This window comes from Pseudoalteromonas arctica (assembly GCF_012927645.1).
Classification (GTDB): Bacteria; Pseudomonadota; Gammaproteobacteria; order Enterobacterales; family Alteromonadaceae; genus Pseudoalteromonas; species Pseudoalteromonas arctica_A.
Window position 1 is genome coordinate 1 of the sequence record NZ_JABBMT010000019.1, and the last position, 57671, is coordinate 57671.

Sequence of the window (57671 nt, forward strand, 5' to 3'; positions counted from 1 at the left end):
ATGATCTTGTAGTGCATGACTACATCTCAACGTGCTTGCAACATATTGCAGAGCAGCCAAGTAACCTTGAGCCACTGCTACCTTGGAATATTAAGCAAGGCTAGGTGTCGTTAGCTATACGCTTACGTTTTTTCGATAAGTATCCGCAGTAGTAAACATACCATTAACAAAAAATAAGCGCAGATGGTCCACTTTTTTTGAGCAGTATCTATCAAGGCTTTTGATCTCAGCTTGTACGTTTTGAGCGAGTATAAATAAAAAAATTAATAAATATATTTTCATTTCATTATCCCTTCTAGCATTTGGCAGTCTTTATCTGCTACATAATGAAAATCGTCATCCCAAGGAATTAGATCATGAGCTTTATTTTGTGCTTTACGATTAGCATAGGCCCTATCTATAGTATTAAAGTACATCAGTTTAGGATTGCGATAAGAAGGGAACGTATTCTGTATCATTTCAGTGCAGAAGCTTATATTTATAAAATCTAAAATAATCTGCTTCCCAATTTCAGTATCTAAATTTGGGATACGGCCTTGCTCAATATCAATAACCAGTTGCAATGTTGAAGCGGCACCTAAACTGAAGGTGATGAGCTGTGGAGAATCAAATTTTTCATACACATAGCGCTCATAATCGTCGCGGATACCGTTGTCATTTTGATCAACACCGTCCAACGTTTTATAGTCGTCAGGGTGTTCGGGTGGCAAATCTGGGGTTAGATAAAATAAATCTTTAATTCGCTGCCAGCTACTGTGAGGTTTAGGTTCGTTATTCTCGTTCCAGTAGCGGGCATGGTAGTAGTCGGCTCCGTGTTTTACAAGGTTGCCGGCTTGATACACTTTGTTTGCTTGCCATTTTTCTATCACAGTATTTTGCAGCCAAATCCAACCATCCCAATGGGGTTGGTTTTCTATTGGCTCAATGCCTTTAACCCAAAAAGCGGCAATAAATAAGCTGTTGTTGTGAGTAACAACATCACCGGCTACATAAATTGAGCGAGCATTCCATTGTGGGTGGTTTGGTTGAATATCGGTTAAATTTATATTTTTAGATTGTGGGTTAAGCTGAAAAATATTTGTCGCGTAAGCGTGCGAACAAAAAAGTAACCAAGCAATAATAATGATGAGTTTAGTCATTTTAAAATCCTTTTAATTTTCGTTTCATTACTTTTTAAATCAAGTCCATTTTTTAGGTAAATGCAAGGTAGGAGGATTAAATATTTCAAAACCATTGATGAGTTTGAAAAGTAGCAACACTTTGTAGGTTGTCCTTTAGGTCGATATGTGAATTTCACCACAGAGCTCACAGAGGCGCTTCGCGCTGCACTGAGGTTCAATATAGATTTTCAAACTTAACTCTGCTGCAAGTAATTTATCCTTGAAGCTGGGTTACTGTCAGCATCCATGCCTTCACTTCCTCACTCTTACAATTGTTATTTGTAAAAGTGAGTTTTCTTATTAAATAGCAGTTGTTAAACTTTTTTGTTTACCCATTTGCAATGCACTCAGTAACCACATTATAAACCCTCCAGAAAACAATAGCGCAGCGACGTACCCTGTTTGATTTGGTAATGCGCCATTTGCAATAACGAGGCCACCAACCCAAGGACCAATTGCATTTGCAGTATTAAATGCGCATTGTACAAGTGCGCCAATCATAGCGTGACCGTTTGGTGATACATCCATCAGCATAGATTGAATAACAGTGCTAAGTCCGACACTAAAGCCGACAAAAAATATAACCGCATAAAGTAACCAAATGTTATGGCTTGCCATGACGTAAGTTACTGCAAAAACGATTGCACCAACAAGTACTATACCGGTGGTTTTAAGGGGCGAATGATCCGCTGCCTTACCTAAAATATAATTGCCCAGCGTACAACCTATGCCAAACATAACCATTGCAATAGAAATAGTGTAAGCAGGGGTGTGGGTGACCACTAAAATTGTATCGGCAATATAAGTATAAATGCAAAACACCCCGCCAAAGCCAACAATAATGATCCCTAAAATTGACCAAACCAGCTTATTTTTTAGTACGCTCAACTCGCTTAATAGCGACGAAGGGGCTGAATTTTTTGTGTTTGGTATAAACTTTACAATTAGAATTAACGCAACAAGTGCCAGCACTGCGGTGCCCGCTAAACAATAACGCCAGCTAAAATTTTGACCGACTAAAGTAACCATAGGCACACCAACAATCGTTGCAATGGTAATCCCCATAAATACTTTAGACATAAAGCTGGCACGTTTATTGGCTGGTGCTATATCTGCGGCTAATAAAATGGCAACAGCAAAATAAGCTCCGTGTGGTAAACCACTTAAAAAGCGAAATAATATTAGCTGCTCTAATGAATTAGCAAATGCGCTTAAGCCGTTAAATATAAACATCATCGACACAAATAATAGTAAAGCATTACGCTTGCGCATGTTTGCTGTGGTGATCATAAAAAACGGTGCACCGATCACCACGCCAATCGCATAGGCGCTAATGGTATAACTGCTTTGTGCTGGTGTTGAGGCAAATGTTTCGCTGAACAGTGGCAGCATCGGCATCATCGACAATTCCGATAAGCCTAAAATAAAAGTACCCAGTGCAAGTACTAACAAAATAGCGGTAGTGCTTAGTGTATTGTTCACGACGCTTGCCATATAGCTAAACCCTTGTAAAAAGACTGACGACAAAATATGAATAATTTATTTAATAAAATGCAGGAAGCTGCAATTTTGAAGAACCAATTAAACCGTGATTGTATGATAAAAGTAAGTCAGCGTCTTGCACTAAAAACAGTGTGTTTAGAGCAGAAAATACGATTTTGGATTGTAGCGTTTTTGGCTGAGTAGGAACGTTCAAACTTTCAACGACTTGATATGAACACCTTGGTTGTTAAGCGAAATACTGATGCAAAATAAATTTGCTGTCGCTCCAAAATAAATTTGCAGTGGTCGTGGCTATTTTATGTTTTTAGTGTTTTAAAAGTTATAAGCGTGTTTAAATAAGAGCAATGAACATCGAGCAAGAGTTGGGGTGCGACAATTTGTCGCGTGTTCAGTGTTGTCGTCAAGTTATATACTTTGTTTATCTTAAACCTGTTGTAATTAAAGTATAAAATGAGCAACCACAATTTATTTATTAACTCACGTTCTGTACTTTCTCCGTTAGCTGTTTGCATAGCAAGTTTACTTTCTCCTTATGTACTTGCTGATGATTCAATTGAAGTGATTGAAGTTCAAGGCCAAAACGTTAACAGTCATGCAAATTTAGGTTCTGCTGAACAGCTTTTAACTGAGTTGGGGGTGGATTTTTCTGCGGCAGGTGGCGTATCTAGTTTACCTATATTAAATGGCATGATGGGCGATAGAGTTAAAGTACTGGTTGATGGCGCAGATATTACCGCAGCCTGTGGCAACCAGATGAACCCGCCATTATCTTATATTTCGGCTAATCAAGTATCGTCTTATCAAGTGGTTGCAGGTATTTCGCCAGTAAGCGCTGGTGGCGATAACATTGCCGGCGTCATTGTAGTAAACACTATTGCTCCACAATATAGTGAGAGTGACACTCTAGATTGGCATTCAGGTTATGTATCGGCGCAGTATCGCAGTATAAACAATGCGCAAGCGCTAAGTGTTGGCGCACGACTTGCCAATGACAGCTTTAGTTTAAATTATCAAGGTGCCTTTGAAGACGCTGATAGTTATGACGATGGTAATGGTGATCTAGCATTAGATACTCTATATCGCGTACAAAATCATGCATTAACTGCAGCGCTGCGAGATGAAAAACAACAGCTAGTGGTTAAATTAACGCATCAAAAAATACCCTTTCAGGGCTTTGCTAATCAATACATGGACATGACGGATAACACCAGTTATGGCTTAGTCACTCAGTATAAACGCCAACTTAAAAGTGGTGAGTTTCAAGCGCAAATAAACTTTAATGACGTAAAGCACGAAATGGGTTTTTTCAGCGCTGAAAAAATCGGCATGATGCCGATGAATACCGACGCGCAAGATATCAGCTATCAACTTAATTGGCGTTTAGACTTTAATGCTGACACTGCATTACTGCTCGGCCAAGAATACTATGGTTACCGCATTGATGATTGGTGGCCTGCGATTGAAGGCTCAATGATGATGGGGCCTAACGACTATGTAAATATTAATGACGGTGAACGCGACCGCTACACTGGTTTTGCTGAGTTGCAAAAGCAGCTAAATAACAAGTGGTGGCTCTCTGCTGGTACACGCATTGAATATGTACAAACTAATGCAGGCGAAGTGCAGCCATATAGTGACATGAGTATGGATATGGGCGGCATGTCAGGCATGCATGGCATGGTTAATCCTAATCTTGCCGCTGCAAAAGAATTTAATGCCATGGATCGCGCGCGTAGTGACACGCTTGTAGATGCCAGTCTATTGCTACGCTATCAAGTGACTAATGAAGATGAACTACAATTTGGCTTAGCACGTAAAAATCGTGCGCCTAATTTATATGAACGTTATAGCTGGGGTGTCAGCACGATGTCGACCAGTATGATTGGTTGGTTTGGTGATGGTAATGGTTATATTGGTAACCCAGACTTAGCAGCCGAAACCGCGCATACCATCAGCACTAGTTACACTACATCGGCAAAAGACGGTACATGGCAAATAACAGCTAACGCTTGGTATACCCAAGTAAATGATTATATTGATGTTACAGTTATTGGCAGTACTAATCGCACTGCTATGTCAGTAACACAACGTAACACCTTACAATTTACTAATTTAGACGCGACTCTTTATGGCGCTAAGCTTGAGGGTATTATGCGTGTTGTTGATAGTAAAAATGCAGGCACATGGGATTTAACCGCCGCGCTTACTAGCACCCATGGCGAGCGTGATGATAGTGATGAGCCGCTATATCAAATAATGCCACTACACAGTAAAATAGCCCTTGAGCAACAATTCGGTAAATGGCAAAACTCATTAAGCTGGCAGTGGGTCGATAGTAAAACCCGCGTTGATCCGCGTCGATTAGAAAACCAAACCGACAGTTATAGTTTAGTGAGTTTAGCAACTAAGGCGACATGGGATAAGCTAACAGTTAAGTTGGCAATTACTAACTTACTTGACGAATACTACCAGCAGCCTTTAGGTGGGGTCAGTATTGCTGATTTTAAAACAGATATGAGCCAAGGTTTTAGCCAATTAGCAGGGCAAGGCCGTTCAGTAAATGCAGGCATCAGCTACGCGTTTTAAGTAAACTACCTATACCTAATATAGCCATGATGGTCAACATGGCTATATTATTGCTGGCGGCAAAAATCTATAAATTGCATCAGTAACGGATTTTTATATTTGTCTTTGTGCATTACTAACCAAAATTGCCTTTGCATGGGGTGGTTTAAATTAAGTTTTGTAACGCGGCCATCTTGTAAAGCGTATTGTGCCGCGAGTGACGATAAACACCCCAGCCCTAAACCTTCAGCAACGCAATTGATCAGTGCCTCTGTCGTGTTGAGCTCAAAGCTTTGGCTCCAATTATCGATATGAGTAGCAAGGTTTTGTAAAAAGAATGAGCGTGAACCAGAGCCAGCTTCCCTTAATACCCATTCGCTGTTTGCCAAGTCATTAAAACTAAGCTGTGGTTTTGCGGCTAAAGGGTGGGATAGCGGGGCAATAATACACATAGAATCTTGACTAAACACGGTTGAGATTAAGTCGCTTTGCTGGGCTTGGCCTTCTATTAGTGCAATGTCGAGTTCAAAATCACGCAGTTTTTGACAAATAAGCTCAGAATTTGAAATAAAAACTTGCTGTGAATAATGCTGCTTGTGTTGGCGAAATCCACTAAGTATAGAGGGTAACACATGATTACCAATGGTATCGCTGGCACCTATTCTTACGATGCCGCTGGCTTTTGCGTGGGACGAAAAAAGCGCATTAATATCATTTGCTCTGTGCAGTAATTCATCGGCAAGGGGCAGTAATTTTTGCCCTTCTTGATTTAAAATTAAGCGATGATTTACTCGGTCAAACAGTGGGTGGCCTAATTGTTTTTCAAGCTCGCTAAGCGCCATACTGAGCGCCGCTTTAGACAAGTAAAGCCGCTCTGAGGCTGCGGTAAGTGTTGCATGCTGAGTAATACCTACAAACACTTTAAGTTGTTTAAGAGAAATATTCATGAGTTTCATGTTTAGTTTTTATGAACGTGTATTCTATATAATTATATTTAACTAAACAAAATGCAAGGTTAAACTTCTTTCTAAGATAACCAGTGAGTGTGGAGTAAAAAATGTTTAATTGTATAAAAGCCAAAGTAATAACTGCACCTACCCCAATGGGTGGATTAGCTTTAGGTATAGCCAGCCTTGGTTGGGCTTGGGAAAACCTGTTTAATGTAAATGGTGCAGCACAATACACTGGGGCAGCAATTGCGAGCGTATTATTGTTAATACTTGGCTTAAAATTTTTACTGTACCCACAATTACTAAAAGCCGATTTAGCACACCCTGTTGTAGGTAGCGTTGTACCTACTTTTGCTATGGCAACGTTGGTAGTATCTAATTCGTTAGGGCACATTAATCCATTAGCAGGGGATGTACTTTGGGTTGGCGCATTTTTATTGCACTTAGGATTTTTACTAAACTTTACTATTCATCGTGTTCGTGAATTTAAAATTGAGCACATGGTGCCAAGTTGGTTTGTACCACCAGTAGGTATTATTGTTGCCGATGTGGCGTTTTCGGGTAATCCTGCATTGCTTTTTTTAGCACAAGGGGCGCTTTATTTTGGCATGCTAATGTATGCAGTCATGTTGCCGTTAATGATTTACCGGATAATATTTGCTGAGCAAATACCTGATACTGCACAGCCCACATTGGCTATATTAGCGGCGCCGGCAAGCTTATCGTTGGCGGGGTATTTCACTGTAGTGACCCAGCCATCGCCAGTGATAATAGGGGGGTTATTTGGTATTGCCATACTAATGACATTAATTATTTATACGGCATTTTTTAAATTACTACGCCGCACATTTTGCCCAGGTTTTGCTGCATTTACTTTTCCCATGGTCATTGGTGCTACGGCGTTATTTAAACTCGCGGATTGGATGCTAACTATGAATGTAGATGTACAGTTTATAAACCAAATACATCATTTAGCGGTAGTTGAATTACTAGTAGCAAGCGCTGTGGTTGGCTATGTAGCGATCCGTTATACGCATTATTATTATTTTAGCTCCTTGGCTTTAAACGGCTTGAGGGTGTGAAATTGTAATAGTTTGAATGGTAATACTGAGCTGGAGATTGAGAAAAAACACGTTTGAAAGCACGGCTAAATGCTTCAGGATTTTCAAAACTGGCCTCTAATGCAGTATCAACACGCTTCATCGTTTAAAGTGTCTATTTGCTGTTCTTGAGCCAGTAGTGCCAATCTTTCACGTTCAGCTTTAGACACATAAGCAGGCTTATTACTTTTATGTAATTTTGCATTTGCGCGCTTATCTTTGTTATTAAACTTTGTAACGATTTTCTTTCTGCGATTCATGATCGACTCCATAATTTTAAGATGCGCATTATACTTCGTTGTATGCAAATATGACTAATAAATTTATAAAATGTTTGTTATGTGGGCATTTTTAATGCTCTAACACATTAAAAATTTAGTTGCTCAAAAGTGACAAGATTTACTGTTAGCTCATTTATTTTAGAAACTCAACTATCCCTATAATATTATCGTTTATATCTCCTGCATTTTCTGTAATACCTCCTACTGATTTGATGACTAATCTTGCTCTTTTTAAAATTCTCAACTATAAGATGTTATTGATTTTATTACTAAATGGTAGTGGGTAGTAGTCATGATTTAAGTGGTTATTAAAGAGTAGTGTTGCTAATTCTATGATTTAAATAGCTAATAAGAATGATTGAGTCAAAGGATAAAATGATGTTTTTTAAGTCAAAGAATGCTGTTTTAGATAAACATAAACAAACTGACCCAATGACCTCTCAGGCTCAAAAAGAGCTAAATGCAATTAAATCTAATATAGCTTTTATTAGTTTTACAGTAGATGGCATCATTGTTGATGCTAATAAACATTTTTTAGATGTAATGGGGTTTAAGCTTAGTGAGATTGTTGGCCAACATCATAAAATATTTTGTGATTCAGACTATGTAAATTCTGAGGACTATCGCCATTTCTGGCAAGATTTAAGTGCGGGTAAATCATTTGGTGGTACTTTTTTACGTTTTACAAAAACTAAGGTTCCTATTTATTTAGAAGCAAATTATTTTCCAGTTGTAGAAGATGATGGCAGCGTAAGTAAAGTTATTAAAATTGCCAATGACATCACGACTATAAATAATGTGTTGAAAAACAAAGATGCAATTCTTAATGCGTTAGATCTATCGTTAGCAGTCATTGAGTTTGATACACAAGGGAATATTTTAGATGCTAATGAAAACTTTTTATCAACCGTTCATTATTCACTTGAAGAAGTAAAAGGAAAACATCATAAAATATTTTGTGATAAAGAGTTTTACCTTAAAAATCCAGAGTTTTGGCAGAGCCTTAGTAAGGGGCGATTTAATTCAGGTCGTTTTAAGAGATTTACTAAAGATGGTCACACTTTGTGGCTTGAAGCAACTTACAATCCGATCTTTGATGAAAACGGTAAAGTATATAAAGTGATTAAGTTTGCATCAGATATCACAGAGCGCGTTAACTTAGCATTTAACACGATTGATCAAGCTGCGACTATTTCAGAGGAAACCAGTCAAGTAACTTCCAATGCAGTAAATATTTTAGACTTAGCTGTTGAAACATCAAAAAACATTGCTGAACGAGTTAATAATGCAACGGCAACAGGGAAAGAGCTTAAAATACAGTCTAAAAGTATTGTTGATATTGTGGTTACTATTCGAACTATTGCAGATCAAACAAACTTACTAGCACTAAATGCTGCAATTGAAGCAGCTCGAGCTGGTGAAGCTGGACGTGGCTTTGCTGTCGTTGCTGATGAAGTGCGCACGCTTGCAAGTAATACCGCAGAATCGACCGCAGAGATAGGCCGTGTCGTTGAGCAAACTCAAGCGTTGATAAGTCAAATGGATGAACTCTTAGGATCTGTCGCTGGTATTGCAAACGAAGGGCAAGAAAGTATTTTAGAAGTATCTCAAGGGCTAAGTGAAATTACGCAAGGGGTTAAACGTTTTGTTGAAATGGTTGAGCAAATGAAACCTTAATTTACTTACAGCCTATTATTTACCTAGCTGCTTTGCTCTATGTTTTATTAATAAGAAGTTGTCGGTCTATCGCAAAGCATTGTTCGTTATTAAGCCAGAGCGTTATAATTATGGTTCTTAGTTGTTAATTGAATGGGACTTGTTTTGAAAAAATTAGCTTTAGCTAGTATCGCTTTATTGGCCTTTAACGCACATGCAAAATTAAATAAGATTAATGACAGCGTTGCTGATTACGCTGTAAATACCTACCAAAGTGCGCAAATTCATACCTTAGCTAACTTAGTATCATTCCCGACGGTTAATAAAGACGGCATCAATACGCCTGATAATCCCGACTTTATTGGCTTTAAAGCTTTGTTAAAAATGAAAGCTGCTGAACTTGGTTTTGATTACCAAGATTTAGGTTACACCGTACTTATTGGTATGGGTCAGCAAACAGATAAAGTAACCATAGTAACCCATGGCGATGTGCAACCTGCCAACGCAAGTAAGTGGAAAAAAAGCCCGTTTGAAATAGATAGTACTTCTGAGCCAGGTAAATTAATTGCGCGGGGAACAGAAGATGATAAAGGTGCTATCGCGACCGCTTTATATGCAATGAAAGCTATAAAAGATCAACAGCTCACACTTAATAATCGTATTGAGCTGATGATTTACTTAGCAGAAGAATCTGATTGGGGTCCACTTGAAGCGTTTATGAAAAGCTATCAGCAGCCTAAATATGCGGTCACTATTGATGCGTCATACCCGGTGGTTGTCGCGGAAAAAGGTTGGAGCTTAATTGCACCAACGTTTAATGCTACCTCAGCACAAACAGGAGTGTATGTAAGTGAACTTACTGGCGGCGCTTTTAAAAGCCAAATACCAGAAGATGCGAGTGTGGTGTTACATAACGCCGATACTGCGTTAGTCAGCAAACTTAAACATGCAGCGAGTGCGTTTAACGCTGTGGAATTTAACTTTAGCGAGCAAGCTGATGGTGTTGTTATCAGCGTAAAAGGGTTGTCTGCTCATTCATCAGAGCCAGAATCTGGGGTTAACGCCATTGCTTACTTAGCGGAAATCTTTAAAGGAGTTGAGCTTGAGAATAATAGTGATGGCCAAGCAATTGCGTTTATAAATCAGCTTGTTGGTCTTGATATACATGGCAAACAGTTTGGTGATATTGCTTATAAACATGACTTTATGGGATCTATGACAGTAGCACCAACGCTTATTGAACGTGATGGTAATGAACTTACACTTGCAGTGAATTTACGTCGTCCCGTTGGTAAAGATGAAACGGTATTACGTACGCAAATTGATACCGCACTGACTAATTGGCAGACTAGTAATCAGGTCACTTTAAAAGATACGCAAGTGATTATTGGCACGCCTATGTTGCTCGACAGCGCACCTCATGCTCAAGCATTACTAGATATTTTTAAACATTTTACCGGTGATCAAGAGGCAGGCTTTGTGTCTATTGGCGGCGGCACAAATGCCAAGTTATTTGATAATGCCGTATCGTTTGGACCATCAATGCCAGGTAAACGCTACACCGGCCACTCAGAGCATGAGTTTATAACCGTTGAGCAACTTAATTTAAACCTTAAAATGTATACAGCAATGATGATAAAGCTAGGTAATATGTAACTTAGGTTGTCATACACACACAGTAAAACGCCGCTAAATTGCGGCGTTTTTGCTTTTTTTACTTATTAAAACTGAGCAACAAATTTCACAGTATATAAATCACCACTGTCATAATCAGTGAAATTTGCGGTAAAGTAATATTGGCTATTTATAAAATATTTAGCTTCAAGTTGTAGGTCTGAGTCAGTTGCACCAGCACCAATAGCGACATTACGATTAAAGTAGTAATTAGCCATTGCTGATACGGCATTAGTGGGGTCTTGATAATCTACATCTAAGCTAAAATAACGGTCGTCACCAAGGTGGCTAAAGTAACGCGAAGATGCATTCCAGTTATCTAGGTCATCATCGGCTTCTATAGTAAAACCTATATAGTCAGTGTCATTCAATTGATGATTATACTGTGCTTTAAACCAGAATATTTCATCTGTATATTCAAGCTCTTGTATCCGTACTGAGGCTTTAAGTGAATCGTTAAATAAGTACCCTGCGCCAACAGAGTAGTTATCTAAATTACTTAAATCAGATAATTCAGCGCTAACAAACCAGTTGCCATAAAAGGCTTCACCGTTAAAAGAAAAATTATCATGACCATTACTCTCGTAGTAATGAAGAGCAATGTTAGAATCAGTATCTAGGTAACCATAATCATCCCACACGCCGGTATTTTGTTGTGGTGCAAAATAGTAATGGCTTGAAAGTTGGGTTGAATCGTAATCCAAGTCTGTATTTTCTAACGTGTTATATTCAATGCTATTAAACCATTGACGGGTTTCTGATTGCTGTGCATTAACAGTAGCTGAGCAAGATAATACAAGTAATGAAATTGGTAGTAAATAACGCATAAGTGTCCTTTCTTAACGATTTAAATAGAGCTATTTGCAGCTAATGCAAATACGAGAGTGCGGATCCTATATTTTTTTGTAATCAATTGCGAGTATATTTTATCAGCAGTGTAATATCTAAGTCTTTAATTAAGTTAGATTTACATGAAAAAGTCGTTCATTTATAATTTTTTATATTAATAACGTTGATTTTCCATAAAACACTTAACATTTACGCGACTAAATGATAAAAAGTTTTATTGCCTACTGCGTTTAAAATAAATGGATAGTTGTAATGATAGAATTTTTAAACTTAGCGCTTACTTTCCCCACTGTGATTTTTTCAGCCCTGTTGTTAGTTGTGATGTTGTTTTGGCTAATAACCCTTATTGGCTTTGCCGACATTGACATGTTTGAATCAGATCTAGAACTTGATGTCGATGCATCGCAAAGTTCAGGATTGAGTTCATGGTTTAGCATGGGGTTTGGTGGCATTCCAATTACAGTATCTATTAGTCTTGTAGTGATGAGTAGCTGGTTGATCAGTATCTATGCCCATAAGTTTTTTGCCTACCTGTTAGGCGATGGTATCTGGTTTTATATTTTTGGCGTGTTAATGCTAGTCGCTTGTTTATTAATCGCGATACCCGTTGCGGCCATTATTTCTCGCCCCTTACAGCGCTTTTTTAGCAGCGCAGAAACTTCAAAAAGTTCAGATTTATTGGGTTTAGAATGTGTTGTTGTCACTGGTAAAGTAACCAACACATTTGGCCAAGCACGGGTTAAATTTCAAGGTACTGAGCAGTTACTTGAAGTTAGAACTGAAAATGACGAGCAATTTACATCAGGTGACACCGCAGTGTTGCTTGAACACCTCAAAGAGCAACACAGTTACATTATTACCGCCAAACCTTGGTAATACCTTAATTTTTTAGGGATAAGTAACACAGAATAAAATCGATAATCACGTTAGGACATAACATGGAATTTTTAGATAACCTCATACCTATATTGACATTTGTAGGCATAGCAATCGCTGTTATTTTTGCTATTTTGCTGATCATTGGCAAGTTTTATCGCAAGGTAGAGCAAGGCCAAGCACTGATCATTAATAAAATGAAGAACGAGCCGGATGTTACCACCACGGGCGGAATTGTTTACCCTGTGATCCATAAAATGGAAGTGATGGACATTTCAACCAAGCGCATGGTACTTGAGCGTAAAGATAAAGGCGGTTTGATCTGTAAAGATAATATTCGCGCAGATATCGCCATTACTTTTTATATTCGTGTTAACGAAAATAAAGAAGATATTTTACGCGTTGCTAAGCAAGTCGGTTGTGCCCGTGCATCAGAGCACGCCACATTACAAGAGTTGTTTGAAGCGAAATTTTCAGAAGCGCTTAAAACCGTTGGTAAGCGAATGGATTTTGTTGAGTTATTTACTCACCGAAATGAATTTCGCGATAATATCAAAGAAGTGATTGGCCAAGATTTATCGGGTTATTCGCTTGAAGATGTTGCGATTGATTACCTTGAACAAACATCAATTGATAAGCTCGATCCGCAAAATATTCTCGATGCCGAAGGTATTCGCCGCATCACTGAAATGACCGCAGTACAAAATGTATCTACCAATCAATTAAAGTGTGATGAACGCGCTAAAATTGAGATCCAAAATCAAGAAGCCACCGAGAAGACGCTGGAAATTGAGCGTCAAAAGCAAGATGCCATGTCACGTCAAGTGCGCGAAATTGAAACCGTGAAAGCCCGTGAATACGCAGAAGCTGAAAAAGTACGCCAAGAAGAGCGCTTAAAATTAGAGCAGGCTCGCATTCAAACCGAAGAAGCGATTGGCATTAGCGAACAAAATAAGCAACGTGAGCTTGATATTGCCGAACAAAACCGCTTGCGCGTTTTGGGTATTGAAGAAGAAAAAGTTGCTCGTTCACGTGAAATTGAAGTGATCGAACGTGAAAGAGAAACCGAAATCCTGCGCATCAATAAAGAAAAAGCGCTGGAAGTAGAGCGTAAAGAAATTGCTGATGTAGTGCGTGATCGCGTGATTGTTGAAAAATCAGTGGCCGAAGAAGAAGAGCGCATTAAAGATGTGAAAGTACTCGCAGGTGCAGAGCGTGAGAAAAATGCAATTATCATTCGTGCCAAAGCTGAAGCGGAAGAGTCATTAGTAAAAGGCATCGAAGCTGCAAAAGCGCAAGAGCAAGCGGCAGAATATAGAGCCCGTGAGCTTGAAACAATGGCCAATGCAGAGCTTAGAATTGCCAATCAACAAGCGGAATCGAAAAAGATTTTAGCGCACGCACAGCAAGTTGAAACCGCAGCGAAAGGGCTTGCTGAAGCGGATGTTATTAAAGCTAAAGCGCAAGCAAATGCAATTCAAGGTGAAACTGATGCTAAAGTAATGCGTCAAAAATTGGAAGCCGAAGCACAAGGTAACCGTGAAATAGGGTTATCTCAGGCGCAAGTACAAACAGCCATGGCTGATGCGAATGAGAAACAAGGTGAAGTGGAAGCGATTAACCTTGAGCGCAAGATGTGCGCCGAAGCAAAAGGCTTAGAAGAGAAGCTACAAGCCTTGAACGCGATGGATCAAGATGCTCGCGATTATGAAAGCTTTACACTGCAACTTAATCAGCAAAAAGAGCTGGTATTGGCAAAAATTTCAGCCAGCAAAGACATTGCCGAGCACCAAGCGCACATTATGGCGAAAGCCTTAGGTGATGCTGATATCAACATTATGGGCGGCGATGGTCAGTTCTTTAATCAATTTATGAGTGCAATCAGTTTAGGCAAATCAATTGACGGCTTGGTTGATGAAAGTAAAACCGTACAAACCGTATTTAAAGATCACTTAAACGGCGATCGTAATTTAATTGAAGACCTAAAAGGGGTGTTAGCTGGGGCGAATGGCTCAGCGGAAACACTTAAAAACTTCAACATGAGTAAGTTATTAAAGCAGTTAAGTAATACCTCTGCGGCTGAAAAAAGCCAATTACTAAGCATGTTAGGCGGTAACTTAGGTGATGGGTTAGATGAGAAAATTAAACTAGATCCAAAAGATTAGTTTAATTTTTAAGTTTTATCGTTTTAGCCGTAATAGTTTAACTATTGCGGCTAACTTCTATTAAATTTCAGGATAGGTTTCATGACGGACGCAACCCAACAAGCACTAGAGCAAGGCTCGTACGATTTAATTAAACGCCGCTTAAATAATTTTGGTGCTGATTTAAAAACGCAAATAGACGATGTAAATCAACAGCGCATAAAAGAATTTGGTAGCACTGATCTACAAGTAAAAGGGCGTGTTCGTGTTCGCACTGAGCAAAACTGTACCCCGCGCGATATTGTGATTATTGGCGATAAAGTTATTTTTGCTTACAACGTATTTTTGGGATTAAAAAAAGAAACCGCAATCAGTGATGTATTTAGTGTACAAAAGCTGGTGGAGCAAGACGACCATTACGAAATTGAGCCTTACCCAGAGACAACGCGTTTTTTAACCGATAGTCGTTTTATTCGTGATTTTGAAGAACTGTATACCTACTACAAACAAACCAGCCTACAGCATTTATATCAACAAAATGGTAAGCTGTTTGCGCTATTCCAAATTGGTGACAAGTTATCGGATGTACGGGTTTTTCGCTGGGAAATTCACCCAGACAACACCATTAATTATATCGATAACCGCGGTGAGCGTGATATTCAACACGCACATGACTATGATTTTGAATGGCTCAAAACTGACCGAAGTAACCACATAGAAGGGCGCCACGCTCATATCAATATCGCCGATCAAGTATTTGTTGAAACCATTGGCGGCTCACTGACCATTAAAATAGAAAACAGCACTGACACCGGTGAAGGGATTTATCAAGAGCCTGTTGATGATAAAAACCAATCTCTTGCTGACAGCGAAGTTGAGTATGCGCTGGTAGGCGATTTAGTGCTGTTAAAAATTCTGCCGTACCGTGAAAAAATATGGCGTTATTTTATTTATAATACCCGCACTCAGCAGGTCATGCGCCAAGATGCAATCGGCAGTGCATGTGTTACCTTGCCTGAAGATCATGGCATTATTTTTCCTGGCGGTTACTACTTACAATCAGGGCAAGCACGCTCGTTTGAAGAGCAAATAGAAGATTTAGAATTTCACCGACATATAAAGTCACCGAACGGCGAAGATGTTTTATACGTGTTTTACGAGCCAAGTGAAGGCCGTTACGCGCTATTTGCCTATAATATTATTGATAAAAATCTTCAAAACCCGATTTATTGCCACGGCTATGCTATTTACAACGATGGCTTAACACTTACCTTTAAGGCTGATAAAGACCAAGCAGAGCGAGTACACCCGATTCAAATCTGGCAAAGCCCGTTTGTATCCACTGAATTTGCAGCTAATGCACCACCACTTACTAGCTTTTTTGGCAAAATCGGTAATCCAGATTTAGTTCGCGGTATTTCTGATTTATACAGTGTCTGCAAAGCCATTAGCGAGCAAAGCCCGACCTTATTTCACTACGAAGACTTAATCGCCCTTAGCCGTAATATTTTTGACCGTTACCATTGGCTTAACGAAAGCGAATTTACCGAAATCGCCCAAAACCTTCACAGCATTAATGAAACCGCTGAGCAAGTACTTGATGAATTTGAAAAAGTCACCGAGATCCAAAATAAAGCCAAACAAGCTCTGGTTGATATTAATAAGCAATACACTGATGTAATTCGAGAAGTTCGCCCAGATAACTTTAAAACCGTACCGCAATTTGTGCAAGGTATTGATGCATTAAAAATGCTCAAAGGCCAAGTAATAAGCCTTGAAGATATCAAATATATAGATATTGCTGCACTGAATAATTTACAAAGTGAAATTGATGCACAGCTGGTGGAAGTAAGCCAAGCAACTGCGGCATTTTTACAACAAGATAGCGCCTTGGCGCCGTACCACGAAAAACTTAAAGAGCTTGAACAGCTAAGCAGTAAAAGCGAAAGTGTTAGCGAGCTGAAGACTTATATCGCACAGTTAGATGCGCAAAGTGTAGAGCTGGATTTACTGAATCACACCATGCTTGATTTAGATATTGACGACAGCCGCGTGCGCACGCAAATCCTCGAAGGTATCAGCGCTGTTTATGCGTTGGTTAATCGTGCTAAAGCGAGTATCGAAATTCGCCAAAAGAGCCTAGGCAGTGTTGAAGCGAAAGCTGAATTTGCAGCTCGCTTTAAGCTTTTTTCGCAAAGTATTACCAACGCACTAAATAATGCTAAAACCCCAGAGGCGTGTGACGAGCAACTTTCACGTTTGCTTATTCAGCTTGAAGAGCTGGAATCACAATTTAGTGATTTTGACGAGTACCTGACAGAGATCATTGCCAAACGTGATGACGTATACGAAAGCTTTGAGGCACATAAACAAAGCTTAATTGATACCCGTCAGCGCCGTGCTCTAAATTTAGCCAATGCTGCTGAGCGTATATTGCAAGGCGTGAACCGTCGTGCGCAAAGCTTTACTGAGCTTGATGCATTAAATACTTATTTTGCTGCCGATCCTATGATCAGCAAGCTTCGTGCATTGACTAACGAGCTTAAAGAATTAGGCGATGAAATTCGTGGCGATGATATTCAATCAAAACTCAAAGCCAGTAAAGATCAGGGCATTCGTTCATTACGTGATAAACAAGATATTTTCACTGACGGCGGCAATACAGTCAGTATTGGTAAGCACGCCTTTAGCGTCAATAAGCAATTACTCGATTTAACCTTATTGCCGCGTGACGAGCAGCTAATGTTGCACTTAACGGGCACTGATTATTTTGAGCCAATAACAGATGAGAAAAGCTTACAAACCTTGCAACAAAGCCGTCACTTGTGGCAACAAGCATTAGTTTCGGAAAGTGAGGTGGTTTATCGTGGTGAGTATTTAGCTGCACAGATATTACTCGCTTGTGAAAACAGTGAGCATTCGCTGACTTTTGCACAATTAGAGCAGGCACAACGAGATAAACAGTTATTGCAGCTGGTGCAAAAATTTGCTGAACCGCGTTATCAAGAAGGCTATGAAAAAGGTATTCATGACCACGATGCATGGGCAATTATTGACACCTTACTGACGCAAAAAAATAGTCTGGATTTACTTATTTATCCGGCCAGTTGCCGTATTGTTGCGCAGCTGTTTAGTGCGCAATTGTCATCTGTACAACTGAACGAATATTTCCATCAAGCAAGCAATGCTATTTTGATGGATAAACACTTTGCTGCGACTGGTTTTATCAGCGCCTTAACTGCGCAATTAAGTGAACAGATCAACGACTTTTTGCTACAAATTAGCAAATTATCAGCACGCTTTGCTGATTTATCTACTGACTTAGCCGCTGCTTATTTAGTGCAACAATTAGCACAACAAAAAACGGCAGAGCAACAGCTATTTATCGTTTCTCAGCAAGCTAAAAATTTAGCTGAACAGTTTAGTAGTGACGCTAAAGCCAAAGGTTATAGCAACGACCTTGCTCAGGCCTGTGAAAATGTAAAGCAAACTGATGAGCGGGCATTATTATTTTTAAGTTGGCTAAATGCGTACTGCATGCAAAATTCTAACGTGTCTGCAATGGTGCAGGCGGAAGCGGCTAACTACTTGCATCTTAGTGCCACCACAACATTAAAATACACTGTGTTAGACGTCACCCCAAACACCCAAGTTGAGCGTTTGATGGGACAGCATAAACGAGTGCAAGAGCAAACTTTACATGTTGATTATGCGGAGTTTTATGCCCGAACGCGTAAGTATATTACTGAGCAAGTGCCGGCTTTTGAGCAATATCATGCACTGCGCAGTGATATTTTAGCGGCGCAAAAAGAGCGCCTGCAACTTGATGAATTTAAAGCCAGGCCACTTAGCTCCTTTGTACGTAATCAGCTGATCAATAAAGTGTACTTCCCAATTATTGGTGATAATTTAGCAAAGCAAATTGGCTCAGCAGGTAAAAATAAACGCACTGATTTAATGGGCATGTTATTACTGATCTCGCCGCCAGGTTACGGTAAAACTACCTTAGTGGAATACGTTGCTAACCGTTTAGGGCTGACTTTTGTAAAAGTAAATTGCCCGTCGATAGGGCATGATCAGGTGTCACTCGATCCTGCTCAAGCCATTAATGCTACTGCTGAAAAAGAGATTGCAAAAATCAATCAGAGCTTTGAAATGGGCAATAACGTGATGCTCTATTTAGATGATATTCAGCATACTAACCCAGAGTTTTTACAAAAGTTTATTTCTTTGTGTGATGGCTCAAGACGTATTGACGGGGTGTGGAACGGTAAAAGTAAAACCTATGATTTACGCGGTAAAAAGTTTGCCGTAGTGATGGCAGGTAACCCGTATACGGAATCGGGCGAGAGCTTTAAAATTCCTGATATGCTGGCAAACCGCGCCGATATTTATAATCTTGGCGATACCTTAGCAGGCTGCGAGCAAGAGTTTGCCATGAGCTTTATAGAAAATGCGCTAACGTCTAACGCAGTATTAGCGCCATTGGCTAACCGCAATATGGAAGATTTATATAAGTTAGTGCGGATGTGCCAAGGCGAAGATATTTCATTAAATGAGCTTGAACACGGCTATTCACAAGCGGAAGTTAACGAAATTAAAGCGGTACTGATGCGATTAATCACTATTCGCAATACCGTATTAAAAGTCAACGCCCAGTATATTGCCTCAGCCGCACAAGATAATAATTACCGCACAGAGCCGCCATTTAAACTGCAAGGCAGCTATCGTAATATGAATAAAATGGCAGAAAAAGTCGTTGCAGCCATGAATGACGAAGAGCTAGAAAACTTGATTTGCGACCATTATCGCGGTGAAGCGCAAACACTCAGTAAAGGCTCTGAAGAGAACTTACTTAAACTCGCTGAACTGCGTGGCACATTAAGCACCGAACAGCTGCGGCGCTTTAGTCAAATTAAAGCTGATTTTGTACGTTTAAATAAACTCGATGGCGCCGGCAGTCCGGTGATGATGGCGGTGGAGCAGATGGGTTATTTGCATCAATCACTGGAAGATATAGCCAGTAAACTCAGTAATAATAACCAAACGTCATTTACTGAACTTGTTAATGCAATTAACCAACAAACTCAAGGTATTAATAATAACAATATGCAGGCTCAGTTTGAAAAATTGATTGCTGCATGGGGCGCGAAATAACCAAAGAGATTTACAGCCAGCATAACAGCGCGGTTAGTCATACTAATCGCGCTGTTAGGTTTTCGTTCGTTAAAAGTCGCTCTTGCTGTGGCGCTCGGCTAGTTGTTCCTCTTCAGGGCCCCAAGTACGGTTAACTCTGCGACCACGCTTTACTGCCGGGCGGCGTTCAATCTGTTTTGCCCAGCGTAATACATGAGTGTACGATTCAACGTCTAAAAACTCGGCGGCGTCGTATAAATATCCCAATACCAGCGAGCCATACCATGGCCAAATAGCAATATCTGCGATTGAATAGTCACTGCCTGCCATATAATCGTGATCACTTAAATGGCGGTTTAATACATCTAGCTGGCGCTTAACTTCCATCGTAAATCGGTCAATAGGATATTGCATTTTGACTGGTGCATAAGCGTAAAAGTGACCAAAGCCACCGCCTAAATAAGGTGCTGATCCCATTTGCCAAAATAACCAATTACGGCATTCGGTGTTACTAGTGTGATCGCTTGGCACTAGCGCATCAAACTTCTCTGCTAAGTATTGTAAAATAGCACCGGACTCAAACACCCGTGTTACAGGGGTCGTACTGTGATCCATTAGCGCTGGAATTTTTGAATTAGGGTTAACACCCACAAAGCCTGAGCCAAATTGATCGCCATCGCCGATTTTAATTAAAAACGCATCATACTCGGCTGTAGTGATACCAAGCTCTAATAGTTCTTCAAGCATGATGGTGACTTTTTGGCCATTAGGGGTTGCCAGTGAGTAAAGCTGAAGAGGGTGCTCACCAACGGGTAAATCTTGCTGGTGAGTAGCCCCCGCAATTGGCCGATTTATTTTTGCCCAGTCACCGCCACTTTCCGCGTCCCACTGCCATACTTTAGGCGGGGTATAGTTTTCGCTGTTACTCATCAAAACTCCTTAAACGTTGGTTACTTTAATTAAGGTTACGAACAACCCATCCTAGTTGATCATTTAGAGCAAGGGAAGTAAAGATAACTTTCATTGGTAATTATGGAGATCATTGAAATGGAAAATATTTATGTTGTCTCCGTTACTTAACAATTCAATTCTTTGAAATATAATATGGTTAATATTTATTTTTAACCTAGCTAACTTTAAGGTTTGTAACTTGCGCTTTTCTTATCTTGCTTTGCTAAATAATAGCCAATAAGAATACCAGCGAGTGCGCCAAACAGGTGGCTTTCAAATGATACATGGGGGCGCTGCGGCAAAACACCCCAAATTAAACCACTATATAAAAATACCACAGCGACACTAATAGCAATGGCCTTAAATGAGCGATGCATAATGCCGTAGCAGATCAAAAAGCCCCACAAGCCATACAGTACACCGCTTAGGCCAACGTGAAGATTAGCGCGACCAAATAGCCAAACCAGTAACCCTCCAACCACAGCAGTAAAGATAAATACAGCCCAAAACCGTTTGACGCTATATTGGCAGACTAACCAGCCAAGCACAGCAAATGGGATTAAGTTACTGAGCAAATGTGCCCAGCCGCCATGTAAAAAAGGGGCGAAAAAAATACCCATTAAGCCACTTAAACTACGTGGGTAAATACCTAATCCATTTAAGTTAACGCCCGGTAAGCTATTAATAATTTGCAGTAAAACACACAATAAAATAATACTAATAAGCGTAAAGCGTTTACTGGCTAGAGGAGGAACGCTTAAAGAACTTTTTTGGTTTGCCATACATCACTTAATTTTAAATATGTTTGCGTGAGTATACCTTTCTTAATGCTTAATTGAAAAGCCTTGCTGGTACATGGTGATATTGCTAGCGCACCGTCGTATCGTTCACCCTCATCATGCATTAAACCTGTTGGGGTAAGTCAGCATTGTGGTGTTGGATGATCATAAGAGCACTCAATATTATATGGAAACTGAGCGTGATAAAATAAACACGCCCTAAAGCTTAAATACTTGCAGGCATTTTATTACAGCTCATAACTTAGTTCATAAAGAATACGATCGTGTGATTTCCTATTTTAAAACGGCAAATGTCATTATCTTTTTCAATGGGTTGCCGCTTACAATTTATCGTTTTAAACTTGGTTAATTTGCAGGTGAGTTATTTCTTTTTCTTAGCCTTTGCTTTGGCCTTTTTACGGGCTTTGATTTTTACCGGATCTTTATGTTTTTTGATTGGCGCTTTAGCTTCTTTATGACGCGGCTCAAATCCTTTAACAACACGGCGTTTAAGGCGCAGTTCAATGTAGCGTTCAATTTTTGCTAATACTGCGATGTCATGGGCTTCTACCAATGAGATTGCAATGCCTTTCTTACCTGCGCGAGCCGTGCGGCCAATACGGTGAACATACACGTCGGCTGTGCGTGGCATATCAAAGTTGATCACATGGCTAATATCAGCCACATCAATACCGCGGGCGGCAACATCAGTCGCAACTAATATTCTTGTACGGCCACTGTGGAAGTTTTCCATTGCCTTCATGCGTTTGTCTTGTGGCATCTCACCACGTAACCAGGCTGCGCGAACCCCTGCATTGGTCAGCTCGCCAACTAATGTTTCTAGGCGATCACGGGTTTTAACAAACACAATAGCTTTGCTTAATTCTTCACTGTTTAATATTTCAACCAACATCGCTAATTTATGGTTGTAATCATCAGCAATGTGCACCCATTGATGGATTTTAGCTTTTTCTTTACGTGAAGATTCAGCTTCTAATAGGGCTGGATCTTTTAAAATTTGCTCTGCAAATCGTTCAACGCTATCGCCTTCAAGAGTGGCTGAGAATAAAAAGCACTGACGACGGTTTTTTGCTTCTTCACAAATACGCATCATTTCTTTACGAAAGCCCATATCTAACATGCGGTCTGCTTCGTCTAAAATAAGCATCTCGACGTTTTCGGCATGAAAGTTTTCGGTTTCTAAATATTCCATTAATCGCCCTGGTGTGGCGATTAATATATCGTTATTTTTTTCAAAAATTTCTTTATGCGTACCGTAGTTAATACCGCCAGTAACAACACCAATTTTAAGGTTAGTGCCTTTAGCAAGCAGTTCACACTGCTCATGAATTTGATAAGCTAACTCGCGCGTTGGAGTCATGATCAAAACACGGGCAAAACCAGGTTCGCGACGCGGGAAATCAAGTAAGTATTGAATCGCCGGGATCAAAAATGCCGCTGTTTTACCAGTACCGGTTGGTGCAGAGGCTAAAATATCACGCCCTTGCAGCGCTTCAGGAATCGCTTGTTGTTGAATGCTAGTAGGGGTTTCATAACCCATTTTAGCAACGGCTTGTAGTAGCTTGTTATCAATATCAAAATCAGAAAATTGCATAGAGTGTCAAAAATAGAGGACAATTGCTGGTAATTATACGCGCTATCCGCCAGTTGGTGAATGAAAAGGTGAAAAAATGTCAGGCTTTGTGTTTAAACAATTTAAAGTAGCGCAAACGCGCAGTGCGATGAAGGTCTCGACGGATGGAGTTTTACTCGGTGCATGGGCTGACCTAACTACTTCACAGCGGTTACTTGATATTGGCACAGGTACTGGATTGTTGGCATTAATGTGCAAGCAGCGTAAACCAACTATGCAGGTCAATGCTGTTGAAATTGATGCCAATGCATGCGCTGATGCACAGCAAAATTTTACAAATAGCCCATGGTCAGATATTACACTGATGCAAAAAGCTATTCAGCAAGTAACCACTACTACTAAGTTTGATGTTGTGATCAGTAACCCTCCGTATTTTAATGCCAGTTTAAAAGGGCAGGACTTAGCTCGTAATACCGCACGTCATACAGATAGCTTAAATTTTAGTGAGTTAATCACTGCGTTCAAACACCTTAGTCACCAAAATGCTTTTTTTAATGTGATCCTACCTTGCCCAGAAGCGCAGTTGTTTATTGCACAAGCGCAGTTACAAGGTTTGTATTTAGTGCGCCATTGTTTAGTACAAACTACTGCCACTAAAGCGCCGAGCAGGAGCTTAATGTGCTTTGCTTATCAGAGACAAGAATGCGAGCTGACCAGCTTAACGATCCATGCTCAAGGGGCTCAATATAGCGATGAGTATATAACTTTGTGTAAAGACTTTTACTTGAAAATGTAATCATCGTTGAATAAAAGGTACATTTATCGCAAGTAATAGTAAGCTTACTATTTAAGATTACTATTACAATATTCATTCAAAATTTAACTAATTGAAATTTAATCTGTATTTAAGTGTTAGGTAATGTTTTTTGGAATTTTTTACATTCAATTGAGTAAAAAATACGGTGATTAGCTAACTAATTTAGACTTGTCGCTTCTTTGTAGCGCCATTAGAGCGATGAAATATATGTTATTGTCAAGTTTTCTTAATATCTAACACAGCTAGCATAGTAACTTACGGTTGCTGGCCAATCGGAAAATATACCCATTACACCAACCTCTTGTGCTAAAACATCAACCACAGTGAACATATCGCCATCGTTATCTATAACATCACGAATAGACTGATAATAATAACCGCCGCCTTCATTAAGAGGGCCTGAGCGCTCAAGGCTCCAGGCAATAATATTAAGCCCAGCGGCTTTAGCATCGATAGCGTACTGCGAGGGGATAATATTATTGTCGTTATCTATGCTTAGCAGCATCCAAATAGGGGGGGCTATAATTTTAACGCCCTCAGTAGCTAGCTCTGCCATGCTTGGCTGCCATGTTGCTGCGTTATTAGGATCAAACCCTGCATTACTGTCGCGACCATCTAAATAGACACTTTGCGCTGCAAATTCAGGATTAGTGTTAATCCAATATTCTACGTCGGCTAGGTTAAATGATTGCGGATAAACATGGTTTGCGGGTACGTCCATTTGCGTGTATTCATCCAGCATTTTTTGTGCATATTGTGCTTGGGTCATACCATTAAAAGGCATACTCACTTGAGGCGATTTAAGCTCAGGGGTCATTTTTACACCCAGCTCTTTAAATAGCGCAATACTTTGTTTATGGGTCATGAGTGTCCCTGAGGTGGTGTATAAATCAGTACGCCAATTCGGTGTTCCATTCATATAATCGCTAACATTCGTGGCATTGGTGTTTGCGTCATCCATTTTACCTTCAAGGGTTAAAAATTCCGCTAGGCTAATATCGCTAGTGCAACATTTAGCTGCAGCGGGTGTACCGCTGTTAGGATCTGCTGGCGTAAATGGCACGCTGCATTTAGCGGCAAGTTCTGGGATCGCTAAAATATTAGTGGTGGTATGTAAATCACATTGAGAATGACGGCATACCAACTCTTTATCATTTGTAAACGTTACATCGCACTCGACAATGCCTGCGCCCATACGAGCCGCTGCAATGTAAGATTCTTTAGTGTGTTCAGGATATTGCATAGGTGCACCGCGGTGACCAATTGAAAAATCTGTACGATAAAAGGGGCCGCCTTTGCACGATTCTAATTTTGTTTTTAGTGCGCTGGTGTCCATATCGTCAATTAGGTAGTCTGGGCGAGCACCGAGTTTAATATTCGTACTTTGTGCTACTTCAGCAATAACCGGGGTAGGAACTTTAATAATTTCAACTTCAGTGTTGGTAACAAGCACTTCTTTTTCGACTATTTTTACATCGTCGTCGCAGCCAGCGAGTGTAATTAATAATAAACAACGAGTCAGTAAAGGCGCATGTTTCATTATTTGTCCTTAAAAATCAAAGTAGCAGCTACCTTACTAATTATTAATGACAGTTTAACTACAGAGTAATTAATTTACTCTTTTAGCCATTATTTGGTTTACGACTAAGGCAAAAAGCATAACTCCCGCGCCAGTGCTTAATCTAAGTATGTCCGCGTCTCTATTCCAAATCAGCACATTAACAACAATGCCAGCAGGAATAAGTAAGTTGTTCATCACCGCCAGCGCCCCCACATTGACAAGTGTTGCGCCTTTATTCCACATAAAATAGCCAACACCGGATGCCACAGTTCCTAAATAAATTAGTATGCCCCATTGTGTTGAGGTGCTTGGTAATTTGTTTGAGTTACCAAATAAGACATAACAGCTACTTGCAACAATCAATGCGCCAATAAAAAACCAGCCAAATACAGTTTTATCATCAAGCTGCTTACCCAGCATTAAGCGTTTGTAGGTTACTTGTCCTGCCGCAAAACTAATATTAGCGCCTTGAACCAGTAATAATCCGACGAAGAAGTTACTGTCTAAGTTTTCATAGCGAATAGTAATGGCACCCAACACGGCAATAAAAGCGACTATAAAAAATTGCGGATTAAAATATTTGTTGCACGCATCGTTTAATAACGTAATGTAAAGTGGAGTCATTACGGTAAATAGCAGTACTTCAGGAACACTTAAGAACAAAAATGAGTGGTAGTAAAAGCTGTACATAATACCGAGTTGTACTGCGCCTATTAGCATGAGCTTGCATGCAAGTGAGGGAGGTGTTCGTTTTAAAAACGGTAAAAATAGCAGTGTGGCTAGGGCTACGCGAATTAATACACTAAACCATGCATCAACTTGACCAGCTAAATATACGCCAATTAAACTAAATGAAAATGCCCAAAGTAGGGTCGTTGCTAATAAGTAATACATCGTTTTTATAATCAATAACTCTAAAGTTTTACTATAACAAAAAAGCCCGCAATAATGTGCGGGCGTTTAGTGTTAGTGAGTTTTAAGTTTACTTGACTAAACCACGGCGCTTAAGTAGGGCGTCGGTAGTTGGCTTTTGACCACGGAACTCAATATAGCTTTGCATTAAGTCGCGGCTGTTACCTTTTGATAAAATCTCTTTGCGGAAGCTATTACCGTTGTCACGAGTTAAGCCGCCTTGCTTTGTCATATGCGCAAAGGCATCAGCCGCAAATACTTCAGTCCAAAGGTACGCGTAGTAACCTGCTGAATAGCCACCAGCAAAGGTGTGGCTAAAGTAGCAAGACTTATAACGCGGTGGTACAGGGTAGTAAGCAATGCCGTGTTTCTCTAACGCGTTATGTTCAAATTTTTGTACGTCAGTTATTTTCTTATCAACACCAAATGAATGCCATTCCATATCAAGTAATGCTGCAGCTAAATACTCAGTGGTGCTAAAACCTTGGTTGAAGTTTTGTGACTCAAGCACTTTGTCGAGTAATTCTTTAGGAATTGGCTCACCTGTTTTGTAATGCTTAGCGTAGTTAGCAAGTACAGTTGGTTCAATGTTCCAATCTTCGTTCGCTTGTGACGGGAATTCAACAAAGTCACGAGCTGTAGCAGTGCCAGCAAGGCTTGGGTATTTTACATCTGAGAACAAACCGTGTGCTGCATGACCAAACTCATGGAACATAGTCGTAACCTCGTCAAACGTCATCAGTGTTGGCTGACCGTCTGCTGGTTTAGGAATGTTTTGCGCGTTATAAATGACAGGTTTTGTGCCTTTTAAGCCACTTTGGCTAACATATGCACTCATCCAAGCACCACCACGTTTACCCTCACGAGCATAAGGGTCCATGTAAAATAAACCAATAGCACTACCATCGGCGTTGAACACTTCAAACGCCATTACATCTTCGTGATAAAGAGGTAAATCTTTACGCTCTTTGAAAGTAATGCCGTATAGTTTTTCCATCGCAAAGAATAAACCGTTATGGATCACTGATTGCATTTCAAAGTATGGCTTAACTAAAGCAGGATCTAGGTCGTACTTAGCTTGGCGCACTTTTTCAGAATAGAATGCCCAGTCCCATGGTTGTAACGCAAATTTTTCGCCTGATGCGTCAATGATTTTTTGGATTTCAGCTGCTTCAGCTTTTGCTTTGTTCACAGCTTTTGGCGCTAGATCATCTAAAATACCGTATACGTTTTCAGTGGTTTTAGCCATACGTGTGGTCATTACATATGAAGCCCAATCTTTATAGCCAAGTAGCGCTGCTTTTTGAGCACGCAAATTGGTTTCTTTGATAATGATAGGGGCATTGGTATTTTGTGCGCGAGTCGTTGAGGCTTTAAAAATACGTTCGCGTAACTTACGGTTTTCTAGGCTGCTGAGAATCGGTTGTTGTGTGGTGTTCACTAACGTGATCATGTAGCCTTCTTTACCTGCTTTTTTAGCGGCAGCGCCAAGGCTTGCTATTTCAGCGTCAGAAAGGCCAGCAAGTTCGCTTTTATCGGTTACTAATACTACGTCCTCTTTAAACGATTTTAATACGTTTTGCGAGAAGGCTGTTGATAACTTAGCAAGCTCAGCATTGATTTCACGCATTTGGACTTTTTGTTCTTCATCTAATTTTGCACCAGCGTTAACAAACTTAGTGTAGTAAAACTCAACTAAACGCTGATCTTCGGCATTTAACTTCGCTTTATTGCCATTAATGGTTTCAACACGTGAAAATAATGCTTTGTTAAGATAAATGTCATCAGAATGCGCAGATAACACGGGGGCCATTTTTGCTGCAATGCGTTGATACTCATCATTAGAGATCAAACCAGATAAGTTATAGAAAGCGGTTGAAACGCGATCAAGCAATTCGCCCGATAGTTCTAATTCAACTAAGGTATTTTTAAATGTCGCTGGAGCTGGGTTGTTAGCGATAGCTGTGATTTGTGCTTTTTGCTGGGCAATGCCTGCATCAAATGCCGGTTCATAATCACTGGAACCAAATTTATCAAATTCTGGTGCCATATATTGTAATGGGCTTGGTTTCATCAATACGTTATCTACATTGACTGTTTGTACTTGAGTCGTTTGTTCTTTTGTATTTGCATCGTTTTGCGAACTACAAGCGGATAATAATAATGCACTAGCAATTGTAGTTGCTATAAGGGTCTTACGCATGAGAACTCCATAAAATAGTGAGCCTTGAAAAACAGGCGAGACATAAAACACCCATAACTTAACAAATTTTCATGTATATACAACTAAGTTTATCGGTTTAAGGTGGGGATTGAGCGCAAAAAGCGTGTTTTTAGGTAAAAGTATTGCAAATCGAGAAATAGTAGCTTTAAACGGTAGGACGTATTAAAGCTACTACAGGTTGGTACTTAATTGAGAATTTTGATTTATGTTGTATGTGTTTAGTTGCGAAATTAGTTGTAACCTAAAACAAACTTTTTTTCACTGCCAAAGCTAGCCGGTTGCTGATGACCAAACTCTTTGTTAATGCAATTAAGAGTATGTTCTTGCTCTGCAAGCACAGACAAAATTTTATTACGGTACTCAATACTTGACTCAAACAGCTGCAAATCAACTAAAGGTTGTAACGTGGCTAATTTTTGATTTAAAGTCAGTTGTGACATCATTTGTTCCTCGTGCTTTATTTAAGCTTACAGTACTTATATAGCATTACCTGTAAGAAAATGTTAATGATTTGTTCATAAAAAACATATTGAACTTTAACTCCTCCGTAAATGCCATTATAGCGTGCTAGGTTTACTCAATGATCATTACAGCCAATTAGCGACTCCTAATTGGATGTTCGCTACATTTTCAACGGCGTTATTGAAAGGACAAATGTCCTTATGGAATAAATATAATTGTATAAAATCTCTCAAGTTCGCTTATCGTGCCGTTATTTGTTATAAAAAGCTTATATTCTTGTACATATTTGTGCGGCAAAAGTGTCACACAATGCTATAATCTTCAGCGTTCGTTCAGCCTCTTACTTCGTTTTGCACTCTCGATAAAGAGGTCCGCGTAGCTTAATTTAAGGCGCGAAAAATTGGCCGAGCTCGCCGAGTGAATTTGGCGCAACACACCAACCGTTGAATAAGAGTGCACTAAAAAGGTTAAACCCCGACATGAAAGCAATGAAAAGATCTACGTTAGCAACTCTAATTAATGCAACGTTGTTCTCTGCCGTAACAAGTACTTCATTTACAACTCTTGCTGCTGATGAGCAAGCCGCAACTGCACAAAGCAAGCAGTTAGAAGTTATTCAAATCACTGCGCGTAAGCGTGTAGAAAACGCACAGGAAGTACCTGTCGCAGTATCTGCATTGCAAGGCGATAATTTAGATGCTTACAGCTCAGCAGGTATGGATGTTCGCTTTATGAATGCGAAAATCCCAAGCTTATCTATTGAGTCTTCATATGGACGTACTTTCCCACGTTTTTATGTTCGTGGCTTAGGTAATACCGATTTCGATTTAAACGCTTCACAACCTGTATCACTTGTAGTTGACGATGTAGTTCAAGAGAACGCAATTTTAAAAGGCTTCCCTGTTTTTGACGTAGAGCGTGTTGAAGTCTTACGTGGCCCACAAGGTACTTTATTCGGTCGTAACACACCAGCAGGTCTTGTGAAATTTGATTCTGTAAAGCCAAGCCAAGACTTTGATGGTTATGGCTCTGTATCATATGGTACAAATGATTCAATTGATTTCAGAGGCGCTGTTGGCGGTAGTTTAACTGAAAACTTATCTGCACGTGTGTCTGTATTGTGGCAAGGCAAAGATGATTATATTGATAACCGCGCCCCAGGCTTTGAGCAAGACGACATCTTAGGTGGTTATACTGATCGCGCTGCACGCATCCAGTTTTTATATGAAAAAGATGATTTTTCAGCCTTACTAAATTATCACGTTCGTAACATGGAAGGCACACCAATACCATTTTACGCTAATGCAATCAAAACTGGTTCAAATGAGCTAGTTGATGGCTTTGATGGTGATGTGGTTTACCACAATGCAGCAGCACGTGAATTTCAAGTTGTTGATTCTCAAGGTGCGAGCTTAAAGCTTGAGTATGATTTTGCTAATTATACATTAACATCAATCACAGGTTGGGAAAGCGCTGAAGTAAATTCTCGTGGTGATATTGATGGTGGCTATGTTGGCGGTCCTGGTGCTATACCTGATCAGTCTGAAAGTGAAAGTGGTTTACCTGATCACAACCAATATACGCAAGAATTACGCTTATCTAGTAATTTTGCAGGTGATTTTAATTACCAAGCCGGCGTATTCTATTTTGATGAGTCATTAACCATCGAAAACTTTGGTTATAACACGTTGGCAGGTGGTGCACTTTATGGCTACGTAAATCAACATCAAGACACTACAGCATGGGCTGTGTTTGGCTCTGTTGATTACACTGTGAGTGATGATTTAAAACTAACAGCAGGTCTTCGTTATTCAGATGACGACAAAGACTTTGTAGCCGTTCGTAAAATTGTACCTGCTGATTTAAGTGCATGTAACTTTGACTTAATGCAATGTGAAACAGACATCATTCGCACAGAAGACGCTAGTGATGATCATATTAGCTGGGATTTATCTGCATCATATAAATTGACGAATGATGTGAATTTATATGGTCGAATAGCTAATACGTTCCGTGCGCCAAGTATTCAAGGTCGTATTACTTTTTCTAATGACGTTACAAAAGCTGATTCAGAAACAGTAACGTCATACGAAACCGGTATTAAGTCAGATGTACTAGACGGCCGTGGCCGTGTAAATGCAAGTGTTTATTACTTCACAATGGACAATCAACAGTTAACGGCTGTAGGTGGTAGTGCAAATACTACGAGTCTACTCAATGCCGATAAAACCACAGGTTATGGCTTTGAGTTAGATACTGAATGGGTATTAACAGATGAGTTAAATGCTACATTTAACTTGAGCTACAATAATACTGAACTTAAAGACGATTCAATTTCGATTCCAGTACCAGCTCGTGTTTCAAATGGCTTGCTAACGATTACTGATCCTATGGTAAATGGCAATGCTATTATCGATGGTAACAGCTTGCCGCATGCACCTGAGTGGATCTCTAACTTAACTTTACGTTATAGCAAAGAGTTAGGCGATGGTGAGTTCTTTACTTACGCTGATGTTTCATACCGTAGTGAAATTAACTACTTCTTGTATGAGTCTGTTGAGTTTGAAGGTAAAGCACTTACTGAAGTTGGTCTTCGCAGTGGTTATGCATGGGCTGATGGTGACTATGAATATCAAGTAGCTGTTTTTGCACGTAACTTATTTGATAAGCAACAGTCAATTGGTGCAATTGACTTCAATAACAATACAGCAATGATTAATGAAGGGCGCTTTATTGGCGCTGAGTTTAAAGTTAACTTCTTTTAAAGTTAGCTAGTTAATAGATCATTAAACCCGCTTTTAAAGCGGGTTTTTTCATTTATATTAATAGGCGTTACTGCTAAAGTAACGACAATTAAATTTAACAAGAGAAGAGCAATGGCTGGATTTTGGAACTACCGCGTGATTTTTTGTGAAGCAACCAAAGATGAAGCGGCGCAATATCAAATTCATGAGGTTGAATATAACCTAAATGGTAAAGTTACCAATTGGTCAGAAACGGGTGCAGCGCCTTTTGGCAACACCTTAGATGCGTTGCTAGATGACGCAGAACGTTTAAAAACAGCGTTTGCTAAGCCAGTGCTAAAAGTTGTTAGAAAGGAACGTGGTTATGAACTGGTTGATGTAGAAACCGGTGAAGAAGCATTTGCTGAGCCGCCAGCAGGTTTAACAGCATAAGTATTAACCCAAAAAGGTGCTATGAGCACCTTTTTTGTTGCTGAAATATAAAGGAATGAGGATGACATTAAAAGCAATATTATTTGATATGGATGGCACGTTAGTTGATTCAGAAAGTGTCCACTTTAATTGTTGGAATGATGTTTTAGCACCGTTTGGCGTGCGCTATGAAGAAGATGATTTTTGCCAACGTTTTTCAGGACGTCCGACCTTCGATGCGGCAATTGAAGTGGTTGAGCAATATAACTTATCGGTTTCAGCGCAGTGGTTAGCGCAGGCTAAATATGATGCATTTGAGCAATTTGTTACCACTAATTTACCTCCTTTAATGCCCTTTGTCCAAGAAGTATTAGAGGCTGTTAGGCAAAGCGATCTTAAAATGGCATTAGTGACGGGGAGTGCACGCCATGAGGCGTTACCGATCTTAAAAGGCTATGGCTTTTATGAATGGTTTGACTGTGTAGTGACTAAAGACGATGTGCAAAATCCCAAACCTGCGGGCGACCCTTATTTACTTGCGCTGACAACATTAGGGATTTCAGCAGAGCAAGCAATTGCTGTTGAAGACACACACACCGGCGTTACAGCAGCAACTAATGCAAACGTACCTGTGGTTGCAATACCGAATAAACACACCTTAGATCACGATTTAAGTTTAGCTGTTTCTCGCATCGATAATTTACAGCAGCTATGGCAATGGGTACAAACTAAGCTATAGTTTAGTCTGCTTGGTGTTAAACAAGGAGACCGATATGCATAAAGGACTAACAGTATTATGGTTGCTGCTCAGTAGTTTTACTTGCTCAGCAACTGATACACAGATCACCGCAGATGCTCAACTTGCCAAGGTTTACCAACAAGACCAAGCGCTTGCCATTGCAAACTATCTCATAAGTGAGAAGTTTGATGGGGTACGTGCGATTTGGACGGGAACACAGTTGATAACCCGTAATGGCAATGCCATTCATGCGCCAAGCTGGTTTATTGCTGATTTACCTAATTTGAGGTTAGACGGTGAGTTGTGGACCAAGCGCGGTGATTTTGCAGATCTCAGTGGTATTGTGCGCACTTTACAGCCGCTGGATAGTGACTGGCAAAAAGTCTCCTATCAAATATTTGACATGCCAGATCAACATAACCCCTTTTCAGTACGCTATGAAAATTATCTACGTTTAGTAAAAACATTAAATAAGCCACACATTCAAGCAGTACAGCAGTATCAATTTACCACAGAGCAGGCATTATCAGCGTACTTTGATGAAGTGACTCAGCAAGGTGGTGAAGGTGTGATGCTGCATTTAGCCTCAGCAATACATAAAAGTGGCCGTTCTGATGCGCTATTAAAGTTAAAACCTTATTTTGATAGTGAAGCGATCGTCATTGCCCATCTTCCAGGGAAAGGCAAATTTACTGGCATGCTAGGGGCGTTAAAAGTAGTGACACCACAGGGAAAAGAGTTTGCAATTGGTACTGGCTTTAGTAACGCACAGCGCCAAAATCCACCCGCAATAGGAGCGACGGTGACATACCGATACCATGGTTATACTAAAAATGGTTTACCACGGTTTGCCAGCTTTTTACGTCAACACGATCCTGATTAACATTTTAAAAAAGCTGTAAGTATGCTAAATTGCGCGGCCTTTTGATGTGAGTTGTGGTGAAGTAATGGTAGTTGGTTTTGATTATGGTAGTTCCAATTGCGCAATGGGTGTAATGAATGCTCAAAATACTGTTGAGCTGGTGCCCCTAGAGGAAGGTAAGTTTTACCTCCCTTCTACCTTATATACACACCACAGCGCTTTAGTTGTCGATTATGTTGCTCAGCATCTAACGGGTACAAATTATGAAACTGACTTTAAAACCCCGCGCCAAGCCCTGCTCAATAGTATGGTGCGGATCAAGTCTGACTTAGATCTAGACGCTAATGATGAAAGCCTGTTTATTGGCCGTGAAGCAATTAACGAATATGTGCAATTTCCTGAAGAAGGTTATTTTGTAAAGTCCCCTAAATCGTTTTTTGGGGCAATAGGTTTAAAGCAAGGTCAGATCAACTTCTTTGAAGATATTGCCACCGCGATGATTTTAAAAATCAAACAGCGAGCTGAGATATCACTACAAAAAGAGTTAACACAAACGGTTATTGGCCGTCCGGTAAATTTCCAAGCCGTGGGTGGAGAGCAATCAAACCAACAAGCAATTGGTATTTTAGAGCGTGCAGCAAAACGAGCGGGCTTTAAAGAGGTGGCTTTTTTATATGAGCCACTTGCGGCGGGAATTGATTATGAAAGTGACTTAAATCACGATCAAAAAGTATTGGTTATTGATATCGGCGGTGGTACAAGTGACTGCTCATTTGTACAAATGGGGCCTAGCTTTCGTAATAGTCGTGAACGTGATCATGACTTTTTGGCACATACTGGTAAACGTGTCGGTGGTAATGATTTAGACATTGCATTGAGCTATCACGCATTAATGCCATTACTGGGGTTAGGCAGTCAGTTTAAATCAGGTTTACCGCTGCCTAATCAAGCATTTTGGCAAGCATGTAAAATTAACGATGTGAACTTACAAAGCCAGTTCTATAGTCAAAGCCATCACCGAGAGCTACTTACACAGTTACGTGAAGTACAAGCACCTGAGTTATTTCAACGGCTGATCGATTTGCAGCAAAATAAGCAAGGCCACCAACTGGTACAGCAAGGGGAGGCGGCAAAAATTGCGCTTTCGACAGCGACTGAGTATGAGTGTGAATTAGGATTTTTAGCGCCGCAATTATATAAAGAGCTATCTCGCGCTGATTTAGCTGTAGCGGTTGATGATTCGATTATGCAAATAGTAAGTTTAGCAAAACAAGCTATCAAAGATGCAGGAACCGTTCCTGATGTGATTTACCTTACCGGTGGCAGTGCGCAATCACCTTTAATAAAAGCCGCATTAGTTGAGCACTTAGGTGATATTAAAATGGTAAACGGCGATCACTTTGGTAGTGTAACCGCCGGACTCACTAAATGGGCAAGCATACTTTATCGTTAAAGGGTGCTAATAGTATGACTTGTCGGGTTGCGAGGTATTTTCGTGATCTGGCAATGACCGTTCAAGCTCGTTATGCATCAAAGGTGAGCTTAAAATCATATCTGCGCTGACTTCATTACACGCTACTGGGATATGCCACCGCAGCTTTTTAGATGAGTAGATTAACCGCAAGAACTACAAATACCACACCTGTTATACGATCAATCCAAATTTGACTTCGCGGGTGCTCTCGAAAGTAGCCTGCAATTTTATCGCCAAAGTAAATATACGTGCAGTCAATCGGAAACGCAAAAAGTGGGTACAGTAAGCCAAAAAAAGCTAATTGAAATGTTGTTGATGATGATAGGGTTGGATCAACAAACTGCGGGATAAACGCAATAAAAAATAATGCTACTTTAGGGTTGAGCACTTCAGTCATCATAGCCTGAAGCATTACATTCGTTTTTTTCTTGGTGCTCACATGGGGTTTATCTTCGCTATTGCATTTAGACGGGATAAATGTGCTTTTAAACATCATTACACCTAAATAACATAAGTAGGCTGCTCCAGCGTATTGTACGCTGGTATAAGCCATTTCTGAGGCTTTTAGGATAGCAGTAAGACCGACAACAGCAAATAAAGTATGCGCCACTGCGCCCAAAGCGAAACCAAATGCGCTTTGTAAGCCTGCTGCGCGGCCATTGGCAAAAGTTTGCGCCATTAAAAAAGCATTTGAAGGGCCTGGCGCAACAGCGATTAAAAAACTCGCGGCTAAAAATGACAGTAAAAATTCAAAATTGATCATTGTTTTTATGTATTTTTAGGATGATAAGCGTGCGCTTTATTACTGAGCAGTATAACCCACAGTGGCAGCAATAATAATAAGTGAAAAGCAATAAACTCGGGCGTATTGAAAGGAAGTACTTGGGTGAGCATAACCAAGGCTCCTGCGCCGCTCATTTGCATTAAACCGATTAACGCAGATGCAGTGCCAGCTTGTTTAGCAAAATGTGACAATGCCATTCCAGCCGCTGAGCCTAAGCTAAGTGCAAAGCCTAATGCGGCAATCAACACTGGCAGCATAAAAGCAAAGGCACTTTTAAACTGGCCAAGAATCAAAATCAGTACACCAGAGAAAATTAATAAACTCATACCTATGCGTAACGCTTTTTGACTATGGCGTTTGATATACAATGGTGCAATAAAACTGGCTACAATGCTAACAATGGCATTGAGAGTAAACCAAAAAGTAAAATCGCTGACCGATCCACCTAACTCGGTCATTATCCATCCCGGTGCTAATGTTACGAAAGCTAAAATAGCCGACATTGCCACCATACAAATTAGGCTATTAAAAAGAAAAATAGGCGTGCTTATGATTGGTATAAAGCGACGTAAATCGAGTATGTGGCCCTCATAGTGGCTATCTGCAGGGCGCGTTTCTTTAAAATATATGGCAATGATCATTACTCCAACGCAAGCAAACCCGGCCAAAAATAAAAAGTTCATTCGCCAGCCAAATTGTACGGTCAGCCAAGCACCTAAAATAGGTGCTAACGCGGGAATAAAACACACAATACCATTTAGGTAAGTGATCATTTGGCCGCTTTTAGCACTGCCATAGATGTCACGCACAATCGCAAAAGCAACCACAAAAGTGGCACAAGCCCCAAGGCCTTGCAGTGCGCGCGCAAGCATTAGAATGCTAAAATTAGGTGCTAAAAAAGCCAACATCCCAGCAGTTCCATACAGTGTGATGCCAAATAGTGCGACTGGACGGCGGCCAAACTTGTCGGCTAAAGGACCTGCTATAAGCTGACCTAAGCCAACAGTCAACATAAAAATAGCGACGGTAAGTTGCACTTGCTGCTCATCAATAGCCAATGCTTGCGCTATATCAGGAAAAGCGGGTAAGTAAATATCAATCGCTAATGGGCAAAATATAACCAGAAGAGCGAGAATTAAAATAATACTAAGGTGATTGCGGCGATCGGTTGTTGGCATGAGTACTCCTTTTACCGCGTATTTTAGGTCTGCAAAGATAAAAAAGAAAGGGCATATGGCCGACCAGACAGAATATTATTAGCGAGATAAGTAAATATGCTTTTTTCATCTGGTCTGATGTGTTAGTTTGGTGTATCTGCCTTTTTAATTAAGAAAAGTTATGAGTGATAAATCTGTTGTTTTGAAAACATGGTTAAAGTTAAAAAATTTACCATTTGGCAATTGGTTATTTACTAAAGTAGTATGCTTTAAAGCCCCTTATTTTGGCTCAATGAAACCCACTGTTTTAGATTTACGTGACGGACATTGCAGCGCAATGGTTAAAAACCGCCGTAATGTGCACAATCATATTGGGACTATTCACGCAATTGCGCAATGTAATTTAGCAGAGTTGTGCGCTGGCGTGATGGTTGATGCTACCGTGCCCTATAAAACTCACCGTTGGATACCCAAAGGCATGACAGTGCAGTATTTAGCAAAAGTGGATACGGATGTGACAGCGGTGGCTGAAATTGCAATGCCAAGACAATGGCTAGATAAAGAGGATTTAGTGGTATCAGTTAAGCTTTATAATACTCGCAATGAACTAGTATTCACTGCAGATATTACGATGTACATTACTAAGAAAAAAGAACAGAAGAATAAAAACTAGCTTATTCTTTTTCAGCGGCTTGTTTGTTAAAGAACGACAAGTCATTATCACCTTCACTGAGCGCAGATGTAAGCTCCGGCTTTGATTCTTTATTATTAGTAATTAACTCAACGGTTTCTGCTTCATGGCGTTGTTTTAGGTTACCTTCAATAATTGCACCAGCATCAATACTTAAAGTATCTTGATAAACATCCCCGTGCACTTGCGCTGAACGTTCAATAACTACTTTGCTGGCGTTGAGTGAGCCAATTATTTTACCTTTTACAATTACGCTTTCAGCAACCACTGAGCCTTCAACACAACCGGTATTACCAATAACTAAATGATTAACGCGAACATCACCATCTATGCGACCATCAAGCTGTACTTCACCTTGACTCACTAAGCTGCCCGTTAAGCGAACATCTTCAGAAATGATCGAAGGAGTGTGGCTAGTTCTTTTTAGCTGAGAATTTGCTGAACTACTTACTGTTGATTTTTTTTTACCGAACACGAGAAAGCGCCTTTGTTATTTTGACTGGATTGACATGTTTGTCGTTAAGTAATACTTCATAGTGTAGGTGAGTGCCAGTACTTCTGCCAGTGCTGCCCATTAATCCGATAACGTCATTTTTAGTTACCGTTTGGCCTTTTTTAACGTTGATTTTGTTTAAGTGACCAAACCGAGTTACAAAGCCGTTTTTATGTTGCAGTTCGATAAAGTTACCATAACCACCGTTGCGTCCTGCGCGTAATACAATGCCATCAGCGGGAGCGAATATTTCGGTTTTATGCCAACCTGCTAAATCAACGCCTTTGTGATAAGCATGACGTTTATTCACTGGATCTTTACGCAGGCCAAAACTGCTCGAAATATAGTAATTTGCTGCAGGCAGAGTTTGTGGTAACTCACTGAGTAAATTTTCAAGCTTATTCAATGCCAATAGTTTATCGGCGATGACTAAAAATTCAGCTGGGATCTTTGATTCCTCAAATAAATCCAGTGGACCACCTTGTGCGGTTCCGGTCATCTCACCATCTAGACGACGCGTTAAGGCGCTATCAAGCCCTGCACCTTTGAGCATCGCTAAAATAGCGTGCTGGCGGCGTTCTATTTGTTGCTCTATTTGTAAAAAGCTTTGGTGATATTTGCTATCGAGTAGTGCAAAACGTTGCTCGATATTAACAGAGTCAGAGAGTGAAAGAGTGTGTGCACTGTTAGGGTTTTCATCAACTAATGGTTCGTGAAACACTTCTTGTTGCTCGCCGAGTTCTCCTGCTGGCGGCTCTACTGGCAGAGCGGGGTTGCTCATCGACTCAGGTAAAGAATCGATCATACTCTGCAATAGAGCATGCTTTTGCTCAAGCACTGCAAGTTGCGCTAACTGTTTATCGTATTGTGCTTGTTGTTTTTTGTTTTGTTGCTGCCACTGTTGTTGTTTTGATAATTGGCTTTGTTCGATGTCGGAAATCTTGTTGGTTTGAGAATATATTCGCAGGCTTGAAACAGCCAACCAAACTAAAGCAATTAAAATAATCGCTACAGCTGATATTTGTAACCAAGGTGCTAATATCACATGTTTAACCTCACCATTTTGGCGGATCAACAGCTGTCTAGCTGGAAATAATTTGTGATAAAAAGACTTAATAAATGCTGACATGGCTTATAAACACTGGCTATTAACCGGGTTAAGATAGCAATCTGAGCTGAAAAAGCCAGTAAAAAATTGTAATTAATCTTAAAAAGGAGGCGTTGGTCGCCTCCTTATAATAAATACATTTAATAAATGTTTACAACTTAGCTACTTAGTAGGAAGAATTGTTCCTTCTACGCAGCCGAAACCGATACGAGCAAAACCAGCTTTTTCACACCAACCACGCATAATAACGTTATCACCATCTTCTAAGAAGCTGCGTTGCTCACCGTTATTTAGCGTGATTTTTTCTTTACCACCACGAGACAGTTCAAGTAATGACCCCGCTTCTTCATGCGTCGGGCCTGATTGTGTACCTGAACCTAACATATCACCTGGCATAAAGTTACAACCATTTACTGTGTGATGAGTCACCATTTGTGCCACTGTCCAGTATGAATGTTTGAAACTTGATTTAGAGACTAATGAAGGTGCAGCACCTTGTTCACGCATTTTTGCGGTTTCAATCTGTACATCCATTTTAATATCAAATGCGCCAAATTCACGGTTGTGGTTTGATTCTAAGTAATCTAACGGTTGTGGGTCATTTTCATCGCGCGTCCATGATGTTCTATAAGGCGCTAATGCTTCGGTTGTTACAATCCACGGCGACACAGTTGAAGCAAAGTTTTTTGCAAGGAATGGTCCTAATGGTTGGTATTCCCAAGCTTGTAAGTCACGTGCTGACCAGTCATTGAATACACAAAAACCAAACACGTGGTTTTCTGCATTTTCAATAGCGATGGCATCACCTAATTCATTACCTTTACCTAAATAAATGCCTAGCTCTAACTCATAATCTAAGCGTTTACAGGGGCCAAGCGATGGTACTTCAGCGTCTGGTGCTTTAGTTTGACCGTTTGGGCGATGAAAGGTTTGACCTGACACATCAATTGATGAAGAGCGGCCATGGTAACCAATTGGTACCCATTTATAGTTAGGTAGTAATGGGTTGTCAGGACGGAATAAGCGACCGACTGCTGTTGCATGATAGATAGATGTATAAAAGTCAGTGTAATCGCCGATACGACATGGTAACGAAAACTCAATATCAGCTTGAGCAATCAGTGCATCGCTTAATTGAGCTTGCTCAGAAGCACCTTCACGTAATGCTTTAGAAAGAGCTAAACGCAGTGCTGACCAATATTGCTGACCAAGACCCATAAATTCATTTAGAGTTGTATTACTTGCTGCTGCAACTGCGGTTTGTGCATCGCCAGAGAAAATAGCGAGTTCATTTACTTTGGCAAGGTCGATAACTTGGTCACCAATGGCAACGGCACCACGAAAAGCCTCGTCAGAGTTCTTACGACGTATTTCTGCAAATGGTAGGTTTTGAATTGGGAAGTCACAATTTGCAAGGTTCGCTGAGGCTACCCAGCTAGTTAAATTTATATCATGGGTTTCGTTAATTAAACTCATTACATTTCCTTTAGTTTAGTCAGTCGCGCTTTACAGTGGATATGGTGATGAATAGCACGATTTAAACAGTGAAAATCAGATTGTCATTTATAAAATAGGGTAAACGACAAAAAGCAGCGAGATACGCTGCTTTTTGAATTTATAATACGGTGTTTATAAAACGCCGCGACGCTCTTGGTCGCGCTCTATTGATTCAAACAGTGCTTGGAAGTTACCTTCACCAAAACCGCCGTCATCAACGCGTTGGATCATCTCGATAAAGATTGGGCCAAATAAGTTTTTCGAGAAAATTTGCAATAAGTAGCAATTTTCACTTTGGCTATCGATTAAGATCTGATGTTTACGGATCTTTTCTTTATCTTCTGTAACCCAAGGTACACGATCAAAAATTGTATCGTAATATTCAGGGATAATATCAAGCGTTGCAATGGTTGATTTATCAAGCTTATCTAGTGAGCTTACTAGGTCATCTGTTAAGAATGCTAAATGCTGTACGCCTGGGCCATTGTATTCACCAAGATATTCATCGATTTGGTTGTTATCATTGCCTTTACCTTCATTAATTGGAATCGAGAAGGTGCCGCACGGTGATTTAAGTGCATAAGAGATCAAGGCTGTTTTTTGGCCTTTGATATCAAAGTAACGAACTTCAGTAAAACCAAATACGTCTTTATAAAAGTTAGCCCATGTTTCCATAGTGCCTTTGTAGACGTTATTAGTTAGATGATCGATACGGATAAAGCCTTTATCTTCAACAACGTTTTGTTCGATTAAGTCTTCAAAGTCTTGCTCATAGATTGAACCTTTGTCACCAAATTGCTCAATAAAATAAATTAAGCTATCACCGATACCGTAAATTGCCGGGTATGGTAGGTCTTTATGAGTTGAATCAGTCGCTGGTTTTGCACCACGCTCTACTGCGGTGTCAAATGCCTGTTGAGCATTCTCTACACGCCAACCCATAGAACAAATTGCAGGACCATGGCTTTTTGCAAATTCTGCAGAGAAACCATCACGTTCATTATTTAGTAAAAAATGAATATCGTTTTGGTTGTAATACACAATGTCTTTACCTTTAAATGTTTTTAGCTTTGAAAAACCAAAATCGGTAAATACTTTATCCATATAATCTGCATCAGATGTAGCGTATTCAGTAAACTCGATACCTACCAAACCTAAAGGGTTAGTTACTTCACTCATTATAATTCTCCCGCAATAAACACTGCGTCTTGTTGTGTCTGAGGCGCAGATAATTAACCATAATTGGCAGCAGGGGAAGAGCTCGTAGCTATTTAGGTAAATGGCAATTTGTAAATTAAATGGGACGATCATTTTAAAACGAATGAGTATTGATGCTTGGTTTTGATATTTGTATTGAAAGGCCTTGTGTTAAGTAACTTTGTATTTTATTAAATTATTGATAAATAAACTCAATTTGTTTTTATTTGAGGAGGTAAATAATCAAATAAAGGAAGTGATCACCGCTTATTAAATATACGTGGTGTAATTAATTGTTTACGTTGGAGTCGTATTTGTTAAAAAACTAACTGTTTCTGCGCAAAGCTAAGGTTGCTAGGCTCAGCGAAAGAGGTAGCAAGAATTAATCATGGCGATATAAATAAAGGAACTGAAATCTCCACAAGCATCACAGCTTGTGGAGAGATAATATAAACACAGAGTTACGGTTTTTCAGCAACTACTTCAAGCTCTTCAGCTAAAATGTGCTCTTGTGTTTGTGACTCGTGTTGACCTTCAGCACCGTGCATCCACTTAACAAGTTTGTCGCTTAGTAAGTACATGATCACAGCAGAGAGAACAGCAGTAGCGCCTAAACCAATAAAAATGCCTAATGCGTTATCAAGTGCTTCTTCGCCTTCACCTAAGAATGAACCTACGAAACCTGCAATCTTATTCGCAACCGCAGTGCATAGGAACCAAATACCCATTAGCATTGATGCTAAACGCAGTGGTGCTAGTTTACTCACCATTGATAAGCCGATAGGTGATAAACATAATTCACCCAGGGTATGGAATAAGTAAAATAATACTAACCACATCATACTGATCTGTAGGGGTTCACCTTGACCTTGAGTCATTAGTGCTAAAATCATAGTGATAAAGCCAAGCGCTAAGAATATCAACGCAATGGCAAATTTAACTGGAGAATTAGGCTCTCGTTTATCAAGTTTCAACCATACTATGGCAACGATAGGTGCAAAAATAATGATGAATATTGAGTTTAATGATTGGAACCAAGACGCTGGAATTTCAAAGTTGAACAACATACGGTCTGTGTAATCATTAGCGAATAAATTCATCAAGCCACCGGCTTGCTCAAAACCCATCCAAAATATGATACTAAACACACTCATAGTGAAAATAACTTTTATACGGTCAGTTTCCACTTTTGTGAGCGGCTCTTTGGTATTTGAAGTTGATTGTGATTGCGCTAATTTAGCGGCAGGAACAACACCAATATCACCTAAGTACTTATCACTAAGCACCACTTGCATCGCCACAGATACAAGCATACCTACACCCGCTACAATAAAACCATATTGCCAACCCATAGATGCAGCTGCGAAACCAGCAACAAGTGGGCCAAGCGCACCACCTAAGTTGATACCCATATAGAAGATAGTAAACGCGCCATCACGACGTTGATCACCCTCTTTATACAAGTCGCCAACCATAGTTGAGATGTTAGGTTTAAATAAACCGTTACCCATACATAATAAAACAAGACCGATATAAAATACGTTCTCCTGTTGGCCGGCTAACATATCGTGAGGGATACCCATAGTAAAATGACCAGCAGCCATTAGTAGACCACCGATGATAATAGCTTTTCGTTGACCAAGTACGTTATCAGCTAACCAACCACCCAATAATGGAGTGATATAAACCGCCATTGTGAACGTACCATAAAGGCTTAGTGCATCTGCATTACTCCAACCAAAACCACCGTCTTGGACAATAGCAACAAGATAAAGTACTAAAATGGCACGCATGCCATAATAACCAAATCGCTCCCACATTTCTGTGCCGAACAACAGAAATAATCCTTTAGGATGCCCTAAAAAATCACCTGCTTTAGGTAATGAACTCATATTTACTTCCTAACTCAACGTTAATTATTGCGGCCTTATATTTTTTGCTTTGGTCGTTCATGTGCTTTCAACACAAATAGAACGGGTGGCCATGAATATTATTTTTAATGCAGCTAAGGTAATGGTTTGCTTACTAAGTTTTTGCTTAGTGGGTAAGAGTCACACCCTTATCCTAGCTACAATTGCGCCTAAGTATACATACACGGGCTGTGCAGGGGAAGTGCTTGCGATAGTTAGCTTACTGATGACTTTAAAGCATATTTTTATAGCCTGCATAAAGCACTACAGGGGGTCAGGAAAAGTCATTTCAGTATAAATCGGCTTAAAGTAATACCTAAAATATAATTGGGCATAGTTAGATTCATAAAAATCTGCTCGATCTAAATTGAAAAAGCTACCAAAAAACCAATGCGGTGAAGCCTATCGGTGTGGTTCCGATATCAAAGCGCCATGTATCATTTAGCCACGCCAAACCAATATCGAGATTCCTAACTAAGAATGTCATTTTTCAGGTCTAAAAATTTCCTTAACCACGTTATTTTGACTTTCCGTACTCTTCTATTTCGTTAAAATTATTGCAACCGCTGATAATAGCGCAAATAGTGATACTCAGAATATTGGTAAAGGGATGGCGGACACTGGTTGAGTTGCTTGGATCGGTTAGTTGATCAAAAAGTGCTTGTATATTTTTTATCGTTTGCCCTGAGGACTCCACCTCTAAACTTGATTCCTCAGAATTTTCACCGTCGCAGTATGGGTTTGATGGTAAGCTAATTTATTTAGACAAAGAAGTGTTACTGGATTGGCTTAATAACCAACTTAATGACTCTGTCTTATAATACAATCAATTTACATGATGGCGATCAGTTAGTAGGTCGCGGACGAATGAATTGCCTGCAAAATTACCCAACCCGACAACAGCAATTATTCAACTTGCTGTGGAGAATGAACCCAATGTCCCAGTAATTAGTCGCGGTTGTCCAAAAATCTTTACATTAGACTATCCTCCATTGTGGAGTTAGCGTATTATCCTTGGCATATAGGTTTTCTCTTTTTGAGGGTGAAATGCGTTTAGATATCCATTGTGCAGACCGCATCGGTATTGCTCAAGAAATACTCAATATTTTAGTCAACTATCGCGTTGATTTAAAAGGTATTGAAGTTGATTCAATTAACTGTCGTATGTATGTGAGTTTTCCACCGATTGAATTTGAGCAGTTTCAAAAAATCATGCCCTCAATTCGGTTAATTGATGGTGTGCAGGATGTACGTACTACCGCTTTTTTACCTTCTGAGCGTGAGCATAATGAGCTCAACACATTGTTGCGTGCGCTACCAGATGGGGTGATCTCAATTGATGCCAAAGGTTGGGTTAGGCTTTGTAATGATGCTGCATGTAAAGACTTACAGTTAACCGAAAAAGAAGTTATTGGTTCAAATATCAATAATTTATTGAAAGGCTTTAACTTTACCCGTTGGTTAGAAGGCAAAGAAGTATTGGGCCAAACAACTCGGGTTGAGGTGGCTGGTGAAGATTTTATCGCGGATATCTTGCCAATCGCAGTGCCACAAGGCAATGAAGGGGATGTATTAGCAGGTGCGGTGATCAACATTAAATCACAAAGCCGCTTAGGTCAGCAGGTGAGTGCGTTTCGTCGTTATGGTCAAGAAAGCTTTGCAACCATTCATAACTTTAGCACTGCGATGCGTCGTGTGGTTCGTGAAGCACGGAAAATGGCGCAACTTGAAGCTCCGATACTTATCACTGGTGAAACCGGCACTGGCAAAGAGTTACTGGCACGCGCTTGTCACTATGCATCTAATCGTTCTGTGAAACCTTTTATCGCTTTATCGTGTGCTTCACTACCTGATGATGTTGCTGAGTCTGAATTATTTGGTTATGCCGGTTATGAAGAAAATGCAGCGCCAAAACGCGGCGTATTAGAGCAAGCGGATGGCGGCACGGTGTTTTTAGACGAAGTAGGTGAAATGTCTACTCAATTACAAACCAAGTTACTGCGCTTTTTACAAGATGGCACATTTCGCAAAGTTGGCGATGAGAACGAGGTAAAAGTAAATGTACGCATTATCGCCGCCACGCAAAAAGATTTACCCGCGATGGTACAAGAGGGTACGTTTAGAGAAGATTTATACTATCGGATCAATGTACTGACTTTAGAAATTGCTTCACTACGTGATCGTAAAGCTGATGTAGGACCACTTGCAGAACACTTTATTCAAAAATACGCACAGCAAAATGGTCATGCAATTCCGGAGTTATCTGCAGAATGCTTGTCGTTTTTACAAGATTATCCTTGGCCTGGCAATGTCCGCCAATTAGAAAATGCGATATACCGTGCAGTCTCGTTATTAGATGATAACGAGCTGCGTGTTGAGCATTTACAATTACCCGCATTTACCCATGATTTAGGATATTTGGAGTCTGATTTTGAGGGCTCGCTCGATCAAGCTGTAAAACGTTTTGAGGCTACATTATTGCGTAAGTTGTATCCTGCTTACCCAAGCTCAAGACAATTAGCTAAGCGTTTAGGGTTAAGCCATACCGCAGTTGCAAATAAGCTACGTGACTACGGTATTAACCGTAAAACGGTAAAAGTGTAAACTGACTCAAATCAACAGTGTTGGGTACTATTGCCTAGTACCCATATCTTTTTACACCGCTAATAGCGACAGTATCAATACCCTCAGCGGTGAACTTAATAACAATACAGATGTTATTACGGGCAAAAGTAATCTTTGTTATCTAAACTGATAACACAATCCCCTTTTACCGCACCTTTATACGTATATATTGACGCTTTTCAAGTTTGCTTGTGTGTGCGCCAATTTCCCAACTGAATCCTTCAATAAAGCCATTATTAAATTCTTGCACCCACACTGATTTTTTCATTATTGTTTTTCATAATCAGAGCATGTCAGATTAGAGTAGAATATTCTCCAATGCAATACACTATGCTACACTCATAAAACTGTTAACTGGTAAGACCTTTATTGTGAACTTATATTTTCGTCTTTTATTATTATTTTTTAAAATCAAACGTAACCGTGATTATCAATCATTGTTAGAAACTGTGGATATAGATTACAAAGCGCTGCCGAGTGATTGTGATATTAATTTACACCTGACTAACTCTCGTTATTTAGCAATGATGGATTTAGCTCGCACTTGGATGACTGAGCGAGTTGGCTTGCTTGGAACGATTATGAAAAAACGTTGGTTTCCTATCGTTAACGCTACGGCTATTACTTATATTCGTGATATTAAGCCAATGCAACGCTATACCATTAGTACACGCTTAGTTGGTTGGGATCATAAGTATTTTTATATTGAGCAAAAGTTTCATTCTGAGCGAGGCTTGCATGCGATCGCCTATGTAAGAGGTGTGTTTAAGCGTAAGCGAGGTGTCGTCAGCGTAGAAGAAATGCTAGAGGCGGTAAACTTTGACGGTGTGGTGCCAATATTACCACCGGAAATTATGCACTGGAAAGAAATGTTAGAACAGAAAAAAATAACAAATCTTCCCCGTTGATTTTACATACCCAGATAAAAAGGCCGTTAGGCCTTTTTTAGAGAGCATGTTTAAAAAGCGTATTTAACCCCTAACATGGCAACTACAGGGTCAATTTTTACTGTTGAAGTGAGGGCTTGCTTGCCACCAGCATAAACAGTTGCATCGGTTTCAATATCCATGATTGATACCATTGCATGTACGCCCCAGTTTTGATCTAGCATATAGTTAAAGCCTGCTTGAGCTACAAAACCAAATGAATTATCAAGTTTTACTTCAACGTCGTTGGTGCCCAGTACAGTTTTTAACGCTGTAGAAGGTTGCTCATCAAAAAATACTGTGTAGTTAATACCTACACCAACGAATGGGCGAAACGCTGAAGTACTTTCTAAAAAGTGGTATTGAGCGATTAGTGACGGCGGTAATTGCTTAATATCAGCTATTTTATTGCCAGCTAAACCACCTGTGCCATTAACCTTATGAGAAAAGGGGGTTGCAGCAACCAATTCTAGAACCCACTGATCGTTAAATGCATAGTCAACTGTAATACCCAGTTGTGTATCTGAGCTACCCTTTAAGCCTAAACTTGGATCTTCATTGATCGCTGAGCTGCTATTGTCAGGGTTAACATTAATAGCACCGATATTAACGCTTAAGTTTGCACTGGCGAAAGGAGATGCGATTAAAAGTGAGGTGAGTAACGCTGCGCTAAGTTGTTTTTTCATGCTGTTCTCCGAGAACTACTTTTTGAATTGACGCTATTATCAGCCAAACAAAAAAATAAAAAACTGTTCTAGATCAAGCTTTATAACAGGGTATAAAACGGCGCAGCGTTTATTTGATTTAGATTAAGGTTTACTTAATTGACGTTTAAAACCGATTGACAGCGCACTCTTTTATATCGCTATTCATCAATAGGTCAGGAAAATAAGTTATAATTGCTGCTTAAAGCAAGGGTATACAATGAACGCAACCAACCACCTTTTTCTGTCAGGATCTATTAGCAAAGCACTGTTAAAACTTGCTGTTCCTATTATTCTTATCAACATCTTACAATCAGCCTATCAATTAACCGATGCATTTTGGGTTGGTCGCTTAGGAGCGGCACAAGTTGCTGCGGTGTCAGTCAGTATGCCTGTGACTTTTTTAGTGATTGCAATTGGCTCTGGACTTGCGATGGCGGGGGCTATTTTGTCAGCGCAATATATGGGGGCTGGCCAACAAGATAAAGTAAACCATGTGGCCGCGCAAACAGTGTTAATGGTAACTGTGACAGCTATTTTTTTAGGCGTGATCGGTTATTTGTTATCGCCTTACTTTTTACATTTACTGGGTGTTGACGATGCCGTTTATAACGATGCTTTAAAATTTATGCATGTGTCATTTGTGGGTGTGGTATTTGTATTTATTTATGCCATGTTTCAAGCCTTAATGCGGGGTATCGGCCAAACCAAAGTGCCACTAATCATTGTTTCTGTAACCGTGTTACTAAATTTTGTACTGGATCCATTATTTATTTTTGGTTATGGCAGCTTTACAGGTCTTGGGGTGATGGGGGCTGCGCTGGCTACGTTGGTGACACAAAGTTTAGCAGCCATTGCTGGCATTATTATTTTTCTGCGTGGCCGTCACGGTATTGAGCTAAAATTATCAAGTTTTATTCCTGATTATAGTTATATTAAACAAGCGTTTTTTTTAGGTGCACCAGGCTCTGTGGAGTTGTCTGCGCGTGCATTTGGTTTGATTATCATGTCTTTTTTAGTGGCTAGTTTTGGCACTCAAACCATTGCTTCTTATGGCGTTGGTTCAAATATATTACAGATGGTGATGATCCCTGCTATGGGACTCTCGATGGCTGTGTCGACCTTGGTCGGACAAAATATGGGCGCAGGTAATCCGCAACGAGCAGAGCAAATTACCAAGCTGGCGGTTCTTTGGGGATTATGTGGTTTGTCTTTTATAGGAGCGATTGCGTATATATTTGCACCTTACCTAGTGGCATTTTTTATCCCTGATGAGCAAGGCGTGATAGCCAAAGGTGCGCAGTTTATTCGTATTATGTGTTTAACTTGGGGCGGAATTGGCGTGCAATTATGTGTGGTGGCTGCATTTAGAGCATCAGGGAACATGCTAAATGCGATGTTGTTGGCGTTATTTTCTCAATGCGTAGTACAGTTTCCGGTGGCGTATATTTTGTCAAAACACACTCCCTTGGGTGATCACGGCATTTGGTACTCGTTTGCTGTCACCAATGTGATCGTCGCTGCGCTATCGTATTTGTGGTTTTGTCGTGGTCGTTGGCAACAAACAAAATTGACCACTGATGATAAATATATCGCTAAAGTTAGCCAAGAAGCATTCATCGAAGAAGGTGCACACTAATACCAATCGACTTAAATATTTAACCATTCTAGCGCGCTAAATAAAGCGCTAACTGTGTTAGTAATTTTTCATGTACGACTGCATGGATGCAAGAGGTAGAGCAATGCAGGAGCAATTGCCGAGAACAACCACATGTCAAATTCTGCCTTGTTATCACTGTATTTTTCTGTCGCTATAAATGGTCAATAACTTAAAACAATTGGTATAATTCGTGTTTTCATAAAGCGGTCATAAATGTAGGTTGTAATAAAAATACTCTCTCTTATTAAGGGTGTTAATTATGACTTTAGCTATCCAATCTCACACCACGAATGAAGTAATCCACACTGATACTGTAGTCAGTTACCTCCAAAAGTTGATCCAATTTAAATCTGTTACGCCACAGCAAGCCGGGGCAATAGACTGGTTAGCAAAACAGTTAACAGATCTTGGTTTTAACTGTGAACAGTTTACCTTTAATAATGTTACTAACTTAATCGCTAAAGTAAGCTTTGGTGATGGGCCACTCTATGCTTTTTCGGGGCATATCGATGTGGTCCCAGCATCAGGAGGGGCGTGGCGAGCAGAACCATTTTCAGGTGATATTATCGATGGCGCGATTTATGGCCGAGGCGCTGCTGATATGAAAGGAGGCGTTGCCGCTATGTTATGTGCCAGTCGTACATTACTGGCTAACGTAGCTGCAAAAAAAGGCACTTTTTACTGGCTGATCACCTCAGATGAAGAAGGGGAGGCGGAATATGGTTCACTACTGATTGCAGAGCGTTTAGCGCAACAAGGTATTCAACTTTACGGCTGTATTGTCGGCGAGCCAACCAGTCATTTACATGTTGGCGATACAATCAAAAATGGCCGTCGAGGTGCACTCTCTGCGCGGTTAGTGATCAACGGTAAAGCAGGGCATGTTGCTTATCCAGAAAATACCATCAATGCAGCCCATTTAAGTGCAGAAGTAATCAAGCGCCTGACTGGTATAACTTGGCAGCGTGACGAGCCAAGTTCATATACGAGCTTGCAAGTAACCGGGATTAATATTGCTAATGTTGTTGATAACATGGTGCCAGCACGGTGTGAAATGACATTTAATATCCGTTATAGCCATGGTTATAAAAGCAGTGATATAAAAAATGAAATCCAATTTGCCCTGGGGGATTTAGCACAATATCTCAATATTGAATGGGAACGCCCTTGCGAATCGTTTTATACAAGCCATCAATGTGATGATAATTGTTTATTAACGCACGTTGAGCAGGCTGTATTTAAGGTGACTGGCAGTTATCCCTTACTAAGCACAAGTGGGGGCACATCAGATGGCCGGTTTTTCGCAAATAGTCATACCCAAGTGATCGAATGTGGGGTACGCAATAATACAATTCATCAAGTTAATGAACATGTGCCAATTGCTGATCTATTGATCATAGAGCAAATTTATACACAATTACTCTCTAACTTATTTAATAAAAATGCTCGCTGTTAGGGCGAGCGTTTTATAATCAAATGTAGACCAAAAACACCTCAATATGAGTGCTTACTCTTTACTTAGATAGCGCTTTGCTTTTCCTGCTTTTACTTTTTCAAGATCAACAAGTACTAAGCCATCAATACAATTATTGAAATCAGGATCAACACTAAAACTTAAAAACTGTACGCCGCCAGGCTCACATAGTTCGGTGTATTGTTTAAATAAAGTGGGTACTTGAGCCCCCATGTTTGCGAGCACATGTTTGAGCTCAACAAAGTCTTCTTTAACATCATCGCCGTTAAATAGGTTTGTGCACTGTGTGAGCTGCTGCTCTGTGAGTTTGAACTCGTTATTAGGTGTCGCTATAACCTGCTTAGCGCCGTAATAATGCTGATAATAATGAACTAACATGGCTTTGGCAGGTTCTGGTAACGCGTTCGAAACACTGACTGCGCCGTAGAGGTAGCGATACTGAGGATAATTTTTCACAAACGCGCCAATCCCATACCATAAATAATCAAGACTTTTACGACCCCAGTATTTAGGTTGTACAAAGCTGCGACCTAGTTCAATACCTGCAGCAAAGTAAGGAGTCATTGCATCACTGTAAGAAAATAAGCTATCTGTATATAAACCTTTGCGGCCGTGTTTATCTATAATTGCTTGGGCACAGGCTAGTCTGTATGCGCCAACTAACTCAAGTTGTGAGCCATCCCATAAAACCAAGTGCTGATAATCCATATCGTACTTATCAATATCACGACGCTTACCACTGCCTTCACCAACGGTGCGAAACGAAATCTCTCGTAATCGGCCAAGCTCTCTGAAAATCGGTGAGCTGCCTTGATATTGATAAAGGTATATCTGCATGCCGTCTTGAGTTGTACCTAATAATTCACACTGTTCGATGGCTTTTTTTAGTTCCTTACGGCATTCTGAGGAGGCGATGGGCGCTTGTGTTTTAAGTGGTAAGGTTTTCTTTGAGGTAAGTGCATAAAGCTGCTTACGGATCAGATTGACTACTTCTTTGTCTTTAAGGTTTTCAATTAAATAAGACTCTGGAGGTATGGATGCGCCAATTTCGAACTCTAATGATTTTTGTCGTTGTTTAAACATTTCTTTAACCAGTAATAAACTCGCTAAAGGCTTGTAAATCATCGATGTGCCATAAAAAAGTGGGCTATTTTTGGCTTTAATAAAAATCGGTAAAATCGGCGCATTGGCTTTTTTTGCGATCCGTAAAAAGCCGCTATTCCACTTGCAATCTTTAATTCCGGTTGGGCTTAAACGCGACACTTCACCTGCTGGGAAAATGAGAATGGCCCCTGCTTCTTTAAGGTGCTGGTGGATATTATTGAGTTCTTGCTTTTTACTGGCACCTGATAAATTATCGACCGGCAGTAATAACGAGTGCATTGGCGTAACTGACATTAACATGCGATTGGCTACGACCTTTAAATCCTTACGAACACTTGATAATACTTTAATTAATGCCAGTGCATCCAAAGAGCCAATAGGATGGTTAGCAACAATAACTAACTTACCTTCACTAGGAATATTCTCAATCTGCTTTGGCTTGTAGCGAGTATCAAAATCTAATTCATCCAACACTTGTTCAACAAACTCAATACCTTGTAAGTGCGGGTAGGCATCACCAAATGCAACAAATTCTTGTTCGTGAAGCAAATAACCTAAGCCTTTTTTAACTAAACTTTTTACTTTAGGTGAGTTTTCTAATTGTGGTAGATTTGCTGCGATGACTTTATCAACACTGATCATAATTACCTCGTTTGCATATGGTGATCAATATATCGCCAGAGTAAAAGCTTGCTATGACAATTAGGTTGCAGTTGTGTGACCTTTTAAAGAGCTGAGCAGTAATTCGATTAGATTTAATGTTTTAACAAAGGTTATACTATTCGCAAATCAACAACTCTATAGGCATGACATGAGCGTACTTGTTGCGATTAGTGGACGTGATTGCAGTAAGATTATTACTGCGTTAGCTGCTAAATTACCAGATGTAAATATTTCACAGTGGCCAGACTGTGATAACTTAGAGGATGTTGAATTTGTGCTTGCTTGGCTGGCACCGGCAGATATGTGGGCACAACTACCAAATTTAAAAGCAGTGTCTTCATTTGGCGCAGGGGTCGATAGTATTGATTTAAACTTACTCCCCGACAATGTCGTTGTGACACGCATCGTCGATGAAAATTTAGCTCATGATATGGCAGAGTATGTGCTTACCCATATTTTAGCGCATAAGTTAAGGCTTAAAGACTATGTGATTAAGCAACAACAACGACAATGGCTGCCAAAACGCGCTTATAGTCATAATCATGTGGTGATTTTAGGTTTTGGTGAGTTAGGACAAAGTTGCGCTAAACGTTTACTGGCTAATAATTTTACCGTAAGTGCATTTTCACAAAACCCTAAAAATATACCCGAAGTGAATTGTATTCATCAAGCAAGTGAGTTACCGAGTTTGTTAGCACAGGCTGATTATCTGGTGTGTTTATTACCACTAACGGCGCAAACGAAGGGCTTTATTAATCGCAATTTATTAATGCAGTTACCAAGTCATGCAGTGCTCATCAATGTAGCGCGAGGCCAGCACGTCGTTGCAGACGATTTACTTTGGGCATTAGATAATCAAATTATAAGAGGGGCAACATTGGATGTTTTTGCGCAAGAGCCATTAGCTGCAGAGCATCCTTTTTGGCATCATTCAGCGGTCACAATGACTCCTCATTGCGCAGCGTTGTCTGATCTGGAAACTGTAACGCAGCAGATTGCTAATAATGTACAACGTATGAAAACAGGGCTTAAATTAAATAATCAGGTTGATAGAACAAAAGGTTATTAAAAGTTCAGCAACAATAGTGTGGTACACCTTGTTAGCAGCTGTAATTTTAGTTAGTCTGGGTAGTTCAAAAAACACTAACAATAATAATAAGGTGTACAATGAAACAGCATCAAACAGGCGTTAAATTTAGTATTATCGTTATTTCAGTACTCTTAATGGGTGTGTCGGCATGGTTTAATCAAGCTAATGCTAGTGAACAAGTCCCCGTTCTATTCGCGCAAAAAAATACCCTACCGAGCAAAGCGCGGTAGGGTACATAAAATTATCTAGGGAGAGATATTAACTTTGCGGCACATTTAATTGCCCAAAGGTATAAACCTTGAACAAGTAAAACGTGTTTATCAACACTAAACTCATGTTTGAAATAACACTCGACGACATTAAATCCAAGCTAAATGACAAAAACAGTAAAGTACAGGCGCTGATCGCCGCTACACGCAGTACTGTTAATTGATTGATAAAAAACGCCCCTAATCCTAGGGCTAACAGGATAATATTTAAAAGCCAATCTAGCTCGTTTAGCATGGTTGTATCGTTGTTCAAGTGTTGAAAAAAGGAGCGCCATTATGTTGATATTTTGCGCACCTTTCAACCAAGTAATTTTATATTTTCAGATTAGTTTTTTTAATCCCAAATTAGTTTTTGTAAAGCAGAAAAAAAGCCAGCTTGTTCGGTTACTCGATATTTTTGACACGTATCTGGTTGCTTATTGTTTTGACATAAATAAAGGTTGTTACGCGCTAAATCGGCATTTGGCTGCAAATTTGAGTCAAATAACATGGCGCCATAACCAAACAATCCCGGCCAATATACACTTTGCGTTACTAAGCCTAATTTTTCATAGGTTAATAACTGTGGTTTGGGGATAACTAAAATAGCAAACATAATCACACCCGCTACGATAATGCCTGTACGGCTTTTTTTTGTTTCAGCTAATTCACTGCTAGCAGTTTGTGGTTGCGTGACGTTTGTCTGAGCAGGCGCTTTTCGCTTGCTAGTTGGTGCCGTTGGTTTTTTTCGTTGAGGCGTTTTTCCTAGTAAGGATTGTTTTTTTATATTATTTGACATAAAGCAAATCTGGCCTTTTAAGCAGAGCTCTCTATAATGAGATGATTAAATTAGAAAAGTTATATAAATATACCTAAACCAATTGAAGCTCGCATCTTGAGGTGGTTTGGGTATAGTAACTTAAACCTAGTTCATAACCTACGGGGATCAACAATGAATACGCAGCTTTCAATTTTAATAGTGGATGATGTGGGAACGGTGCGCAGTTTTCTCCATCAAACATTAATGCACTTAGGTATTGAAAATGTTAAAGAAGCATCGACAGCTGCGCAATGTATCAGTGCTTGTCAAACGGCTGATTATAATATTATATTTTTAGATATTGAGTTGCCAGACGGTGATGGTAAAGAGATTATCGCGCAGATCAATGAAATAAATCCACAAACTAATGTCGTTATGGTATCGGCTCACTCAACGGTTGAGAATGTTAAAGATGCAATCGATAAAGGGGCTAAAGGATTTGTGGTAAAGCCATTTACACCGAAGAAAATTGCGGCGATGCTGAAAAAGTTTTATCCAGATTTAGATGTTGTTTAACGCAACAGCAGAGTTTAAATAACTTTAAGCGTTAAATAATAGATATAAAAAAACCGGCCTTGGCCGGTTTTTTATATTCTAGCAAAAACAAATTATAGCGCTTTGATCTTAGCTGCTATGCGGCTCTTATGACGAGCTGCTTTGTTTTTGTGAATTAGACCTTTAGTTGCATAACGGTCTAAAATAGGTGTAGCAACTGCGAAAGCTTGCTGTGCAGCTTCCTTGTCGCCCGCTTCAATAGCAACAACTACTTTTTTGAAGTATGTACGCATCATTGAACGACGGCTTGCGTTATGCTGACGGTTTTTTTCGCTAGTGATAGCGCGTTTTTTTGCAGACTTGATGTTAGCCAAGGTTTGCTCCTAACAATCTTAAAATAAGCTTAATTTAAAGGCCGTGGAATATGCCCTTTTTAATCGTGAATGTCAACAAAAATTTGACATGCCAAGAAAAACTGCTCCTATATAACGAACATCAATTTGCCGCTCTAGCACAGTTAATAGCGCTATTGTAACAAAGGCGGTGAGTTCAGCCTAGTGCTTTAGAGCGATTTATAAAAAAGACTGTGGCATAATTGTTTTTATCGTTGGTTTTAAAGCAGGTTTAGTGTGGCAAAAGGATTATTTCGTTCCGGTATGATTGTAAGTGCAATGACAATGATATCGCGTGTTTTAGGATTAGTGCGAGATGCTGTTGTCGCGAATTTATTAGGCGCAGGTGCTGCTGCCGACGTTTTTTTATTCGCTAATCGCATTCCCAATTTTTTACGCCGCTTATTTGCTGAAGGGGCATTTGCACAAGCATTTGTACCAGTTTTGTCGGAAATCAAACAACAACAAGGAGACGACAAAGTTAGGCTGTTTGTAGCGCAAGCTGCGGGGACACTCGGAACTATTTTACTCATCGTCACTCTTTTTGGTGTGATAGCATCCCCCGTTATTGCCGGTTTATTTGGTACTGGTTGGTTTATTGATTGGTGGTATGGAGGTCCAAACGCTGAGAAGTTTGAACTAGCCAGTAGTTTGCTCAAGCTCACGTTTCCGTATTTATTTTTTGTCAGTTTGGTGGCGCTCAGTGGCGCAGTGATGAATGTTTATAATCGCTTTGCTGTTGCAGCGTTTACGCCAGTGCTGTTGAATATTTCGATTATTGCCTGTGCCATCTTATTACACGATAAATTCTCGGTTGGTGCTTATTCGCTTGCCATTGGTGTGTTTGTCGGTGGTGTAGTGCAATTATTGTTTCAGTTACCTTTTTTATATCGTGCAAAAATGTTAAGCCGTCCGCGTTGGGCGTGGCAGGACGAAAATGTAAAAAAAGTCCGGAAATTAATGTTACCCGCATTATTTGGCGTATCGATTAGTCAAATTAACTTACTATTGGATACCGTGATCGCATCATTATTAATGACAGGGTCAATTGCTTGGTTATATTATTCTGATCGCTTAATCGAATTTCCACTAGGGTTATTTGGCATTGGTATCGCAACGGTTATTTTACCTGCGCTATCTAAATTACATAGCAGCGAAAAAAACAGTGATTTTCAGCACACCTTAGACTGGGGGGTGCGGTTTGTGATC

Annotated in this window: 47 protein-coding genes and 2 pseudogenes (1 of these 49 running past the window's edge); 23 read left to right on the top strand and 26 right to left on the bottom strand. The window is 40.0% G+C overall.

Going from position 1 to position 57671, the window contains the following annotated elements; genetic code table 11:
* Positions 1 to 278 precede the first annotated feature (278 nt).
* Both HHO47_RS12345 and HHO47_RS12350 read right to left on the bottom strand, forming a co-directional pair.
* On the bottom strand, positions 279 to 1139 hold the full coding sequence (locus tag HHO47_RS12345; RefSeq protein ID WP_169020560.1) for a chitodextrinase: 861 nt from the start codon (positions 1137 to 1139) through the stop codon (positions 279 to 281).
* Between the two features lie 321 nt (positions 1140 to 1460).
* A complete protein-coding gene (locus HHO47_RS12350) occupies positions 1461 to 2654 on the bottom strand; it encodes an MFS transporter (protein ID WP_169020561.1) in 1194 nt (397 codons plus the stop codon).
* Positions 2655 to 3113: 459 nt separating this feature from the next.
* Between HHO47_RS12350 and HHO47_RS12355 the strand changes: the two genes are divergently transcribed.
* On the top strand, positions 3114 to 5249 hold the full coding sequence (locus HHO47_RS12355) for a TonB-dependent receptor plug domain-containing protein (RefSeq protein ID WP_169020562.1): 2136 nt from the start codon (positions 3114 to 3116) through the stop codon (positions 5247 to 5249).
* A gap of 47 nt (positions 5250 to 5296) precedes the next feature.
* Here HHO47_RS12355 and HHO47_RS12360 read toward each other — a convergent pair whose 3' ends face one another.
* Positions 5297 to 6175: a LysR family transcriptional regulator gene (locus HHO47_RS12360; RefSeq protein WP_169020563.1), complete on the bottom strand. Its 879-nt coding sequence runs from the start codon at positions 6173 to 6175 to the stop codon at positions 5297 to 5299.
* A 110-nt stretch (positions 6176 to 6285) separates the two neighbouring features.
* Between HHO47_RS12360 and HHO47_RS12365 the strand changes: the two genes are divergently transcribed.
* Positions 6286 to 7260, top strand: a complete 975-nt coding sequence (locus HHO47_RS12365) for a TDT family transporter (RefSeq protein ID WP_169020564.1) — start codon at positions 6286 to 6288, stop codon at positions 7258 to 7260.
* A 107-nt stretch (positions 7261 to 7367) separates the two neighbouring features.
* Here the strand turns inward: HHO47_RS12365 and HHO47_RS12375 are convergent, their stop codons facing one another.
* Complete coding sequence (locus tag HHO47_RS12375; RefSeq protein ID WP_169020566.1) at positions 7368 to 7538, bottom strand: DUF2986 domain-containing protein; 171 nt, start codon at positions 7536 to 7538, stop codon at positions 7368 to 7370.
* 468 nt (positions 7539 to 8006) lie between these two features.
* On the opposite strand from HHO47_RS12375, the pseudogene HHO47_RS19580 reads away from it, so the two are divergent.
* A pseudogene (locus tag HHO47_RS19580) lies at positions 8007 to 9236 on the top strand (methyl-accepting chemotaxis protein); the annotation flags it as partial.
* A 144-nt stretch (positions 9237 to 9380) separates the two neighbouring features.
* Positions 9381 to 10871 (top strand): dipeptidase, encoded by a 1491-nt coding sequence (locus tag HHO47_RS12385; protein WP_169020568.1) that lies wholly within the window; start codon positions 9381 to 9383, stop codon positions 10869 to 10871.
* Between the two features lie 65 nt (positions 10872 to 10936).
* Here the strand turns inward: HHO47_RS12385 and HHO47_RS12390 are convergent, their stop codons facing one another.
* Positions 10937 to 11716 (bottom strand): putative porin, encoded by a 780-nt coding sequence (locus HHO47_RS12390; protein WP_169020569.1) that lies wholly within the window; start codon positions 11714 to 11716, stop codon positions 10937 to 10939.
* Positions 11717 to 11990: 274 nt separating this feature from the next.
* Between HHO47_RS12390 and HHO47_RS12395 the strand changes: the two genes are divergently transcribed.
* The 3 genes from HHO47_RS12395 (at position 11991) to HHO47_RS12405 (ending at position 19915) form a co-directional block, all read left to right on the top strand.
* Positions 11991 to 12614 carry an OB-fold-containig protein gene (locus HHO47_RS12395; protein WP_211183714.1) on the top strand — a complete coding sequence of 208 codons (624 nt, stop codon included), beginning with the start codon at positions 11991 to 11993 and terminating at the stop codon, positions 12612 to 12614.
* Positions 12615 to 12676: 62 nt separating this feature from the next.
* A complete protein-coding gene (locus HHO47_RS12400; RefSeq protein ID WP_169020570.1) occupies positions 12677 to 14779 on the top strand; it encodes a flotillin family protein in 2103 nt (700 codons plus the stop codon).
* A gap of 81 nt (positions 14780 to 14860) precedes the next feature.
* On the top strand, positions 14861 to 19915 hold the full coding sequence (locus HHO47_RS12405) for a DNA repair ATPase (protein ID WP_169020571.1): 5055 nt from the start codon (positions 14861 to 14863) through the stop codon (positions 19913 to 19915).
* Positions 19916 to 19984: 69 nt separating this feature from the next.
* Here the strand turns inward: HHO47_RS12405 and yghU are convergent, their stop codons facing one another.
* The 3 genes from yghU to srmB form a co-directional block, all read right to left on the bottom strand.
* On the bottom strand, positions 19985 to 20824 hold the full coding sequence (yghU, locus tag HHO47_RS12410; protein WP_169020572.1) for a glutathione-dependent disulfide-bond oxidoreductase: 840 nt from the start codon (positions 20822 to 20824) through the stop codon (positions 19985 to 19987).
* Between the two features lie 206 nt (positions 20825 to 21030).
* The gene (locus HHO47_RS12415) at positions 21031 to 21627 is read right to left on the bottom strand and encodes a rhomboid family intramembrane serine protease (protein ID WP_169020573.1); all 597 of its coding nucleotides are present in this window, start codon (positions 21625 to 21627) and stop codon (positions 21031 to 21033) included.
* Between the two features lie 379 nt (positions 21628 to 22006).
* Positions 22007 to 23239 (bottom strand): ATP-dependent RNA helicase SrmB, encoded by a 1233-nt coding sequence (srmB, locus tag HHO47_RS12420; protein ID WP_169020574.1) that lies wholly within the window; start codon positions 23237 to 23239, stop codon positions 22007 to 22009.
* A gap of 76 nt (positions 23240 to 23315) precedes the next feature.
* Here srmB and HHO47_RS12425 point away from each other — a divergent pair, with 76 nt between their 5' ends.
* Entirely contained in the window at positions 23316 to 24014 is a 699-nt protein-coding gene (locus HHO47_RS12425) for a tRNA1(Val) (adenine(37)-N6)-methyltransferase (protein WP_169020575.1), read from the top strand.
* Between the two features lie 247 nt (positions 24015 to 24261).
* Here the strand turns inward: HHO47_RS12425 and HHO47_RS12430 are convergent, their stop codons facing one another.
* The 4 genes from HHO47_RS12430 to HHO47_RS12445 all read right to left on the bottom strand — a co-directional run bounded on the left by HHO47_RS12430 (position 24262) and on the right by HHO47_RS12445 (position 29172).
* A complete protein-coding gene (locus HHO47_RS12430) occupies positions 24262 to 25575 on the bottom strand; it encodes a glycerophosphodiester phosphodiesterase family protein (protein WP_169020576.1) in 1314 nt (437 codons plus the stop codon).
* Between the two features lie 69 nt (positions 25576 to 25644).
* Positions 25645 to 26490 (bottom strand): DMT family transporter, encoded by an 846-nt coding sequence (locus HHO47_RS12435; RefSeq protein WP_211183715.1) that lies wholly within the window; start codon positions 26488 to 26490, stop codon positions 25645 to 25647.
* Between the two features lie 88 nt (positions 26491 to 26578).
* Complete coding sequence (locus tag HHO47_RS12440) at positions 26579 to 28711, bottom strand: M3 family metallopeptidase (protein WP_169020577.1); 2133 nt, start codon at positions 28709 to 28711, stop codon at positions 26579 to 26581.
* 251 nt (positions 28712 to 28962) lie between these two features.
* Positions 28963 to 29172: a hypothetical protein gene (locus tag HHO47_RS12445; RefSeq protein WP_145237750.1), complete on the bottom strand. Its 210-nt coding sequence runs from the start codon at positions 29170 to 29172 to the stop codon at positions 28963 to 28965.
* A 501-nt stretch (positions 29173 to 29673) separates the two neighbouring features.
* Here HHO47_RS12445 and HHO47_RS12450 point away from each other — a divergent pair.
* The 5 genes from HHO47_RS12450 (at position 29674) to yegD (ending at position 35403) form a co-directional block, all read left to right on the top strand.
* Complete coding sequence (locus tag HHO47_RS12450) at positions 29674 to 31959, top strand: TonB-dependent receptor (protein ID WP_169020578.1); 2286 nt, start codon at positions 29674 to 29676, stop codon at positions 31957 to 31959.
* Between the two features lie 111 nt (positions 31960 to 32070).
* Positions 32071 to 32370, top strand: a complete 300-nt coding sequence (locus HHO47_RS12455) for a hypothetical protein (protein WP_169020579.1) — start codon at positions 32071 to 32073, stop codon at positions 32368 to 32370.
* A 61-nt stretch (positions 32371 to 32431) separates the two neighbouring features.
* Positions 32432 to 33088, top strand: a complete 657-nt coding sequence (locus tag HHO47_RS12460; protein ID WP_169020580.1) for an HAD family hydrolase — start codon at positions 32432 to 32434, stop codon at positions 33086 to 33088.
* Between the two features lie 34 nt (positions 33089 to 33122).
* Entirely contained in the window at positions 33123 to 33971 is an 849-nt protein-coding gene (locus HHO47_RS12465) for a DNA ligase (protein WP_169020581.1), read from the top strand.
* Positions 33972 to 34035: 64 nt separating this feature from the next.
* Entirely contained in the window at positions 34036 to 35403 is a 1368-nt protein-coding gene (gene yegD / locus HHO47_RS12470) for a molecular chaperone (RefSeq protein WP_169020582.1), read from the top strand.
* A 148-nt stretch (positions 35404 to 35551) separates the two neighbouring features.
* Here the strand turns inward: yegD and HHO47_RS12475 are convergent, their stop codons facing one another.
* Together HHO47_RS12475 and HHO47_RS12480 are read right to left on the bottom strand one after the other, a co-directional pair.
* Positions 35552 to 36187, bottom strand: a complete 636-nt coding sequence (locus HHO47_RS12475) for a LysE family translocator (protein WP_169020583.1) — start codon at positions 36185 to 36187, stop codon at positions 35552 to 35554.
* Positions 36188 to 36192: 5 nt separating this feature from the next.
* The gene (locus HHO47_RS12480; protein WP_169020584.1) at positions 36193 to 37386 is read right to left on the bottom strand and encodes a multidrug effflux MFS transporter; all 1194 of its coding nucleotides are present in this window, start codon (positions 37384 to 37386) and stop codon (positions 36193 to 36195) included.
* A gap of 160 nt (positions 37387 to 37546) precedes the next feature.
* Here HHO47_RS12480 and HHO47_RS12485 point away from each other — a divergent pair, with 160 nt between their 5' ends.
* On the top strand, positions 37547 to 38038 hold the full coding sequence (locus tag HHO47_RS12485) for a hotdog fold domain-containing protein (RefSeq protein WP_169020585.1): 492 nt from the start codon (positions 37547 to 37549) through the stop codon (positions 38036 to 38038).
* Between the two features lies 1 nt (position 38039).
* On the opposite strand, the gene HHO47_RS12490 is transcribed toward HHO47_RS12485, so the two are convergent.
* From HHO47_RS12490 to HHO47_RS19795, 7 genes and pseudogenes are all read right to left on the bottom strand, one after another.
* Positions 38040 to 38531 carry a polymer-forming cytoskeletal protein gene (locus tag HHO47_RS12490; protein ID WP_169020586.1) on the bottom strand — a complete coding sequence of 164 codons (492 nt, stop codon included), beginning with the start codon at positions 38529 to 38531 and terminating at the stop codon, positions 38040 to 38042.
* Positions 38521 to 39678 (bottom strand): M23 family metallopeptidase, encoded by a 1158-nt coding sequence (locus HHO47_RS12495; protein WP_169020587.1) that lies wholly within the window; start codon positions 39676 to 39678, stop codon positions 38521 to 38523. Before HHO47_RS12495 ends, HHO47_RS12490 begins: the two co-directional genes overlap by 11 nt.
* A 141-nt stretch (positions 39679 to 39819) precedes the next feature.
* The gene (fahA, locus tag HHO47_RS12500; protein ID WP_169020588.1) at positions 39820 to 41133 is read right to left on the bottom strand and encodes a fumarylacetoacetase; all 1314 of its coding nucleotides are present in this window, start codon (positions 41131 to 41133) and stop codon (positions 39820 to 39822) included.
* 153 nt (positions 41134 to 41286) lie between these two features.
* A complete protein-coding gene (hppD, locus tag HHO47_RS12505) occupies positions 41287 to 42333 on the bottom strand; it encodes a 4-hydroxyphenylpyruvate dioxygenase (protein WP_169020589.1) in 1047 nt (348 codons plus the stop codon).
* Positions 42334 to 42812: 479 nt separating this feature from the next.
* Entirely contained in the window at positions 42813 to 44243 is a 1431-nt protein-coding gene (locus HHO47_RS12510) for a peptide MFS transporter (protein ID WP_169020590.1), read from the bottom strand.
* 282 nt (positions 44244 to 44525) lie between these two features.
* Positions 44526 to 44648 (bottom strand): annotated as a pseudogene (locus tag HHO47_RS19790) (hypothetical protein); the annotation flags it as partial.
* Positions 44649 to 44778: 130 nt separating this feature from the next.
* On the bottom strand, positions 44779 to 44958 hold the full coding sequence (locus tag HHO47_RS19795) for a transposase family protein (RefSeq protein WP_169020591.1): 180 nt from the start codon (positions 44956 to 44958) through the stop codon (positions 44779 to 44781).
* Positions 44959 to 45065: 107 nt separating this feature from the next.
* On the opposite strand from HHO47_RS19795, the gene bcsG reads away from it, so the two are divergent.
* The 3 genes from bcsG to HHO47_RS12530 all read left to right on the top strand — a co-directional run bounded on the left by bcsG (position 45066) and on the right by HHO47_RS12530 (position 47794).
* Positions 45066 to 45209, top strand: coding sequence for a cellulose biosynthesis protein BcsG (bcsG, locus tag HHO47_RS19800; RefSeq protein WP_432651935.1), 144 nt, complete (start codon positions 45066 to 45068; stop codon positions 45207 to 45209).
* Between the two features lie 99 nt (positions 45210 to 45308).
* Positions 45309 to 46865 carry a transcriptional regulator TyrR gene (gene tyrR / locus HHO47_RS12525; protein WP_169020592.1) on the top strand — a complete coding sequence of 519 codons (1557 nt, stop codon included), beginning with the start codon at positions 45309 to 45311 and terminating at the stop codon, positions 46863 to 46865.
* Between the two features lie 392 nt (positions 46866 to 47257).
* Positions 47258 to 47794 (top strand): thioesterase family protein, encoded by a 537-nt coding sequence (locus HHO47_RS12530; RefSeq protein WP_169020593.1) that lies wholly within the window; start codon positions 47258 to 47260, stop codon positions 47792 to 47794.
* A 50-nt stretch (positions 47795 to 47844) separates the two neighbouring features.
* On the opposite strand, the gene HHO47_RS12535 is transcribed toward HHO47_RS12530, so the two are convergent.
* The gene (locus HHO47_RS12535) at positions 47845 to 48498 is read right to left on the bottom strand and encodes an OmpW/AlkL family protein (protein WP_169020594.1); all 654 of its coding nucleotides are present in this window, start codon (positions 48496 to 48498) and stop codon (positions 47845 to 47847) included.
* Between the two features lie 238 nt (positions 48499 to 48736).
* Here HHO47_RS12535 and HHO47_RS12540 point away from each other — a divergent pair, with 238 nt between their 5' ends.
* Complete coding sequence (locus tag HHO47_RS12540) at positions 48737 to 50155, top strand: MATE family efflux transporter (RefSeq protein WP_169020595.1); 1419 nt, start codon at positions 48737 to 48739, stop codon at positions 50153 to 50155.
* Between the two features lie 280 nt (positions 50156 to 50435).
* Entirely contained in the window at positions 50436 to 51632 is a 1197-nt protein-coding gene (gene dapE / locus HHO47_RS12545; protein WP_169020596.1) for a succinyl-diaminopimelate desuccinylase, read from the top strand.
* A gap of 51 nt (positions 51633 to 51683) precedes the next feature.
* Here dapE and HHO47_RS12550 read toward each other — a convergent pair whose 3' ends face one another.
* Entirely contained in the window at positions 51684 to 53396 is a 1713-nt protein-coding gene (locus HHO47_RS12550) for a GNAT family N-acyltransferase (protein WP_169020597.1), read from the bottom strand.
* Between the two features lie 169 nt (positions 53397 to 53565).
* Here HHO47_RS12550 and HHO47_RS12555 point away from each other — a divergent pair, with 169 nt between their 5' ends.
* Both HHO47_RS12555 and HHO47_RS12560 read left to right on the top strand, forming a co-directional pair.
* Entirely contained in the window at positions 53566 to 54486 is a 921-nt protein-coding gene (locus HHO47_RS12555) for a 2-hydroxyacid dehydrogenase (RefSeq protein WP_169020598.1), read from the top strand.
* Positions 54487 to 54584: 98 nt separating this feature from the next.
* Positions 54585 to 54737, top strand: a complete 153-nt coding sequence (locus tag HHO47_RS12560; RefSeq protein WP_169020599.1) for a hypothetical protein — start codon at positions 54585 to 54587, stop codon at positions 54735 to 54737.
* 28 nt (positions 54738 to 54765) lie between these two features.
* On the opposite strand, the gene HHO47_RS12565 is transcribed toward HHO47_RS12560, so the two are convergent.
* Positions 54766 to 55011, bottom strand: a complete 246-nt coding sequence (locus HHO47_RS12565; protein ID WP_169020600.1) for a hypothetical protein — start codon at positions 55009 to 55011, stop codon at positions 54766 to 54768.
* A 99-nt stretch (positions 55012 to 55110) separates the two neighbouring features.
* The gene (locus HHO47_RS12570; protein WP_169020601.1) at positions 55111 to 55554 is read right to left on the bottom strand and encodes a hypothetical protein; all 444 of its coding nucleotides are present in this window, start codon (positions 55552 to 55554) and stop codon (positions 55111 to 55113) included.
* A gap of 153 nt (positions 55555 to 55707) precedes the next feature.
* Between HHO47_RS12570 and HHO47_RS12575 the strand changes: the two genes are divergently transcribed.
* On the top strand, positions 55708 to 56091 hold the full coding sequence (locus HHO47_RS12575; RefSeq protein ID WP_169020602.1) for a response regulator: 384 nt from the start codon (positions 55708 to 55710) through the stop codon (positions 56089 to 56091).
* A gap of 92 nt (positions 56092 to 56183) precedes the next feature.
* Here HHO47_RS12575 and rpsT read toward each other — a convergent pair whose 3' ends face one another.
* Positions 56184 to 56444 carry a 30S ribosomal protein S20 gene (gene rpsT, locus HHO47_RS12580; protein WP_145237275.1) on the bottom strand — a complete coding sequence of 87 codons (261 nt, stop codon included), beginning with the start codon at positions 56442 to 56444 and terminating at the stop codon, positions 56184 to 56186.
* 255 nt (positions 56445 to 56699) lie between these two features.
* Between rpsT and murJ the strand changes: the two genes are divergently transcribed.
* Positions 56700 to 57671 carry the 5' portion of a murein biosynthesis integral membrane protein MurJ gene (gene murJ / locus HHO47_RS12585; protein WP_348981657.1) on the top strand. 609 nt of this gene lie beyond the right edge of the window, so the window shows 972 of its 1581 coding nt (coding positions 1-972); the start codon lies at positions 56700 to 56702; its stop codon lies off the right edge, out of view.

Excerpts from the sequence above, each read along its gene's own strand:
- HHO47_RS12345 (WP_169020560.1), bottom strand. The coding sequence starts at position 1,139 with ATGACTAAACTCATCATTATTATTGCTTGGTTACTTTTTTGTTCGCAC.
- HHO47_RS12350 (WP_169020561.1), bottom strand. The coding sequence starts at position 2,654 with ATGGCAAGCGTCGTGAACAATACACTAAGCACTACCGCTATTTTGTTA.
- HHO47_RS12355 (WP_169020562.1), top strand. The coding sequence starts at position 3,114 with ATGAGCAACCACAATTTATTTATTAACTCACGTTCTGTACTTTCTCCG.
- HHO47_RS12360 (WP_169020563.1), bottom strand. The coding sequence starts at position 6,175 with ATGAATATTTCTCTTAAACAACTTAAAGTGTTTGTAGGTATTACTCAG.
- HHO47_RS12365 (WP_169020564.1), top strand. The coding sequence starts at position 6,286 with ATGTTTAATTGTATAAAAGCCAAAGTAATAACTGCACCTACCCCAATG.
- HHO47_RS12375 (WP_169020566.1), bottom strand. The coding sequence starts at position 7,538 with ATGAATCGCAGAAAGAAAATCGTTACAAAGTTTAATAACAAAGATAAG.
- HHO47_RS12390 (WP_169020569.1), bottom strand. The coding sequence starts at position 11,716 with ATGCGTTATTTACTACCAATTTCATTACTTGTATTATCTTGCTCAGCT.
- HHO47_RS12395 (WP_211183714.1), top strand. The coding sequence starts at position 11,991 with ATGATAGAATTTTTAAACTTAGCGCTTACTTTCCCCACTGTGATTTTT.
- HHO47_RS12400 (WP_169020570.1), top strand. The coding sequence starts at position 12,677 with ATGGAATTTTTAGATAACCTCATACCTATATTGACATTTGTAGGCATA.
- HHO47_RS12405 (WP_169020571.1), top strand. The coding sequence starts at position 14,861 with ATGACGGACGCAACCCAACAAGCACTAGAGCAAGGCTCGTACGATTTA.
- yghU (WP_169020572.1), bottom strand. The coding sequence starts at position 20,824 with ATGAGTAACAGCGAAAACTATACCCCGCCTAAAGTATGGCAGTGGGAC.
- HHO47_RS12415 (WP_169020573.1), bottom strand. The coding sequence starts at position 21,627 with ATGGCAAACCAAAAAAGTTCTTTAAGCGTTCCTCCTCTAGCCAGTAAA.
- srmB (WP_169020574.1), bottom strand. The coding sequence starts at position 23,239 with ATGCAATTTTCTGATTTTGATATTGATAACAAGCTACTACAAGCCGTT.
- HHO47_RS12425 (WP_169020575.1), top strand. The coding sequence starts at position 23,316 with ATGTCAGGCTTTGTGTTTAAACAATTTAAAGTAGCGCAAACGCGCAGT.
- HHO47_RS12430 (WP_169020576.1), bottom strand. The coding sequence starts at position 25,575 with ATGAAACATGCGCCTTTACTGACTCGTTGTTTATTATTAATTACACTC.
- HHO47_RS12435 (WP_211183715.1), bottom strand. The coding sequence starts at position 26,490 with ATGTATTACTTATTAGCAACGACCCTACTTTGGGCATTTTCATTTAGT.
- HHO47_RS12440 (WP_169020577.1), bottom strand. The coding sequence starts at position 28,711 with ATGCGTAAGACCCTTATAGCAACTACAATTGCTAGTGCATTATTATTA.
- HHO47_RS12445 (WP_145237750.1), bottom strand. The coding sequence starts at position 29,172 with ATGTCACAACTGACTTTAAATCAAAAATTAGCCACGTTACAACCTTTA.
- HHO47_RS12450 (WP_169020578.1), top strand. The coding sequence starts at position 29,674 with ATGAAAGCAATGAAAAGATCTACGTTAGCAACTCTAATTAATGCAACG.
- HHO47_RS12455 (WP_169020579.1), top strand. The coding sequence starts at position 32,071 with ATGGCTGGATTTTGGAACTACCGCGTGATTTTTTGTGAAGCAACCAAA.
- HHO47_RS12460 (WP_169020580.1), top strand. The coding sequence starts at position 32,432 with ATGACATTAAAAGCAATATTATTTGATATGGATGGCACGTTAGTTGAT.
- HHO47_RS12465 (WP_169020581.1), top strand. The coding sequence starts at position 33,123 with ATGCATAAAGGACTAACAGTATTATGGTTGCTGCTCAGTAGTTTTACT.
- yegD (WP_169020582.1), top strand. The coding sequence starts at position 34,036 with ATGGTAGTTGGTTTTGATTATGGTAGTTCCAATTGCGCAATGGGTGTA.
- HHO47_RS12475 (WP_169020583.1), bottom strand. The coding sequence starts at position 36,187 with ATGATCAATTTTGAATTTTTACTGTCATTTTTAGCCGCGAGTTTTTTA.
- HHO47_RS12480 (WP_169020584.1), bottom strand. The coding sequence starts at position 37,386 with ATGCCAACAACCGATCGCCGCAATCACCTTAGTATTATTTTAATTCTC.
- HHO47_RS12485 (WP_169020585.1), top strand. The coding sequence starts at position 37,547 with ATGAGTGATAAATCTGTTGTTTTGAAAACATGGTTAAAGTTAAAAAAT.
- HHO47_RS12495 (WP_169020587.1), bottom strand. The coding sequence starts at position 39,678 with ATGTCAGCATTTATTAAGTCTTTTTATCACAAATTATTTCCAGCTAGA.
- fahA (WP_169020588.1), bottom strand. The coding sequence starts at position 41,133 with ATGAGTTTAATTAACGAAACCCATGATATAAATTTAACTAGCTGGGTA.
- hppD (WP_169020589.1), bottom strand. The coding sequence starts at position 42,333 with ATGAGTGAAGTAACTAACCCTTTAGGTTTGGTAGGTATCGAGTTTACT.
- HHO47_RS12510 (WP_169020590.1), bottom strand. The coding sequence starts at position 44,243 with ATGAGTTCATTACCTAAAGCAGGTGATTTTTTAGGGCATCCTAAAGGA.
- bcsG (WP_432651935.1), top strand. The coding sequence starts at position 45,066 with ATGACTCTGTCTTATAATACAATCAATTTACATGATGGCGATCAGTTA.
- tyrR (WP_169020592.1), top strand. The coding sequence starts at position 45,309 with ATGCGTTTAGATATCCATTGTGCAGACCGCATCGGTATTGCTCAAGAA.
- HHO47_RS12535 (WP_169020594.1), bottom strand. The coding sequence starts at position 48,498 with ATGAAAAAACAACTTAGCGCAGCGTTACTCACCTCACTTTTAATCGCA.
- HHO47_RS12540 (WP_169020595.1), top strand. The coding sequence starts at position 48,737 with ATGAACGCAACCAACCACCTTTTTCTGTCAGGATCTATTAGCAAAGCA.
- dapE (WP_169020596.1), top strand. The coding sequence starts at position 50,436 with ATGACTTTAGCTATCCAATCTCACACCACGAATGAAGTAATCCACACT.
- HHO47_RS12550 (WP_169020597.1), bottom strand. The coding sequence starts at position 53,396 with ATGATCAGTGTTGATAAAGTCATCGCAGCAAATCTACCACAATTAGAA.
- HHO47_RS12555 (WP_169020598.1), top strand. The coding sequence starts at position 53,566 with ATGAGCGTACTTGTTGCGATTAGTGGACGTGATTGCAGTAAGATTATT.
- HHO47_RS12560 (WP_169020599.1), top strand. The coding sequence starts at position 54,585 with ATGAAACAGCATCAAACAGGCGTTAAATTTAGTATTATCGTTATTTCA.
- HHO47_RS12565 (WP_169020600.1), bottom strand. The coding sequence starts at position 55,011 with ATGCTAAACGAGCTAGATTGGCTTTTAAATATTATCCTGTTAGCCCTA.
- HHO47_RS12570 (WP_169020601.1), bottom strand. The coding sequence starts at position 55,554 with ATGTCAAATAATATAAAAAAACAATCCTTACTAGGAAAAACGCCTCAA.
- HHO47_RS12575 (WP_169020602.1), top strand. The coding sequence starts at position 55,708 with ATGAATACGCAGCTTTCAATTTTAATAGTGGATGATGTGGGAACGGTG.